Source organism: Paracoccus nototheniae, from assembly GCF_004335005.1.
In the GTDB taxonomy this organism is placed as follows: Bacteria; Pseudomonadota; Alphaproteobacteria; order Rhodobacterales; family Rhodobacteraceae; genus Paracoccus; species Paracoccus nototheniae.
In genome coordinates this window covers 1-56297 of sequence record NZ_RQRT01000017.1, presented here as the reverse complement: position 1 = coordinate 56297, position 56297 = coordinate 1, and the positions used below count along the sequence as shown (strand labels likewise).

At 66.4% G+C, this 56297-nt stretch carries 54 protein-coding genes and 3 tRNA genes (1 of these 57 running past the window's edge); 25 read left to right on the top strand and 32 right to left on the bottom strand.

The genetic code is table 11. The features are described 5' to 3' along the window. The 5 genes in view from oppB to EG885_RS08865 are tightly spaced (at most 4 nt apart) and all read left to right on the top strand, a layout consistent with a single transcriptional unit that may run on beyond the window. Positions 1-831 carry the 3' portion of an oligopeptide ABC transporter permease OppB gene (gene oppB / locus EG885_RS08885; protein WP_131574121.1) on the top strand. It extends 93 nt beyond the left edge of the window, so only the last 831 of its 924 coding nucleotides appear in the window; its start codon lies beyond the left edge, outside the window; it ends in the stop codon at positions 829-831. A 4-nt stretch (positions 832-835) separates the two neighbouring features. Continuing rightward, positions 836-1762, top strand: coding sequence for an ABC transporter permease subunit (locus EG885_RS08880; RefSeq protein ID WP_131574120.1), 927 nt, complete (start codon positions 836-838; stop codon positions 1760-1762). A gap of 1 nt (position 1763) precedes the next feature. Next, positions 1764-2843 (top strand): oligopeptide/dipeptide ABC transporter ATP-binding protein, encoded by a 1080-nt coding sequence (locus tag EG885_RS08875; RefSeq protein WP_131574119.1) that lies wholly within the window; start codon positions 1764-1766, stop codon positions 2841-2843. Next, the gene (locus EG885_RS08870) at positions 2840-3862 is read left to right on the top strand and encodes an oligopeptide/dipeptide ABC transporter ATP-binding protein (protein ID WP_131574118.1); all 1023 of its coding nucleotides are present in this window, start codon (positions 2840-2842) and stop codon (positions 3860-3862) included. Before EG885_RS08875 ends, EG885_RS08870 begins: the two co-directional genes overlap by 4 nt. 2 nt (positions 3863-3864) lie before the next feature. Beyond that, positions 3865-5715: an ABC transporter ATP-binding protein gene (locus tag EG885_RS08865; RefSeq protein WP_131574117.1), complete on the top strand. Its 1851-nt coding sequence runs from the start codon at positions 3865-3867 to the stop codon at positions 5713-5715. Between the two features lie 12 nt (positions 5716-5727). Here the strand turns inward: EG885_RS08865 and EG885_RS08860 are convergent, their stop codons facing one another. Continuing rightward, complete coding sequence (locus EG885_RS08860; RefSeq protein ID WP_131574116.1) at positions 5728-7110, bottom strand: GntP family permease; 1383 nt, start codon at positions 7108-7110, stop codon at positions 5728-5730. Positions 7111-7199: 89 nt separating this feature from the next. Continuing rightward, a tRNA-His gene (locus EG885_RS08855) sits at positions 7200-7276 on the bottom strand. Between the two features lie 104 nt (positions 7277-7380). On the opposite strand from EG885_RS08855, the gene EG885_RS08850 reads away from it, so the two are divergent. After that, positions 7381-7611: a DUF6324 family protein gene (locus EG885_RS08850; protein WP_131574115.1), complete on the top strand. Its 231-nt coding sequence runs from the start codon at positions 7381-7383 to the stop codon at positions 7609-7611. Here the strand turns inward: EG885_RS08850 and EG885_RS08845 are convergent. Next, complete coding sequence (locus tag EG885_RS08845; RefSeq protein WP_131574114.1) at positions 7592-8056, bottom strand: MmcB family DNA repair protein; 465 nt, start codon at positions 8054-8056, stop codon at positions 7592-7594. The genes EG885_RS08850 and EG885_RS08845 overlap by 20 nt on opposite strands. A 100-nt stretch (positions 8057-8156) precedes the next feature. Here EG885_RS08845 and EG885_RS08840 point away from each other — a divergent pair, with 100 nt between their 5' ends. After that, positions 8157-8504, top strand: coding sequence for a RidA family protein (locus tag EG885_RS08840; protein WP_131574113.1), 348 nt, complete (start codon positions 8157-8159; stop codon positions 8502-8504). A gap of 89 nt (positions 8505-8593) precedes the next feature. Here EG885_RS08840 and lpxB read toward each other — a convergent pair whose 3' ends face one another. The 8 genes from lpxB to EG885_RS08800 form a co-directional block, all read right to left on the bottom strand. After that, positions 8594-9757 carry a lipid-A-disaccharide synthase gene (lpxB, locus tag EG885_RS08835; protein WP_131574112.1) on the bottom strand — a complete coding sequence of 388 codons (1164 nt, stop codon included), beginning with the start codon at positions 9755-9757 and terminating at the stop codon, positions 8594-8596. An 82-nt stretch (positions 9758-9839) separates the two neighbouring features. Then, the gene (locus EG885_RS08830; protein ID WP_131574111.1) at positions 9840-10643 is read right to left on the bottom strand and encodes an LpxI family protein; all 804 of its coding nucleotides are present in this window, start codon (positions 10641-10643) and stop codon (positions 9840-9842) included. 10 nt (positions 10644-10653) lie between these two features. Then, the gene (gene lpxA / locus EG885_RS08825) at positions 10654-11442 is read right to left on the bottom strand and encodes an acyl-ACP--UDP-N-acetylglucosamine O-acyltransferase (protein ID WP_131574110.1); all 789 of its coding nucleotides are present in this window, start codon (positions 11440-11442) and stop codon (positions 10654-10656) included. Beyond that, positions 11435-11911: a 3-hydroxyacyl-ACP dehydratase FabZ gene (fabZ, locus tag EG885_RS08820; RefSeq protein WP_131574109.1), complete on the bottom strand. Its 477-nt coding sequence runs from the start codon at positions 11909-11911 to the stop codon at positions 11435-11437. The genes lpxA and fabZ overlap by 8 nt, the downstream gene beginning before the upstream one ends. Before the next feature lie 73 nt (positions 11912-11984). Next, a complete protein-coding gene (locus tag EG885_RS08815) occupies positions 11985-14078 on the bottom strand; it encodes a hypothetical protein (RefSeq protein ID WP_242679573.1) in 2094 nt (697 codons plus the stop codon). Next, on the bottom strand, positions 14075-16876 hold the full coding sequence (locus tag EG885_RS08810; protein ID WP_131574108.1) for a DUF4159 domain-containing protein: 2802 nt from the start codon (positions 16874-16876) through the stop codon (positions 14075-14077). The genes EG885_RS08815 and EG885_RS08810 overlap by 4 nt, the downstream gene beginning before the upstream one ends. Next, positions 16876-17880, bottom strand: a complete 1005-nt coding sequence (locus tag EG885_RS08805; protein ID WP_242679572.1) for a DUF58 domain-containing protein — start codon at positions 17878-17880, stop codon at positions 16876-16878. Before EG885_RS08805 ends, EG885_RS08810 begins: the two co-directional genes overlap by 1 nt. Continuing rightward, positions 17877-18884: an AAA family ATPase gene (locus EG885_RS08800; RefSeq protein WP_131574107.1), complete on the bottom strand. Its 1008-nt coding sequence runs from the start codon at positions 18882-18884 to the stop codon at positions 17877-17879. The genes EG885_RS08805 and EG885_RS08800 overlap by 4 nt, the downstream gene beginning before the upstream one ends. A gap of 63 nt (positions 18885-18947) precedes the next feature. Here EG885_RS08800 and EG885_RS08795 point away from each other — a divergent pair, with 63 nt between their 5' ends. From EG885_RS08795 to metK, 7 genes are all read left to right on the top strand, one after another. After that, positions 18948-19511: a DUF1285 domain-containing protein gene (locus tag EG885_RS08795; protein WP_131574106.1), complete on the top strand. Its 564-nt coding sequence runs from the start codon at positions 18948-18950 to the stop codon at positions 19509-19511. Then, positions 19511-20281, top strand: a complete 771-nt coding sequence (locus tag EG885_RS08790) for a hydroxypyruvate isomerase family protein (protein WP_131574105.1) — start codon at positions 19511-19513, stop codon at positions 20279-20281. The genes EG885_RS08795 and EG885_RS08790 overlap by 1 nt, the downstream gene beginning before the upstream one ends. Before the next feature lie 203 nt (positions 20282-20484). Beyond that, positions 20485-21609, top strand: coding sequence for a hypothetical protein (locus EG885_RS08785; protein WP_242679571.1), 1125 nt, complete (start codon positions 20485-20487; stop codon positions 21607-21609). Positions 21610-21754: 145 nt separating this feature from the next. Beyond that, positions 21755-23575, top strand: a complete 1821-nt coding sequence (gene typA, locus EG885_RS08780; RefSeq protein ID WP_131574104.1) for a translational GTPase TypA — start codon at positions 21755-21757, stop codon at positions 23573-23575. Positions 23576-23858: 283 nt separating this feature from the next. Beyond that, positions 23859-24500: a TetR-like C-terminal domain-containing protein gene (locus EG885_RS08775; RefSeq protein WP_131574103.1), complete on the top strand. Its 642-nt coding sequence runs from the start codon at positions 23859-23861 to the stop codon at positions 24498-24500. A gap of 88 nt (positions 24501-24588) precedes the next feature. Next, on the top strand, positions 24589-25974 hold the full coding sequence (gene ahcY / locus EG885_RS08770; protein WP_131574102.1) for an adenosylhomocysteinase: 1386 nt from the start codon (positions 24589-24591) through the stop codon (positions 25972-25974). Between the two features lie 4 nt (positions 25975-25978). Next, on the top strand, positions 25979-27157 hold the full coding sequence (gene metK, locus EG885_RS08765; RefSeq protein WP_131574101.1) for a methionine adenosyltransferase: 1179 nt from the start codon (positions 25979-25981) through the stop codon (positions 27155-27157). A gap of 51 nt (positions 27158-27208) precedes the next feature. On the opposite strand, the gene EG885_RS08760 is transcribed toward metK, so the two are convergent. Both EG885_RS08760 and EG885_RS08755 read right to left on the bottom strand, forming a co-directional pair. After that, entirely contained in the window at positions 27209-27577 is a 369-nt protein-coding gene (locus EG885_RS08760) for a DUF4870 family protein (protein WP_131574100.1), read from the bottom strand. Positions 27578-27586: 9 nt separating this feature from the next. Beyond that, positions 27587-28054: a type II toxin-antitoxin system RatA family toxin gene (locus tag EG885_RS08755; RefSeq protein WP_131574099.1), complete on the bottom strand. Its 468-nt coding sequence runs from the start codon at positions 28052-28054 to the stop codon at positions 27587-27589. Positions 28055-28126: 72 nt separating this feature from the next. On the opposite strand from EG885_RS08755, the gene EG885_RS08750 reads away from it, so the two are divergent. Next, positions 28127-28306, top strand: a complete 180-nt coding sequence (locus tag EG885_RS08750; RefSeq protein ID WP_131574098.1) for a hypothetical protein — start codon at positions 28127-28129, stop codon at positions 28304-28306. Positions 28307-28443: 137 nt separating this feature from the next. Here the strand turns inward: EG885_RS08750 and ypfJ are convergent, their stop codons facing one another. Further along, positions 28444-29283, bottom strand: a complete 840-nt coding sequence (ypfJ, locus tag EG885_RS08745; RefSeq protein WP_131574097.1) for a KPN_02809 family neutral zinc metallopeptidase — start codon at positions 29281-29283, stop codon at positions 28444-28446. 143 nt (positions 29284-29426) lie between these two features. On the opposite strand from ypfJ, the gene EG885_RS08740 reads away from it, so the two are divergent. The 4 genes from EG885_RS08740 (at position 29427) to EG885_RS08725 (ending at position 34489) form a co-directional block, all read left to right on the top strand. Further along, the gene (locus tag EG885_RS08740; RefSeq protein ID WP_131574096.1) at positions 29427-30005 is read left to right on the top strand and encodes a YqaA family protein; all 579 of its coding nucleotides are present in this window, start codon (positions 29427-29429) and stop codon (positions 30003-30005) included. Continuing rightward, entirely contained in the window at positions 30002-30469 is a 468-nt protein-coding gene (locus tag EG885_RS08735) for a disulfide bond formation protein B (protein WP_131574095.1), read from the top strand. Before EG885_RS08740 ends, EG885_RS08735 begins: the two co-directional genes overlap by 4 nt. Before the next feature lie 103 nt (positions 30470-30572). Continuing rightward, on the top strand, positions 30573-33332 hold the full coding sequence (gene gyrA, locus EG885_RS08730; protein WP_207392237.1) for a DNA gyrase subunit A: 2760 nt from the start codon (positions 30573-30575) through the stop codon (positions 33330-33332). 62 nt (positions 33333-33394) lie between these two features. Beyond that, positions 33395-34489, top strand: coding sequence for an AI-2E family transporter (locus EG885_RS08725; protein WP_242679570.1), 1095 nt, complete (start codon positions 33395-33397; stop codon positions 34487-34489). 64 nt (positions 34490-34553) lie between these two features. On the opposite strand, the gene EG885_RS08720 is transcribed toward EG885_RS08725, so the two are convergent. The 4 genes from EG885_RS08720 to EG885_RS08705 all read right to left on the bottom strand — a co-directional run bounded on the left by EG885_RS08720 (position 34554) and on the right by EG885_RS08705 (position 40196). Next, positions 34554-37046, bottom strand: a complete 2493-nt coding sequence (locus tag EG885_RS08720; protein WP_131574094.1) for a DUF3772 domain-containing protein — start codon at positions 37044-37046, stop codon at positions 34554-34556. Positions 37047-37054: 8 nt separating this feature from the next. After that, positions 37055-38086, bottom strand: coding sequence for a cysteine synthase A (locus EG885_RS08715; RefSeq protein WP_131574093.1), 1032 nt, complete (start codon positions 38084-38086; stop codon positions 37055-37057). A gap of 98 nt (positions 38087-38184) precedes the next feature. Next, positions 38185-39279 (bottom strand): NUDIX domain-containing protein, encoded by a 1095-nt coding sequence (locus EG885_RS08710; protein ID WP_131574092.1) that lies wholly within the window; start codon positions 39277-39279, stop codon positions 38185-38187. Next, positions 39276-40196 carry a hypothetical protein gene (locus tag EG885_RS08705; RefSeq protein ID WP_131574091.1) on the bottom strand — a complete coding sequence of 307 codons (921 nt, stop codon included), beginning with the start codon at positions 40194-40196 and terminating at the stop codon, positions 39276-39278. Before EG885_RS08705 ends, EG885_RS08710 begins: the two co-directional genes overlap by 4 nt. Before the next feature lie 106 nt (positions 40197-40302). On the opposite strand from EG885_RS08705, the gene EG885_RS08700 reads away from it, so the two are divergent. Continuing rightward, a tRNA-Ser gene (locus EG885_RS08700) sits at positions 40303-40392 on the top strand. Positions 40393-40487: 95 nt separating this feature from the next. Here the strand turns inward: EG885_RS08700 and ftsY are convergent. From ftsY to EG885_RS08670, 6 genes are all read right to left on the bottom strand, one after another. Continuing rightward, the gene (gene ftsY, locus EG885_RS08695; protein WP_131574090.1) at positions 40488-41534 is read right to left on the bottom strand and encodes a signal recognition particle-docking protein FtsY; all 1047 of its coding nucleotides are present in this window, start codon (positions 41532-41534) and stop codon (positions 40488-40490) included. Positions 41535-41687: 153 nt separating this feature from the next. Further along, on the bottom strand, positions 41688-43298 hold the full coding sequence (gene pgi, locus EG885_RS08690) for a glucose-6-phosphate isomerase (RefSeq protein ID WP_131574089.1): 1611 nt from the start codon (positions 43296-43298) through the stop codon (positions 41688-41690). A gap of 14 nt (positions 43299-43312) precedes the next feature. After that, on the bottom strand, positions 43313-43984 hold the full coding sequence (gene pgl / locus EG885_RS08685; RefSeq protein ID WP_207392238.1) for a 6-phosphogluconolactonase: 672 nt from the start codon (positions 43982-43984) through the stop codon (positions 43313-43315). Positions 43985-43986: 2 nt separating this feature from the next. Further along, positions 43987-45432: a glucose-6-phosphate dehydrogenase gene (zwf, locus tag EG885_RS08680; RefSeq protein ID WP_131574130.1), complete on the bottom strand. Its 1446-nt coding sequence runs from the start codon at positions 45430-45432 to the stop codon at positions 43987-43989. A 60-nt stretch (positions 45433-45492) separates the two neighbouring features. Next, positions 45493-46101, bottom strand: coding sequence for an RSP_2648 family PIN domain-containing protein (locus tag EG885_RS08675; RefSeq protein WP_131574087.1), 609 nt, complete (start codon positions 46099-46101; stop codon positions 45493-45495). Beyond that, complete coding sequence (locus EG885_RS08670; protein ID WP_131574129.1) at positions 46101-47339, bottom strand: RSP_2647 family RNA methyltransferase; 1239 nt, start codon at positions 47337-47339, stop codon at positions 46101-46103. Before EG885_RS08670 ends, EG885_RS08675 begins: the two co-directional genes overlap by 1 nt. Before the next feature lie 212 nt (positions 47340-47551). Here EG885_RS08670 and edd point away from each other — a divergent pair, with 212 nt between their 5' ends. Continuing rightward, entirely contained in the window at positions 47552-49354 is a 1803-nt protein-coding gene (edd, locus tag EG885_RS08665; RefSeq protein ID WP_131574086.1) for a phosphogluconate dehydratase, read from the top strand. Positions 49355-49480: 126 nt separating this feature from the next. Here edd and EG885_RS08660 read toward each other — a convergent pair whose 3' ends face one another. Beyond that, positions 49481-50344, bottom strand: a complete 864-nt coding sequence (locus EG885_RS08660; protein ID WP_165571086.1) for a LysR family transcriptional regulator — start codon at positions 50342-50344, stop codon at positions 49481-49483. 140 nt (positions 50345-50484) lie between these two features. On the opposite strand from EG885_RS08660, the gene EG885_RS23070 reads away from it, so the two are divergent. Continuing rightward, entirely contained in the window at positions 50485-50715 is a 231-nt protein-coding gene (locus EG885_RS23070) for a DUF1127 domain-containing protein (protein WP_207392236.1), read from the top strand. Between the two features lie 21 nt (positions 50716-50736). Here EG885_RS23070 and EG885_RS08650 read toward each other — a convergent pair whose 3' ends face one another. The 6 genes from EG885_RS08650 to EG885_RS08625 all read right to left on the bottom strand — a co-directional run bounded on the left by EG885_RS08650 (position 50737) and on the right by EG885_RS08625 (position 55044). Next, the gene (locus EG885_RS08650; protein WP_131574084.1) at positions 50737-51207 is read right to left on the bottom strand and encodes an arsenate-mycothiol transferase ArsC; all 471 of its coding nucleotides are present in this window, start codon (positions 51205-51207) and stop codon (positions 50737-50739) included. Between the two features lie 6 nt (positions 51208-51213). Continuing rightward, positions 51214-51693 (bottom strand): UPF0262 family protein, encoded by a 480-nt coding sequence (locus tag EG885_RS08645; RefSeq protein ID WP_131574083.1) that lies wholly within the window; start codon positions 51691-51693, stop codon positions 51214-51216. Continuing rightward, complete coding sequence (hisD, locus tag EG885_RS08640) at positions 51690-53003, bottom strand: histidinol dehydrogenase (protein WP_131574082.1); 1314 nt, start codon at positions 53001-53003, stop codon at positions 51690-51692. The genes EG885_RS08645 and hisD overlap by 4 nt, the downstream gene beginning before the upstream one ends. Before the next feature lie 99 nt (positions 53004-53102). Then, positions 53103-53579 carry a DUF2948 family protein gene (locus EG885_RS08635; RefSeq protein ID WP_131574081.1) on the bottom strand — a complete coding sequence of 159 codons (477 nt, stop codon included), beginning with the start codon at positions 53577-53579 and terminating at the stop codon, positions 53103-53105. Then, positions 53579-54853 (bottom strand): UDP-N-acetylglucosamine 1-carboxyvinyltransferase, encoded by a 1275-nt coding sequence (gene murA, locus EG885_RS08630; protein ID WP_131574080.1) that lies wholly within the window; start codon positions 54851-54853, stop codon positions 53579-53581. The genes EG885_RS08635 and murA overlap by 1 nt, the downstream gene beginning before the upstream one ends. Continuing rightward, positions 54853-55044 (bottom strand): hypothetical protein, encoded by a 192-nt coding sequence (locus EG885_RS08625; RefSeq protein ID WP_131574079.1) that lies wholly within the window; start codon positions 55042-55044, stop codon positions 54853-54855. The genes murA and EG885_RS08625 overlap by 1 nt, the downstream gene beginning before the upstream one ends. A 139-nt stretch (positions 55045-55183) precedes the next feature. Here EG885_RS08625 and EG885_RS08620 point away from each other — a divergent pair. Next, positions 55184-55258, top strand: a tRNA-Thr gene (locus tag EG885_RS08620). Here the strand turns inward: EG885_RS08620 and EG885_RS22695 are convergent. After that, positions 55248-55391, bottom strand: a complete 144-nt coding sequence (locus tag EG885_RS22695) for a hypothetical protein (RefSeq protein ID WP_165571085.1) — start codon at positions 55389-55391, stop codon at positions 55248-55250. The two genes, EG885_RS08620 and EG885_RS22695, sit on opposite strands and share 11 nt — an antisense overlap. 15 nt (positions 55392-55406) lie before the next feature. Here EG885_RS22695 and EG885_RS23065 point away from each other — a divergent pair, with 15 nt between their 5' ends. Both EG885_RS23065 and EG885_RS08615 read left to right on the top strand, forming a co-directional pair. Next, positions 55407-55562: a hypothetical protein gene (locus EG885_RS23065; protein ID WP_207392235.1), complete on the top strand. Its 156-nt coding sequence runs from the start codon at positions 55407-55409 to the stop codon at positions 55560-55562. Between the two features lie 135 nt (positions 55563-55697). After that, on the top strand, positions 55698-56297 hold a 600-nt coding region (locus EG885_RS08615), incomplete at its 3' end, for an Hsp70 family protein (protein ID WP_165571084.1).

Below are 56297 nucleotides of genomic sequence, written 5' to 3'. Positions count from 1 at the left end.
GGCGGCCCCTTCACGGGCGAACGCGCCCTGCCCCCGCAGGTGCTGGCCAATCTTGAGGCGCAATACGGGCTGAACGACCCGCTGTGGCTGCAGATCTGGAACTACCTCGTCAGCGTGGTGATCCATTTCGATTTCGGACCCAGCTTCGTCTATCCCGACCGCAGCGTGAACCAGCTGATCGCGAACGGCTTTCCGGTGACGCTGACCTATGGCGGGCTGTCCTTTGTGGCGGCCGTGGTCTTTGGCGTCTCTCTGGGTGTCATCGCGGCGATCTGGCACAACACCTGGGTCGATTATCTGGCCGTGGGCGTTTCCATCGGCGCGCAGGTGCTGCCGAATTTCGTCATGGCGCCGCTGTTGGTGCTGGTCTTTACGCTGTGGTACCGGCTTCTGCCCGGCGGAGGATGGTCGTTCAGCGATCCCAGCTTCTGGATCATGCCGGTGATTGCACTGGCGACCAGCTATATGGCCTCGATCGCGCGCATCACCCGGTCGTCGATGCTGGAGGTGCTGGGATCGAACCATATCCGCACCGCGCGCGCCAAGGGCATGCCCGAACATCGCGTCATCATCCGCCATGCGCTGAAACCGGCGATGCTGCCGGTGATCAGCTATCTGGGGCCGGTCTTCGTGTCGATGATCACCGGATCGGTGGTGATCGACATCTATTTCTCGACCGGCGGGATCGGCAAGGCGTTTGTCGATTCGGCGCTGAACCGCGATTATGCCGTGATGATGGGCGTCACCATTCTGGTGGGCACGCTGACCATCCTGTTCAACCTTCTGGTCGACGTGCTTTACGCATGGATCGACCCCAAGATCCGGTACTAAGATCATGGTCATCGATCAAACCAAGATGCAGTCCCTGTCGGCCCGCCTTGTCGCGGACGAGGTGCGCGGCCGCAGCCCCTGGGCCGATGCCCGCCGCCGGTTCTGGCGCAACCGGGCCGCCATGCTGGGTCTGACGATCCTTGTTCTGGTGACGCTGTTCGCGATCTTCGGCAGTTTCTTCGCGCAATGGTCGGGCGAGGAACTGGATTTCAGCGTCATGGGTCAGGTGGCCCAGATGGGTCAGCCGTCCATTGCGAACGGACATTATTTCGGCACCGACAATCTGGGCCGCGACCTGTTCGCCCGGGTGGTCCAAGGCACCCAGATCAGCTTGATGGTGGGCATCGTGGGCGCGGGCATCGCGGTCATCGTCGGCACGCTTTACGGCGCTACGGCGGGCTATGTCGGCGGGCGCACCGATCAGATCATGATGCGGGCGGTCGATATCCTGATGTCGATCCCCTATATGTTCGTGCTGATCCTGCTGCTGGTGATGTTCGGGCGGTCGATGGGAATGCTGTTTCTGGGCATCGGCCTGATCAGCTGGCTGGATATGTCCAGAATCGTTCGTGGTCAGACCCTTAGCCTCAAGAACCGAGAATTCATCGAGGCCGCGCGCGCCACCGGTGTGTCGTCGTTCCGCATCATCATCCGCCATATCGTGCCCAATCTGCTGGGCGTGGTGGCGGTCTATGCGACGCTGCTGGTGCCGCTGATGATCCTGACCGAAAGCTTCATCAGCTTTCTGGGTCTGGGCGTGCAGGAACCCCTGACCTCGTGGGGGGCGCTGATTTCCGAAGGCGCGGGCACGATGAACTATGGCACGCTGTGGCAGCTGGCCTTCCCGCTGTTCTTCTTTGTCATCACATTGTTCGGGTTCTTCTTCGTGGGCGATGGCCTGCGCGATGCCCTTGACCCCAAGGAGCGATAAGATGACCCTTCTGACCCTGACCGACCTGTCGGTCCGCTTTGCCACCAATGATGCCGAGGTGCGCGCCGTCACCGATGTGAACCTGACGCTTGGTGCGGGCGAGACCATGGGCATCGTCGGTGAATCGGGCAGCGGCAAGTCGCAGCTGTCCTTTGCCATCATGGGCCTGCTGGCGCGCAATGGCCGCGCCTCGGGCAGCGTGCGCTTTGACGGGCAGGAAATCCTGAACGCGCCTGCCCGCGTGCTGAACCGCATCCGCGCCGAACAGATCGCGATGATTTTTCAGGATCCGATGACCTCGCTGAACCCCTATATGCGGGTGGCCGATCAGATGGCCGAGGTGCTGACCCTGCACAAGGGCCTGTCGAAACGCGACGCCGTCGCGCAATCGGTGCAGATGCTGGATGCCGTCAGGATCCCCGATGCCAAAGGCCGCATCCGTCTGTATCCACACGAATTTTCCGGCGGCATGCGTCAACGCGTGATGATCGCCATGGCGCTTTTGTGCCGCCCCAAGCTGCTGGTCGCGGATGAACCCACCACCGCGCTGGACGTCACCGTCCAGGCGCAGATCATGGCGCTGCTGTCGGACCTGCAACGCGATTTCGGCATGGCGATGATCCTGATCACCCATGATCTGGGCGTGGTGGCGGGGGCTTGCGAGCGCATCGCCGTCATGTATGGCGGCCGCATCCGGGAAACCGGGCCGGTGCACCCGATCTTTGCGCAAGCCACGCATCCCTATACCCAAGGCCTGCTGGATGCGATCCCGCGCGTGGACCAGCAGGGCGACGAGCTGCGCGCCATCCCCGGCCAGCCCCCGAACATGAGCAATCCGCCCCCCGGCTGCGCCTTTCAGCCGCGCTGCCCCTATGCACGGACGGGCTGCGACAGCATCGACCCGCCCCTGACCGATTTCGCGCCGGACCGGGCGCGTGCCTGTCACGCCCCCGTGGCCGAGGTTCTGGCGCGTCAGACGACCGCCCCGCCCACCGATCAGTCCGCCGACGATCAGCCCGCCGCCCATCCGGGCGCGGTGACCGACATCCCCGCAGGATCCCTGATGGAGGGCCAGCGATGACCCCGCTGCTTGATGTGCATGATCTGCGCGTGACCTTTCCGATCCGCCCGGAAGGCGCGATGCCCTGGGCCAGACCCCTGCACCTGCAGGCCGTGGCGGGCGTCGATTTCACCCTGAATGCGGGCGAAACGCTTGGCGTCGTCGGCGAATCCGGCTGCGGGAAATCGACGCTGGCCCGCGCGCTGATCGGGCTGGTGCCCGCCACCGGCCAGGCGCATTGGCAGGATGGCAAGGATCTGCTGGCGATGAGCCCGCGCCAGATGATGCGCTATCGTCAGGATATCCAGATGGTGTTCCAGGATCCGCTGGCCAGCCTGAACCCCCGCATGACAGTGGGCCAGATCATCGCGGAACCCCTGATCACGCATCGCCCCGACCTTTCGCGCGCCGAGGTCCGCGACCGCGCCCGCGCGATGATGGACAAGGTCGGGCTGCTGCCCAACCAGATCAACCGCTATCCGCACGAGTTCAGCGGCGGGCAATGCCAGCGCATCGGCATCGCCCGCGCCCTGATCGTAGAGCCGAAGCTGATCATCTGCGACGAGCCGGTCAGCGCGCTGGACGTGTCGATTCAGGCGCAGGTCATCAACCTGCTGATCCGGTTGCAGCGCGATCTGGGCCTGTCGCTGGTCTTCATCGCGCATGATCTGTCGGTGGTCAAACATATCAGCGACCGGGTGATGGTCCTCTATCTGGGCAAGGTGATGGAGATCGCGTCCTCGGACGCTCTCTATGCTGCGCCCCAGCATCCCTATACACAGGCGTTGCTGTCCGCCGTGCCGGTCCCCGATCCCACCATCGAGACCGCCAAGACCATCGTGCCGCTGGCGGGCGATCTGCCCTCGCCCCTGAACCCGCCCTCGGGCTGCGTGTTCCGCACCCGCTGTCCGCGTGCTCAGGCCTTGTGTGCGTCACAGGTGCCGGTGCTGCAGGGGTCGGATCATCAGACCGCCTGCCATTTCCCCGGCCCCCTGACGGATGCCGAAATCGCCCATGCCCGCCGGCGTGAGGTCGCCTGAGCATGCCCCCCGACACCCCCGCAGGCCCGTCCTTCTCGGCCCGGTGGGCGGCGTTGAAGAACATCCCGCCGTTTCTGGCGATGGTCTGGCGGGCCAGTCCGGCGCTGACGCTGGCGATGATCGTGCTGCGGCTGGCCCGGGCGCTGATGCCCGTGGCGATGCTGTGGGTGGGCAAGCTGATCATCGACAGGGTCGTCGCGCTGTCGGCATCGGGCGGACCCGACACGCTGGCGGGCTGGTGGGACAGCGGGCTGGCAGACACACTGATCTGGCTGGTCGCGCTGGAACTTGCGCTGGCGGTCGCGCAGGACGTGCTGGGGCGGCTGGTCGCCTATGTGGACAGCCTGCTGCAGGAAAAGCTGGTCATCGACATCTCGATCCGGCTGATGGACCATGCGGCGGGGCTGGATCTGGCGTCATTCGAGGATGCGGGCTTTCAGGACCGGCTGGACCGCGCGCGGCGCCAGACGATGGGGCGCATCCCGCTGCTGAACCAGCTGATGCAGCAGATGCAGGACAGCGTGACGGTGGCCAGCTTTGCGGTGGGCCTGATCCTGTATAATCCGTGGCTGGTCGTGCTGCTGGCGCTGGCCCTGATCCCGTCCCTGCTGGGAGAGATGCATTTCAATGCCCGCACCTATGCGCTGAACCACGCCCGCGCGGCCGACCGGCGCGAACGCGATTACCTGCGCATGATCGCCGCCACCGCCGAGACGGCAAAAGAGGTCAAGATCTTTGGCCTGTCGCCTTGGCTGCGCGACCGCTATCTGACGCTGGCGCGGCGGTTCTATGTCGAAAACCGGGTCATCCAGCGCCGGCAATTGTCGGTCATGGCGGTGCTGACGGCGCTTGGCACGCTGGCCTATTACGCGGCCTTTCTGTGGATCATCGCGCGCACCCTGACGGGGCAGCTGTCACTTGGCGATCTGACTTTCCTGTCGGGCAGCTTCCTGCGCCTGCGGGGCCTGCTGGAGGGGCTGCTGGCGGGCTTTTCGGGCATGGCGGGACAGGCCATGTATCTGGACGATCTGTTCGAGTTCTTCACCGCGGTGCCCGCCATCGCCTCGCCCGCCGATCCGCTGCCCGTGCCGCGCCCGATCGCGCAGGGATTCCGGTTCGAGAATGTCGGTTTCCGCTATCCGGGCCGCGAGGACTGGGCGATCCGCCACATGACGCTGGATCTGAACGCGGGCGAAACCGTGGCGCTGGTGGGCGAGAATGGCGCGGGCAAGACCACCATCGTCAAGCTGCTGGCGCGGCTTTACGATCCCGACGAAGGCCGGATCACGCTGGATGGGCGCGATCTGCGCGATTACGATCTGGACCAGCTGCGCGGCACGATCGGGGTGATCTTTCAGGATTTCGTCCGCTATGCGGTGACGGCGGCCGAAAACATCGCCATCGGCCGGATCGAGGAACGCCATGACCGCCCCCGCATCATCGCCTCGGCCGAACGGGCGCTGGCGGATGAGGTGATCGCCAAGCTGCCGCAGGGCTATGACCAGATGGTCGGCAAGCGGTTTGCTCGGGGTCTGGATCTGTCGGGCGGCGAATGGCAGAAACTGGCCATCGCGCGCGCCTATATGCGCGATGCGCAGCTGCTGGTGCTGGACGAACCCACCGCAGCCCTGGATGCCCGCGCCGAATTCGAGGTGTTCCAGCGGTTCCGCGATCTGACCACGGGCCGCACGGCGCTGCTGATCTCGCACCGCTTTTCATCGGTGCGCATGGCCGACCGCATCATCGTGCTGGAGGCGGGCCGGGTGCAGGATCAGGGCAGCCATGCCGATCTGGTCGCGCGCCCGGGCCGCTATCGCGAGCTGTTCGAATTGCAGGCCGCCGGTTATCGCTAGAACGGGCTATCCCTATATCACGCTGCCCAGCACGATGACCGTGACCAGCGACACGACCGGGATCAGCACCGCCACCACGAAGATATCGGCATAGCTTTTCTTGTGCGTCAGCCCGGTGATCGCCAGCAGGGTGATGACCGCACCGTTATGGGGCAGCGCGTCGAACCCGCCCGATGACAGGGCGGTGACCCGGTGCATCAGCTCCATGCTGATGCCCTGATCGCGGCCAAGGGCTGCGAACTGTTCACCAAGCGTGTTCAGCGCGATGGACATCCCCCCCGAGGCCGATCCGGTGATCCCGGCCAGCACATTGACCGCCACGGCAAGCGAGGCGACCGGATTGTTCGGAAACAGTCCCAGCACCGCATCGCGGATGATGCTGAAGGCGGGCAGCGATGCGATGACGGCGCCATATCCCACCTCGGAGGCGGTGTTGAAGATCGGCAGCAGCGATCCCATCGTGCCCGCATTCACGCTTTCGCGCAGATCGGCAAAGCGGCGCCAGTTCAGCAGGGTGGCCAGACAGATCGACAGGACCAGCGACACGATGATCGCCCAGATGCCCGCCACGGCGGCCAGATCCGTTTCGCCATATTCGGGCAGGGCCAGATAATCGGCAGTCATCGCGGGAAAGACGAACCAAGTCAGCAGCGCGTTCAGCACGATGACCGATACGACCGGCAGGATCGCCAGCGCAAAGGGCGGCAGGTCGCCCTCGTCGCGCAGATTGGCGTCGGCGGCGGTGGTGGGGTGATCGCCATACCCCTCGGACCGGGATGCGGCGGCGGCGGCGCGGCGGTTCAGCCACAGCGTGCCGCCCGCCAGCATGATGATCCCCGCCAGCGTTCCCAGCAGGGGGGCGGCAAAGACGTTGGTGCCGAAAAAGGGCATCGGAATGGCGTTCTGGATCGCCGGGGTGCCGGGAAAGGCGGTCATGGTGAAGGTGAAAGACCCAAGCGCGATGGCGGCGGGCAGCAGCCGCTTGGGGATGTCGGCGCGGCGGAACAGCGCATTGGCGATGGGATAGACGGCAAAGGCCACCACGAACAGCGACACGCCGCCATAGGTCAGCACCCCGCAGGACAGAACCACCGCCAGCACCGCGCGCCCCGCGCCAAGCCGGTCCACGATCCATTCCGCAATGGACCGCGCAGCCCCGCTGTCGGCCATCACTTTGCCAAAGATCGCCCCCAGCAGGAACAACGGGAAATAGGTGATGACATAGCCGCCAAGCGACCCCATGAAGACTTGGGTATAGGTCGCCAGCAGCGGGATCCCCCCCGACAATGCCACCGCCAGCAGCGACAGCAGCGGCGCCAGGATCAGCACCGTGATGCCCCGATAGGCCAGATACATCAGCAGGATCAGCGACAGAAATATTCCCAGCAGGCCCATGGTCTCTCCTCACCTCGACAAGACGCCAGAGTGGCAGGCGCTGCGCGCGGGAACAAGGCCGGACGGTCGGGGCATCAGGGGGGGAAAGATGGTACCGCCTACCCGTCTCGAACGGGTGACCTCTAGATCCACAATCTAGCGCTCTAACCAACTGAGCTAAGGCGGCACAGGGCGGTTCTTTAGCCCCGTGGCCCTCGGGTTGCAAGCCCCGCTTGCCGCGAAATCGTGTCTGGGATACAGAAAGTTTCCCCGATGACAAGGACAGTACCCATGGGCATCAACAGCGAAAGCGACATCACCGCGAACCTGCAGATCGGCCCGACCGATCAGGGCATGGTGCGGATCTATGTGCAGGGCGACACGGTCGATCTGCCGATGGATTTCGACCCCGAAGAGGCGACCGAGATCGCCGAAGAACTGATGGCCGCCGTCGAGGCTGCCCGCGCGATGGGCCAGGGCCCCAAGGGGGCGGGCGGAAAGGCTAAGAAACCCCGGCGATAAAGGCTTGCGGGTCCGACAGGGCCTGCAGGCGCAGGGCGGCGGCGCGGGCAAAATCGCGCTGCACCTTGACCCGGCGGGCGCCGGCCAGCCGGATTTCCGGCGCCATGCGGGTGATCGCGGCGCCAAACGCGTCGGCATGGATCAGGCCGGTCTCCTCGGGCAGCAGATCGACCGGGAAATCGCCGTCCACCGCCCAGAAATACCGGTCGCACCAGTCCAGATAACCCTGCCATTTGCGGTCGGCGCGGAAATCCGCCCGGCCGCTTTTGCATTCGACGACCCACAGCTCGCCCTTGGGGCCAAGGCTGATCAGATCGACGCGCAGGCCGCGGACGGGGGTGAATTCGGTCAGCACCGCGTGATCCATGCTGCGCAGCAACCGCGCGGTGCCGCGCGCAAGGCGCTGACCGGGCATCGGCGGCAGGGGGATGGGATCGGCGATCATGGCCCAGATTAGAACGAAGCGAAAACGCCCGCAACCCGTCTTGCCGCCGGTCGGTGCCGCCTATAGCGTCCCGCCGCAACCCCCTTCCAAGGAGACTGACATGACCGAGATCACCCGCATCGGCACCGGCCCCCGCATGAGCCAGGCCGTCATCGCCAACGGCTTTGTCTTTCTGGCCGGTCAGGTCGGAGAGCCGGACACCCCGGTGGCCGATCAGACCCGCGCCGTTCTGGCCCAGATCGACGATCTGCTGGCCAAGGCCGGAACCGACAAGACGAAGATCGTCTCGGCCCAGATCTGGATGTCCGACATGGCCGAATTCGCCGAGATGAACGCGGTCTGGGATGCCTGGGTGCCCCAAGGCCATACCCCCGCCCGCGCGACCGGCGAATCGGCACTGGCGACCCCGGATTACAAGGTCGAGATCATCGTCACCGCCGTGATCTGATCGCGACCCCTGCGGGTGGGACCAATCCCGCCCGCAGGCCCGTCACCCCCTGGTGGCCATCACCTGCGGGTCGGTCACGCGCAGGCCCATCACCCTTGGGCCACCCCCGTCGGGATCGCGCCCAGAACCGAGCGCGCGGCCCGCAGGCCCGGCGCCTCGCCACCACGGCCCAAACGCTCCATCGTCAGATCCATCGCCTCCAGCTGGGCGGCGCGGCGGGCCGGATCCTCCAGCGCGTCCTGCAGGGCCTGTGCGATGGGGCCGGGCTGGCAGTTGCGGCCCAGAAATTCGGGCACGGCGCGGGTATCGCTGACCAGATTGACCAGCGTCACCGTATCGGTGCGCAGCAGCGCGCCGATGATCAGCCGCGACAGCGGCGCCATGTCATAGCCGATGACCATCGGAATCCGGCTGGCCGCCAGTTCCAGACTGACCGTCCCGGATGCCGCCAGCGCCAGATCGGCGGCGGCAAAGGCGGCGCGTTTCTCTTCGGCCTCTTCGATCACGATGGGGGCGGTGGGCCAGCGGCGCGTCATGTCGCGCACCAGTCCCGCCACGCCCGGCACGGTGGGTAGCACGACCCGGATCTCGGGCACCCGGTCGCGCAGCCGCATCAGCGCCTCGTCAAAGCGGGGGCCAAGACGGGCGACCTCGCCACGCCGCGATCCGGGCAGGCACAGAACCACCGGCGCATCGGGCGCGATGCCATGCGCGTTGCGGAACAGCTGCGCCTCGTCCGGGCCTGCGACATCGGCGGTGGCGACCGGGTGGCCCACGAAATCGCAGCTCATCCCCGCCGCCTGCATCAGGGGCGGCTCAAAGGGCAGGATCGCCAGCACATGGTCGATGACCTGCGCCATCTTGGCCGCCCGGCCCGGACGCCAGGCCCAGACCGAGGGCGCGACGTAATGCACCCGGCGCAGATCGGGGCGCTGCGCGGCCACCAGCCGGGCCACGCGCAGGCCGAAATCGGGGCTGTCGATGGTGATCAGCACATCGGGGGCCGCGTCGATCACCGCTGCGGCTGTCTGGGCGATGCGGCGTTTCAGCTGGCGGTATTTCGGCAAAACCTCCCAGATGCCCATGACGGACAGCTCGTCCATCGGAAACAGGCTGTCCAGCCCCAGCCCGGTCATGGCGGGGCCGCCGATGCCGATGATCTGCGCCTGCGGGTCCAGCTGGCGCAGCCCGGCCATCAGAGCCGCGCCCAGCTGGTCGCCCGAGGCCTCGCCCGCGATCAGATAATAACGCATGCCGCACCGCCTTGCTGCTGTCGGGTCATGGGTAGGGGCGCGCCGCATCCGAGGCCAGCCTTTTTCACGGGCAGCCCCCGGTTCAGGACGCCGCTGCCCAGAGGAACAGCCCCGCTGCCTGCGCCCGGCGCAGCATCTCGTCGCGCTGCAACAGGATCACGCCACCCGCCGCCCAAGCGATGCCCGCAAGCCCTGCCGCCGCCGCCTGATCGACGCTGTCGGGGCCAAGCGTGGGCAGATCGATCCGGCGATCCTGTCCGGGTTTCGGCGCCTTGTACAGCACGCCACGCGCCCCGGTGGGATTGGGGCGCAGATCCCCATGCAGGGCCGCGAAATCCAGCATCGCCTGCGTTCCGGGCAGGGTCTCCAGCGCCAGACACAGGCCCTGCGCCACGACGACGCCCTGCCCCAGATCCAAGGGCCCGGTCTGCGCCAGAATCTGCGCGGCGCGCGCCACATCGCGCCGGTCCGCATCCGATGGCTGGCCGGTCAGCACGCCCTCGCCGGGGATCAGGTCGGGCGCGATTTCACTGACAGAACAGATGCTCAGATCATTTTCCTCGAAGATGTCCAGGACCACGCGCAGCGCCGCGTCATCGCCCGACTGCATCGCCGTCAGGATGCGCGGCACCAGTTGCGCGGTGCGCGTATCAAAGGCCTCGGGGTCCAGACGGGGGCGGCGGATGGCCCCTGCAAAGATCACCCGCCCGATCCCCTGCGCATGCAATTCGTCCATGAACGGCACCAGCCGCTCCAGCCGGAAGGGCGTGGCAGGCAGGCCCTCGGGGGCGAACCCCTCCAGCGCGAAGATGGCGGGATCGTCCAGCCGCGCGGCAATGGCCGGGGCCAGCGCGCCCAGCCCGGCGATGATGGCAATACGGGTCATGGGATGCGGATCATTCGGATTTCGGGGCCAGAAAGCTGCGATCCGAGGGGCCGAGGATGAAATCCAGCACGTCGCGTTCCATTCCCGAGGCGTCCGTCCCGGCGCGTGCCCGGGCGGTGTCGCGAAACGATCCTGCGCCCAGATCGGCCAGAAGCGCGCGCAGGGCGGCAATCTCGGCCCGGCTGGCGCCACGGCGGCGCAGGCCCACGATGTTCAGCCCGTCCAGATGGCCGCGAGGCCCCTGCACCATGCCATAGGGGATCACATCGGCGGTCACCATCGTCACCGCACCGATCATCGCGCCGCGTCCGATGCGCACCCACTGATGCACGCCCGACAGCCCGCCGACGATCACGTCATCTTCCAGATGGCAATGCCCGGCGATGGCGACGCTGTTGGCCAGAATGACCCGGTCGCCGATCCGGCAATCATGGCCCACATGGCTGGAGGCCATGAACAGCCCGTCATCGCCCACGACGGTTTCACCGCCGCCGCCCGCCGTGCCGGGGTTCATCGTCACATATTCACGGATGCGGTTGCGGGCGCCGATGCGCAGGCGCACATCCTCGCCCTTGAACTTCAGATCCTGCGGCACCTCGCCGATCGAGGCAAAGGGAAAGATCACCGTCCCCTCGCCCACCTCGGTGTCGCCGGTGACGACGACATGCGATTTCAGCACCACCCCATCCGCCAGCCGGACACGGGGTCCGACGACCGAAAACGGACCGATCTCGACCCCGGCGCCGATCTGCGCGCCCGGTTCGATCACGGCCGAGGGGTGGATGCGGCCCTCAGCCATCCTTGCGCGCCATCATGGCCGTGAATTCGGCCGAGGCGCACATCTGGCCGTCGACCATCGCACGGCCTTCGAATTTCCAGATCTTGCCGCCGCCGCGAATGGCCCGGCAATGCAGTTCCAGCACGTCGCCCGGAACGACCATGCGGCGGAACTTGCACTTGTCGATGCCCATGAAATAGGTCTGCATGTCCTGATCGATGACGTTCATGCTGATGCCCACCACGACGGCGGCGGTCTGGGCCATCGCCTCGATGATGGTCACGCCGGGCATGATCGGATGGTCGGGAAAATGGCCCTGAAAATGCGGTTCGTTGGCGGTGACGTTCTTGATGCCCACGGCGCTTTCAAAGGGCACGATATCGCGCACCTTGTCGATGAACAGGAACGGATAGCGATGCGGGATGATCCGTTTGATCAGCGCCAGATCGGCCTCGGTATGGGGGGCGGGATTGCGCGTTTCGTCAGCCATTGTCGTTCCTTCGGGCGGTTTTCATGGGGTTACCAACCGGGGGAACGGTTGGCAAGCGTATCGGCGGGCGCGCTCAGGCGGGGCGCCTGCGTCCCTCGGCCAGCCAGCCGGTCAGGATCAGGCCGGATATCAGCAAAAGCCATGCCCAGCCCGGCAGCAGGGGCCGCCGGTCCAGCCCGGTCACCTGTGCGGCATCGCGCGGCGTGATGCCGATCCAGTCGCCACCAAGCCCCGATCCGCTGGCCGCGCGTCCCGTCCGGGTCTGACGGATGTCGGGCACGCCATCCGAAAGGCGCAGGACCGCGCCGCCCGTGGTGTCCGTCAGCGGCGCCAGCAGGGGGGCATCGGCCACCGTCTCCTCGAATTCGCGGGGCGCTGCGGGGCCAAGGGCCAGCACGCGGGTGATGTCGCCATCGGCCAGCCGGTAAAGGCCGGGTTCCGGCGCGGTCCAGTCGGCCACGAAGCGGCCCGGACCGTCCGCGACCAGCGGCAATTCGGTCACCGTGCCGTCGGGACCGGTGATCTGCAACGGTCCGGCGTCGTCGGCCATGGTGCGCCGCGTCAGGGAAACGCTCAGCCCGTCGCGGATCTCGGCCAGCAGCGCCTCTTCCTCCAGCTCCGGTTCCTTCATCGACCAATGGGCGATGCGGCGCAGCAGCTCCAGCTGCGGACCACCCCCCTCGAAGCCGCGCCCCCATAGCCAGACCTGATCGCTGGTCAGCAGCGCCACCCGCCCCTCTCCCACACGATCGAGGATCAGCAGCGGGCTGTCCTCGGCGCCGGTCATGGCGACCTGAGCACCGGGTTCGGGCGTGACCTCGGACATGCGCAGCCAGCGGCCCCAATCGGGCGCCTCGGGGTCGTCACCGGCCAGCCCGGCAGTCACCGGATGGCGCTGCCCCTCGGGCGTCAGGCGCGGCAGGTAAGGTTCCTCGATCACCCGTCCGGTGGGACGCGCGGGCAGAATGCGGCCCAGAGGCGACAGATTCAGGCTTTCGACCGAGGCCATCTCGGGCCCGGCCGAGACCAGGATGGCGCCGCCCTCTTCGACATAGCGGGCGATATTCAGATAATAGTCGGGCGGCAGGATGCCCCGCACGCTATAGCGATCAAAGATGATCAGGTCGAAATCGTCGATCCGTTCCAGAAACAGTTCCTGCGTGGGAAAGGCGATCAGCGACAATTCGTTCACCGGCACGCCGTCGAACTTGTCGGGCGGGCGCAGGATGGTAAAATGAATCAGATCGACGCCCGCATCCGATTTCAGCAGGTTGCGCCAAGTGCGTTCGCCCGCATGCGGTTCGCCCGACACCAGCAGGACGCGCAGCCGGTCGCGCACGCCGTTGATGCTGACAGCGGCGGCATTGTTGCGGTCGGTCAGCTCTCCGGGGGCATCGTCCAGTTCGATCTGCACGACATTCTGGCCCGCATGGCGCGGCGTCACCGGCAGCGACAGGCTGGTGTTCAGGGGCACGGCGACGGTCTGCGCATCCTCTCCGTCCACCGACAGGCTCAGGTTCACGCTGCCGGTCTGCTGATCCGGGGGTACGGCGCCCTGATCCTCGATCCGCAGGCGGATGGTGACCTCCTGGTCGATCAGACCGAAGGCGGGGTCCTCCTCGATGACAAGGCGGCGGTCCCAATCGTCGGGCTGGCCGGTCAGCAGCACATGGACCGGTGCGGGCAGGCCCTGGGGCAGCATCGGCGCATCATGCAGGCGCCCGTCGGTCAGCGCGATGACGCCCGCCAGCCGCGCCTCGGGTTCCGCCGCCACGGCGCGCGACAGAGCGGTGCCCAGCAACGTGCCGTCATCGTCATCGCCCACCGTCACGCGGCGCAGATCGGTGCCGGGCAGCGCGGCGATCTGGGCGGACAGGTCGGCGGCGGCGGCATCCATTTGCGCCGCCCGCCCCGGCAGATCCTGACTGGAGGAGCGATCCTCCAGCAGGATCACGATATCGGACAGCCCTGCCCGGGTGCCCAGTTCCAGCGCCGGACCGGCCAGCGCCAGGGCGGCGGCCAGCCCCGCCAGCCCGCGCCATGCCCAGCCCCGCAGGCCCCGCCACAGCGCGAACGCGCCGACAAGGCCCGCCAGAACGGCCAAAGCGATGATCGCCCACCAAGGCAGGGCCGGGTCGAAACGCAGCTGGGTCAGGGTCGCGGTCATGGGGCCAGAAACTCCTCGGTCCGCAGGCGGTCCAGCAGGGCAGGCACATGGACCTGATCGGATTTATAGTTCCCGGTCAGCACATACATGATCAGGTTGATGCCAAAGCGGACAGCCATCTCGCGCTGCTGTTCGCCGGTCCAGCCCTGCCCGATCGGAAAGATGGGATAGCCCGCCTCGTCCACGGCCCAGGCCTCGGCCCAGCTGTTGCCGCCGATGATCACCGGGCTGACGCCGTCGTTCAGCTGGCGAAAGGGCATGCCCGCATCGGACTGCGCGCCGACCGGCGGCGCTTCCAGCCAGACGGGATTGCCCTGCCAGCGGCCCGGAAAATCGCCCAGCAGGTAAAAGGCGCGGGTCAGGACGTGATCGTCGGGCACCGGGGCCAGCGGCGGAATGTCCAAGGGTGCCGCCAGACGGCGCAGCGCATCCGACATGTCCGGCCCGCCCATGCCCGCGATATCGCCGTCGCGCGTGTCGAACAGGATCATCCCGCCCGAGCGCAGAAAGGCGTTCAGCCGCAGATAGGCCTGCGGGCCGGGGGCGGGCTGGCCGTCGGTGACGGGCCAGTACAGAAACGTCAGCAGCGACAGATCGTCGGTGTCGGGGTCGATGCCGATCGGCGCGCCCGGTTCGACCGAGGTGCGCGCCCGCAGGGCCATCGACAGCCCCGCCAGCCCCTGTTCGGACGCGCCGTCGATCTCGGCATCGCCGGTCATGACATAGGCCAGCGCGACCTCGCTGGCGGCGCGCATCAGGTCGGGGTCCAGATCCTGCGCCTGCGCGCGCGGGGTCGTCGCCAGCAGCGCGGGCAGCATCGCCAGCGCCACCAGCGTGGTCGTCGTGGCGCGCGCGCCTGTGCGCCGCCCCTGACCCTGACCGCGACCGCGACCGCGCGCCAACCATGCCGAGGCCAGCGCATCCACCGCCAGCAGCAGCGCCGCCGCCGCCAGCAGCGCCCCCATCAGATCGCGGCCCGTGGTGGCGCCCACGGCCTCGACGGTGGCGCCGGGCCATGTGGCCCGCGCAAAGGGACCGCCCGCGTTCAGGGCCTGACGACGCTCGCCTGCGGCATAGATGCCTGCCGGGCGGTCCGGTCCCGGCCCTTGCGCCAGATCGGCGGCGGCGACGGGCGACAGCCCCTCGGCCGGGGCGGTGCGACCAAAGCCGTCCAGCAGGGTTTCCGGCGTCCAGAACGGCTGCTGGCGATCGTCCGAGGCCTGTTCGGTGGGCGTCAGCCGGGCGGTCGCGACCAGACGCTCCATCATCTGCACGAACAGACCCGACAGCGGCAGGTTCGACCATTCGGCATTGGCGGTCACATGGACCAGAACCACCTGCCCCTGACCCAAGCGGTCGCGGGTGATCAGCGGCGTGTTGTCGGTCAGCGCGGCCAGCGTCCTGCCCGCCAGATCGGGACCGGGCTGGGCCATCAGCTGGGCGCGCACCTCGACATCGCCGGGCAGTTCCAGCCCGGCAAAGGGACCGTCCGCCGCAAAGGGCGCAAGGCCGCGCGGATCGCCCCAGGACAGCGCGCCGCCGATATCGCGCCCGCCCTGTCGCAGGGCCACGGGCAGCAACGGCTCGTCCAGCAGCCGGTCTGATCCGGCCATGCGCGGCCCGGCAAAGCGGATCAGCAGCCCGCCCTGATCGACCCACAGCCCCAGATCGCCGATCTCGGCCAGCTGGACCTGATCGACCAGAATGATCACGTCGGGGGCAGCGTCCAGCACATCGCCAAGCGTCCCCTCGACCAGATCGGCGGATGGGGCCAGCGCCTGCCGAAGATAATGGGTCTGGGCCAGCAATTGCTGCCCCTCGGCCTGATCGGCCGCCTCGCCCACCAGCGCCACCTTGCGGCGGCGGGTGCGGTCATCGGCCAGCACCACGGCGCCGGCATGGCCTTCGCCCGCGATCTGGAACCGGGTGATGCGGTTGCGCAATTCGGGCGGCAGGTCGATGGCGACGGGGCGCAGGATCGTGCCGTCCTGCGCCACCGGATCGCCGGGGGTCAGGCTGGCCAGCGCGCGTTCGATCCCCTGCGGGTCGGGGCCGATCGCCTCGATCCCCGGCGCGGCCTCATCGGTCGAGATCAGGCTGAGGGAGGGCGTCTCGCCCTCGGCCAGCGACAGGGTGCGCAGGGGACGGGCGGGGGGCACGACGGTGACCGCGCCGCGATCCGCCAGCGCCGACAGCCATGCCGCGCGGTTGGGGTGATCGGTGCCATCCGCGATCCACAGGGTGGACAGGGAACCGTCGGGCAGCGCGGCCAGCGCCGCCTGCGGATCATCGGGCAGACGCGAGGACCACGGCGCGGGCCGGGCGCCCCGCAGCCCCGCCAGCCATGTGTCGGCGGGCTGAAAGACCAGCGGCCCCTGCCCGTCGCGGCCATTGGCCATGACCAGCGCGGTCGGGCGACCTGCGGCTGCGGCCTCGGTCAGGGCGCGTTCGGCGCGGGCCTGACGGGCGGGCCAGTCGAGGGCTGTGCCATAGCCCCCATCCATGACGACCAGCAGCGGGCCATCCGCCGGGGCCTGCACCACCGGCCGCCAGACCGGCCCGGCAAAGGCCAGGATCAGCGCCGCGACCGCCGCCAGCCGGATCAGCAGCAGCCACCAGGGCGTGCGGCTGGCCAGCGGCGCTCGGTCCGCCAGACCGGCCAGCAGGGCGATGCCGGGAAAGACGATGCGCTTGGGCGCAGGCGGCATGGCGCGCAGGATGACCCACAGGACCGGCAGCGCGATCAGCGCGGCCAGCAGCCACGGCGCCGCAAATCCCAAGGGCCCCAGCAGCAGCATCAGACAGCCCCCTGACCGGTGGTCGCGCCCATGCCCTGCCCCGATACGCCCTGCACCGACCCGGCCTGCACCGACTGGCCTTGGCCCGCCCCTGCTTGCCCCAACGCCTGCCAGATCCAGTTCAGCGCCTGCGCCGGATCGGCATCGGTCAGATGCGTGCCGAACTGCCAGCCCGCCTGCCGCGCCTGCGCGCCCAGCCAGTCCTGACGTTCCGCCAGCCGCGCCAGATAGGCCGCGCGCAGCCCGCCCGCATCGCGGCTGTCATGGCGCAGGGCTCCCGAAGCCGAGCGGAACTCGACCGCGCCGTCATAGGGGAAATGCGCCTCGTCGGGGTCGAGGATCTGGACCAGCAGCCCGGTCACCCCCAGCCCCGCCGCCTGCGCCAGCAGTGCGCCGACCCAAGCCGGATCGCTCAGGAAATCCGAGATCACGATCACCCGCTGGTTCGGACGCAAGGCACCGGGCAAAGCCGCGTCATCCTCGGGGGCGGCAGCGGACGTCCCGGAACCGGGATGCGCCAAAGCCTCGGCCAGACGGTCGGCCTGCAGGCGACCCGCGCGGGCGGGCTGGCCCAGAAGGCCCACCTTTTCGCCCGCCCGCAGCATCAGCATGCCCGTGGCCAGCGCCAGAACCTGACCCCGCGCGGCCTTGGTCGGGCGGTCAGGGCCGCCGGCAAAGGCCATGCCCTGCCCGCGCGACAGCCAGATGGCGGCGGCCTGCGCCGTCTGCGCCTCTCGGTCGCGCACGAATTGCGCATCCGAGCGGCCTGATCGGCGCCAGTCGATGCTGCGTGCGGCATCGCCCGTGCTGGCGGGGCGGTATTGCCAGAAATCCTCGCCCGGTCCGGCCCGGCGCAGCCCATGCGCGCCCGGCGCGACCATCGCGGCCAGCCGTTCCGCCGACAGGATCAGGCCGGGCAGATGGCCGGATGCGGCCTCGGCCCGGCCCCGCAGGTCCATGGCGCGCCGCGCATGGGCGGCCTGATCGGCGGGCGGCAGGCTCATGCGGCGTGACGGCCCAGGGTCCGGGCATCCAGCAAGCGCGCGATGATGGCATCGACGGTCTCGCCCCGCGCACGCGCCGCAAAGGACAGCGCCATGCGGTGCCGCAGGACCGGCGGCGCCATCGCGGCCACATCATCCAGCGTCGGGGCATAGCGCCCGTTCAGCACCGCCCGCGCCCGGCTGACCAGCATCAGCGCCTGCGCCGCGCGCGGCCCCGGACCCCAAAGCAGCGCGTCCGATACGAACGGCTCGGCCTCGGGCGCGCCCGGCCTTGCGGCGCGCACCAGATCCAGAATGGCCTCGACCACCGCCTCGCCCACCGGCATCTGGCGGATCAGGCGCTGCGCGGCGATCAACTCGGCCGGGGTGAAGGCCGCGTGGGGGGCGCCCTCGTCCAGACCGGTGGTGGCCAGCAGGATCGCGCGTTCGGTGTCGCGATCGGGGTAATCGACGTCGATCTGCAACAGGAACCGGTCCAGCTGCGCCTCGGGCAGCGGATAGGTGCCCTCTTGTTCGATCGGGTTCTGGGTGGCCAGAACGTGGAACGGACGGCCAAGGGGCCGGTGTTGGCCGCTGATCGTGACCTCACGTTCCTGCATGGCCTGCAGCAGGGCCGATTGGGTGCGGGGGCTGGCGCGGTTGATCTCATCCGCCATCAGCAGCTGGGTAAAGACCGGACCCTCGATAAAGCGAAACGCCCGGCTGCCATCGGGCAGCGCGTCCAGAACCTCGGAGCCCAGAATGTCGGCGGGCATCAGATCGGGGGTGAACTGGATGCGCTGGCTGTCCAGACCCAGAACGGTGGACAAGGTGTCGACCAGCATCGTCTTGCCCAGACCCGGTTGCCCGATCAACAGCGCATGCCCACCCGCAAGGATCGCCGCCAGCACCTGTTCGACCACATCATGCTGACCGACAAAGCGACGTTCCGTGCTGAGCCGGGCATCCGACAGGCGCGCGGCAAGGGCCTTAACCTCTTGCACCAGAATTTCGTCCGTGCTCATGACATTGCCCTTCCGCTGCTTTAAGCAGAGCATAGGCAGTCGGGCCGGAGGCGACCAGATCGAATGGCGGAAAACAGTGACAAAAGCGTGAGCGCCGAGGGGCTGGAACAGGTCATCGGCAAGGCGTCCAAAGGCGGTCCGCCGCCCGTTCACCTGTGGAATCCCGCCTATTGCGGGGAAATGGACCTGCTGATCCGCGCCGACGGCACCTGGGTCCATGACGGATCGCCCATCACCCGCCCCGCCATGGTGAGGCTGTTCGCATCCATCCTGAAACGCGAGGGAGAGCGGTATTTTCTGGTCTCTCCGGTCGAAAAACTGGGCATCCGGGTCGAGGATGCGCCGTTTCTGGCCATTGATGCCGAAATCGTGCCCGACCGGGCCGACCAGCCCGGACGGATCACCCTGACCACCAATGTCGGCGATCAGGTCGCGGTGGGCCCGGATCACGCGCTGATCCTGCGCGGCACGTCGCAAGCGCCCCGCCCCTATGTGCATGTCCGCGCCGGGCTGGAGGCGCTGATCGACCGCAAGACCTTTTACCGGCTGGCCGCCGCTGCCGAACCGGGCCCGGATGGCCGGGCGGGCGTCCGCGCGGGCGGGCAATTCTTCGCATTGGAGCCGTGATGCCGCGCTTTGCCGCCAACCTGACGATGCTGTTCACCGAGCTGCCGATCCTCGACCGCTTTGCCGCCGCTGCCGAAGCCGGATTCGACGGGGTCGAGATCCTGTATCCCTATGACATCGCCGCCCCCGAACTGTATCGCGCCGCCACCGCTGCCGGGCTGGATATCGTGCTGATCAATGCGCCACCGCCGAACTGGGCGGGCGGCCCGCGCGGTTTTGCCGCCGTGCCGGGATTGCAGGATCGGTTCCGTCGCGATTTCGAACGCAGCCTGCGTGTGGCACAAGTGTTGCGCGCCACCCATATCCATATCGTCTGCGGGCGGGCGCAGGGTCAGGACGCGCATGACACCTTTGTCGAAAATCTGGGCTGGGCCGCGCATCGCGCCCCCCATGCCAGCCTGACGATCGAGCCGAGAAACCGCACCGACACCCACGATTATTTCCTGACCGACTATCGCACCGCCATCGACATCATCGACAATGTCGCCGCCCCCAATCTGGGGCTGCAGCTGGACGCCTATCATGCGCAGATGATCACCGGCGATCTGATGACCTGCTGGCGCAAGGTGGCGCCGCTGGTGCGCCATATCCAGATCGCGGGCTGCCCGGGACGCCATGAACCCGATATCGGCATGATCGATTATCCCGCCTTCTTCGCCGAGCTGGACGAGTGGGGCTATCGGGGCTGGGTCGGATGTGAATACAACCCGCAGCGGACCAGCCTGAAGGGGCTGGGATGGCTGCGTCAGGCCTTGGCCGCGCGGGGCTGAACCTGCTTTTTCCGTTCAGTTCAGGGAACCTGTGCGCAACCTGACCCGTTTGCCTAGTGATGCGTCACCACGCCGCGCCGATTGTGCGGCGGATGCCCAAGGCAAAGGAAAAAGTCATGAATTCGATCATCTATATTGTCGGCCTCGTCGTTGTCGTTCTGTTCGTCCTGTCGTTTCTCGGCCTGCGGTAAGGAAACCCGATCATGAACGAAAACCTCGATACTGCCGGCAAGGCACAGCGTGGCCATGTCGATTGGCCCTCGATCCTTGCGGGGGCGGCGATCGCAGGCGGGCTGACGGTCGTTCTGACCGGCTTTACCGCCGCGATCGGGCTCGGGTCGGTTTCGGCCGAAACAGGCGAGGGTCTGGGCACCTTCGCGCTGATCCTCGTGGGCGTCTTCGCCTTTGTCTCGATGATCGCGATCTATGGTCTGGGCGGCTATGTCGCCGGACGGATGCGGGCCCGCACCTCGACTTCGGAAGACGAAGTCGAAGCGCGTGACGGCATTCACGGCCTGACGGTCTGGGCTATCGGCATGATCCTCAGCGGCATTCTGGCGGCAGGTGCGGTGACCAGCGGCGTGCGCGCGGCAGGCAGCGCGGCCACCACGGCGGTCGAGGCGGCAGGCTCTGCGGTCGGCGGTGCCCTGCAGGGCACAGGCCAGCTGGCAGGCGGTATCGTCGGCGGTGCAGGCCAGATTGCAGGCGGCGCGATCAGCGGTGTCGGCCAACTGGCAGGCGGCGCCGTATCCGGTGCCGGCGAAGCGGCTGGCGGCGAAGAGATGGGCGGCAATCCTCTGGATTACCTGACCGATCGTCTGCTGCGCGGCGAAGCGGCGGCCCCCGACCAGTTCTCGGACGAGGCGATCCGCAGCGAAGTCGGTAGCATTCTCAGCACCGTTCTGCGCACCGGCGAGGTTCCCGAGGATGATCTGGACTATCTGCGCGACGCGCTGGCAGCCCGGACCGACCTGACCCCGGCCCAGATCGACGCCCGCGTCGAAGAGGCCGTGACCCAGACCCAGACCCTGCGCGACGAGGCCGAACAGCGCCTGACCGAAGCGCGCCAGCAGGCCGAAGAGGCTTTGGCCACCGCCGAAGCCCAGGCACAAGAGCTGCGCGCCGAGGCCGAACAGCGTCTGCAAGAAGCACAGGACACCGCCATCGCTGCGGCTGAATCCGCCCGTCACGCAGCTGTGTGGTCGGCCCTGTTCCTGGCCGTGACCTCGCTGATTGCGGGTCTGGCAGCCTGGATGGGTGCGATCCGTGGCGGCAGCGACCGCGACGCGGGCCGCGTCTGGACCGGTCTGACCCGCCGTCGTTCGTGACCCTGCTGGCGCCTTAGGGCGCCTGCGGAACCCCTGAACTCTGAAAGGCCTCCGACCGCTTGTGTCGGGGGCCTTTCAATTGCGGGCTGGCATTCACGGCCCTTATCGGCTAGGGCAGCCGCGAAACCTATGGATTAAGGCTGTCATGGATATCCGCAACATCGCCATCATCGCCCACGTCGACCACGGCAAGACCACTCTGGTGGATCAGCTGCTGCGTCAGTCGGGGTCTTTCCGCGAAAATCAGGCCGTCGCGGAACGCGCGATGGACAGCAACGACATCGAACGCGAACGCGGCATCACGATCCTTGCCAAGGCCACCTCGGTGGAATGGAAGGGCATCCGCATCAACATCGTCGACACCCCCGGCCACGCCGATTTCGGCGGCGAGGTCGAACGGATCTTGTCGATGGTCGATGGCGTCTGCCTTCTGGTCGATGCCGCCGAAGGCCCGATGCCGCAGACGAAATTCGTGCTGTCCAAGGCGCTGGCCCTGGGCCTGCGCCCGATCGTCGTGCTGAACAAGGTCGACAAGCCCGCAGCCGAACCCGACGAGACGCTGAACGACGTGTTCGACCTGTTCGCCAATCTGGGCGCCACGGATGAGCAGCTTGATTTTCCGCATGTCTATGCCTCGGGCATCGGCGGTTGGGCCGACACCACGCTGGACGGCGACCGCAAGAACCTTGACGCGCTGTTCGACCTGATCACCAAGCATGTGCAGCCGCCCAAGCAGATCAACCGCAACCACGAGCCGTTCCAGATGCTGGCGACCACCCTGGGCGCCGACGCGTTTCTGGGCCGTCTGCTGACCGGCCGGGTCGAGGCCGGCACCGCCCGCGCCGGTGACACGCTGAAGGCGATGTCGCGCGATGGCGAAAAGCTGGAGACGTTCCGGATCAGCAAGATCCTGGCCTTCCGCGGCCTGACCCAGACCACCATCGACGAGGCCGAGGCCGGTGACATCGTCACGCTGGCAGGCATGTCCAAGGCGACCGTGGCCGACACTCTGTGCCACCCGGACGTGACGGACGCCCTGCCCTCGCAGCCGATCGATCCGCCGACCATCAGCGTCACCTTTGGCATCAATGACAGCCCGCTGGCCGGTCAGGACGGCAAGAAGGTCCAGTCCCGCGTCATCCGCGAGCGTCTGATGAAAGAGGCCGAGATCAACGTCGCGATCAAGGTCGAGGATACGCCGGGCGGCGAGGCCTTCGTCGTCTCGGGCCGTGGCGAATTGCAGATGGGCGTGTTGATCGAGAACATGCGCCGCGAAGGATTCGAGCTGTCGATCAGCCGCCCCCGCGTCATCTACAAGGAAGAGGACGGAAAGCGTCTTGAGCCGATCGAAGAGGTCATCATCGACGTCGATGACGAATATACCGGCGTGGTCATCGAAAAGCTGACAGGCGACCGCAAGGGCGACCTGATCGAGATGCGCCCCGCAGGCGTCGGCAAGACCCGCATCGTGGCCCATGTGCCGGCGCGCGGTCTGATCGGCTATCAGGGCGAATTCATGACCGACACGCGCGGCAACGGCGTGCTGAACCGCATCTTCCACGGATGGGCACCGCATAAGGGCGCCATTCAGGGCCGTCGTCAGGGCGTTCTGATCTCCATGGAAAACGGTGTTTCGGTCTCCTATGCGCTGTGGAAGCTGGAAGATCGCGGCAAGTTCTTCATCGGCGCGCAGGAACAGCTGTATCAGGGCATGATCATCGGCGAGCACTCGCGCGACAACGATCTCGAGGTGAACCCGCTGAAGGGCAAGCAGCTGACCAACGTCCGCGCCTCGGGCACGGACGAGGCGGTGCGCCTGACGACCCCGGTCCGCATGTCGCTGGAAGAGGCCATCGCCTATATCAACGACGACGAACTGGTCGAGGTGACGCCCAAGAACGTGCGCCTGCGCAAGCGCCATCTGGACCCGAACGAACGCAAGCGCGTCGCCCGTTCGGGCGTCTGAGCGGATCAACCGGAACAAAGGGCCCGGTCTGCAGATGACCTCTGCAGGCCGGGCTTGTGCTTTCAAAGACCGGGCATAAACAGTCAAATAAATGTGTCGCCCGCGCGACATTTCGTGATAGGCTGACCTACGGGCAAGAGGTCAGACGGTTCAGTCGGGCGATGTCTTGTTCGGATTTGATTGACGATTTTTGAACCGGACGCCGTCCGGGCAACGTCCTTAGGTTGTGTCATCTGTTTTATCATTGCTTCGAAAACAGCGCATCAGACCGGGCCATGACATCATGCAGACGACCGCACACAGGGAACAACCCCACGGCTTGCACGAGCGGGCCATCTCTGCCCTGTTGCGGCTGATCGATGACCGCGATGCCCGCCTGCCCAGCCTGGACGAGGTCGCGCGGTCGATCAATGAGCCCCCCGCCCGGCTGAATGACATCTATGACGACAATCGCGCGCTTTTGATCACCAGCATCGAGCAATCGTTGATTTTGCTGATGGATACCTGCACCCGCGCGGTGGTCAAGGTCGATCCCAAGGATCCCTTCGCCCAGTTCATCGCACTTGGGAATGCCTATCTTGACTGGGCCGACAGGCATCGGATCGAATTCCGCATGATGTCGGATGGCGGGGTTCCGCACCTGCTGCAAGTGCCCTCGCTGCGCCGCTATGTGGATTCGCTGACCGAACTGATGACCCGCATGATGACCCGCGCCCGCGACGAGGGGCAGCTGCACCCGCGCGAGGATATCGCCCTGCTGGTGCTGTCGTCGCGCAGCTATGCCTATGGTCTGGCGCGGATGCTGGTGGACGGACGCATGGCCGAATGGGCGCCGGAACGGCCTCCTCTGGCGACCGCCAAGATGCTGACTCTGGACTTTGTGACGCGCATCGCGCGCAGCAGCAAGGTTACCGCGACGGCGTGACAGATTAGCCAGTTTTGCAATCGGCCCTTTCGAAAAAGGGGTGCCTGCGTTATCTGCAAGGCAACCTCAGAATGACGAAAGAGCAGCCGTGACCGATTATATCATCAAGGATATCGCGCTGGCCGGATACGGTCGCAAGGAACTGGATATCGCCGAAACCGAAATGCCGGGCCTGATGGCGCTGCGCGCCGAATACGGGCAGGCCAAGCCGCTGGCCGGCGCCCGCATCGTGGGCAGCCTGCACATGACCATCCAGACCGCCGCCCTGATCGAGACGCTGACGGCGCTTGGCGCCGATGTCCGGTGGGCCTCGTGCAACATCTATTCGACGCAGGACCATGCCGCCGCCGCCATCGCCGAGGCCGGTGTGCCGGTCTTTGCGATCAAGGGTCAGTCGCTGGAAGAGCATTGGGATTACCTGGACCGTTCGTTCCAGTTTCCCGACGGACCGAACCTGATCCTGGACGATGGCGGCGACGCGACGCTGTATGTTCTGCTGGGCGCGCGGGCCGAGGCGGGCGAGGACATCATCCCCGTCCCGGAATCGGACGAGGAAACCGTCATCAAGGCGCAGATTGCCAAGCGCATGGCGCAGTCACCCGGCTGGTTCACCAAGACCCGCGACCAGATTCTGGGCGTCTCGGAAGAAACCACCACCGGCGTGCATCGTCTGTATGATCTGCAGAAAAAGGGCCTTCTGCCCTTCCCCGCGATCAATGTGAACGACAGCGTCACCAAATCGAAATTCGACAACAAGTACGGCTGCAAGGAATCGCTGGTCGACGGCATCCGCCGCGCCACCGATGTGATGATGGCCGGCAAGGTCGCGGTCGTCTGCGGCTATGGCGATGTGGGCAAGGGCTCGGCGGCGTCGCTGCAGGGCGCGGGCGCCCGCGTCAAGGTGACCGAAGTCGATCCGATCTGCGCACTGCAGGCCGCAATGGACGGGTTCGAGGTCGTGGTGCTGGAAGACGTGGTCGAGACCGCCGACATCTTCATCACCACCACCGGCAACCGCGACGTCATCCGGCTGGAGCATATGCGCGAGATGAAGGATATGGCCATCGTCGGCAATATCGGCCATTTCGACAATGAAATTCAGGTTGCGTCCTTGCGCAACCACAAATGGACCAACATCAAGGATCAGGTGGACATGATCGAGATGCCCTCGGGCAACCGGATCATCCTGCTGAGCCAAGGGCGCCTGCTGAACCTTGGCAATGCGACCGGGCATCCGTCCTTTGTGATGTCGGCCAGCTTCACCAATCAGGTGCTGGCCCAGATTGAGCTGTTCACCAAGGGCGACGACTATAAGCCGGGCGTCTATATCCTGCCCAAGGCGCTGGACGAAAAGGTCGCGCGCCTGCATCTGGGCCGGATCGGCGCCAAATTGTCGGTGCTGTCGACGGAACAGGCCGATTACATCGGCGTTTCGACCGAAGGCCCCTTTAAATCCGACCATTACCGGTATTGATCCCATGACAGAATATTCGACCTTCACCTCCGAGTCCGTCTCGGAGGGGCACCCCGACAAGATCGCCGACCAGATCAGCGATGCCATTCTGGACGCCATTCTGGCCGAGGATCCGCGCGCCCGCGTGGCCTGCGAGACGATGGTGAAAACCGGCGTCGCGATCATCTCGGGCGAGATCACGACCAGCGCTTGGGTGGATCTGGAATCCATCGTGCGCGGGGTGATCACCGATATCGGCTATAATTCGTCCGATGTGGGTTTCGATGGCGCGACCTGTTCGGTAATCAACATCATCGGCAAGCAATCTCCTGAGATCAATCAGGGGGTTGACCGTACAAGCCTCGAAGAACAGGGGGCCGGGGATCAGGGCCTGATGTTCGGCTATGCTTCGGATGAAACCGATGTGCTGATGCCCGCGCCGATCACCTATGCCCATCGGCTGGTGGAACGCCAGTCCAAGGTCCGCCGCGACGGCACCCTGCCCTGGCTGCGCCCGGATGCCAAATCGCAGATCACCCTGCGCTATGGTCCCGATGGCCGCCCCGAGGGGATCGAGGCGGTGGTGCTGTCCACCCAGCACAATCCCGAAATCAGCCTTGCCGATCTGCGCGAGGCGGTGACGGAAGAAATCATCAAGCCGGTCCTGCCTGCGGAATGGCTGAGCGATGCGACGAAATATTTCATCAACCCGACCGGCAAGTTCGTGATCGGCGGCCCTGTGGGCGATTGCGGCCTGACCGGGCGCAAGATCATCGTCGACAGCTATGGCGGCATGGCACGCCATGGCGGCGGGGCGTTTTCGGGCAAGGATCCGTCCAAGGTCGATCGCTCGGCGGCTTATGCGGGCCGGTGGGTGGCCAAGAACATCGTGGCCGCCGGTCTGGCAAAGCGCTGCGAGATACAGGTCAGTTATGCGATCGGCGTGGCGGAACCCACCTCGATCAGCCTGAACTGTTTCGGGACCGAAACCGTCCCGGTCGACCGGATCGTCGCTGCCGTGCGCGAGGTGTTCGACCTGCGCCCCTTTGCGATCATCCGCGAACTGGACCTGCTGCATCCGATCTATCGCCCGACCGCCAGCTATGGCCATTTCGGACGCGAGGCTTACGCGCTGAACGGCGCCACCGCCTTCAGCTGGGAGACCGTGGACAAGGCCGAGGCCCTGAAGGCCGCGCTGAGCTGACACGACAAAGGCCGCCCATCGGGGCGGCCTTTTTCATCATGGGACGGCGCCTCAATAGGCCATGATGCCCCAATATCTGGTGCCGGTGACGGGCTTGCCGTCATTGGCCAGCAAAAACCCCGAGATGACCCGGATGAGCCCCCAGACCGTCAGAAACGCCCAGACCAGAAAGCCGATGCCGATCACGATGGTGACAAAGGCCAGTAGCGCGATGGCAAGGCTGATCCAGAAGGTGCGGATCTGGAACTGCAGATGGCTGTCCAGCACCGGATCCTTGCCGCGCGAGACATAGGCATAGACCACGCCGACCAGCGTCGTCAGTCCGACAAGATAGCCAAGCGCATACAGGCCATAGACGATCTTTGCGGGGGTCAGATCGGGTGCGGTCAGGGTCCGCGAGGGGTCGGGGAATGGGGTCATCGGGTCTCCTCAGGGGGTGGAATATAGCTTGCGGGCGCGATCCTCGAAAGCGCGGACGATGCGCGACATGGCCTCGTGAAAGACCACGCCGATCAGCCGTTGCAGAATGGCGTTCTTGAATTCGAAATCTACGAAAAATTCGACATGGCAGCCGCCTTCGGGCCGATCGGTAAAGGTCCAGCCGCTGCGCATGTATTTGAACGGGCCGTCCAGATATTCGGTGTCGATCTTCCAGCGGCCCTGATCGTCCTGCGGCCACAGCACGACGCGGCTGCCAAAGCGTTCGCGGAACACCTTGAAGCTGATGACCAGATCGGCGGTGATTTCCTCGCTGCCATCGGGCCGGGTCTCGCGGGACCGGATGCGCGCGGCGCTGTTCCACGGCAGAAACTGCGGATAGCGTTCGACATCGGCCACCAGATCGTACATCTGGCGCGCGCTATAGGGAAGGTTTCGACTGTCCTGATGGTTCGGCACGGGCTTGGGCTCTTGAGTTTCGTCGCGACGTCTGATTTCGCTGTCGCGAGGATGTAACAGGCGAGGCGCAAGATGCACAACCTGATGTGGCTGGTACGCGCCGCGAGATGGGTCAGGAACCCGCCGAGCGCCAAGATGGTGATGATGGTGTTCGGCATCATCGCCGTGGGTCTGATCATCGCGGGGGTCGAGATGCTGGGCTATTGGCCCGAATGGGCCACGATGGAGCGTCAGCCGCGCTTTCCGCGTTGATCTGTCAGTCTTTCTTCGTAGGAACGGGGCGGGGCCGGGGTGCGCCAAGCGCCAGAGTGATCGCAAAGGCCGTCATCAGGCCCGCAAAAGTCAGGATCAGGGTCATCATGTCCTCCGGTTCGTTGCAGGGCCTCTGATCACAGAGAATCCGCACCAAATGTGTCGCATTGCCGCATATCGCCCGAGTCGAACCCGCGCATCAGCCATTCCTGACGCTGCGCCGCGGTGCCGTGGGTAAAGCTGTCGGGCATGGGCGTCCGGCCCGCGCTGGCCTGAATGACGTCATCCCCGACGGCTTCGGCTGCTCGCATCGCCTCGTCCAGATCGCCAACGTCCAGACTGCCGAAACGTTCCTGCGCCTGACGCGCCCAGATGCCCGCATAGCAATCGGCCTGCAATTCATTGGCGACAGAAATGGCATTGGCCTCGGCCTCCGACCCGCTGCTGCGGGCGCGGTTGACCTCGTCCAGCGTGCCGGTCAGGTTCTGGACATGGTGGCCGACCTCATGTGCGATCACATAGGCGGCGGCGAAATCGCCGCCCGCGCCCATCCGTTCGGCCATCATGTCGAAAAAGTCGGTATCCAGATAGACGCGCTGATCGCCGGGGCAATAGAACGGCCCCATGGCCGAGGATGCGCCCCCGCAGGCCGATTGCACGACCCCCCGGAACAGGACCAGCGTCGGATCCTGATAGGCGATGCCAGCTTGTTCCTGCAGCAGAGGCTGCCAGATTTCCTCGGTATCGGCCAGAACGACCGACACGAACTGGCCCCATTCCTCGTCGCGTTCGGACAGCTCGACCTCGCCCTGCTGACCCTGGTCCATGCCCTGCACCAGAGGCGTCACGTCGATGCCGAAGAAATAGCCGACCGCCAGCACGACCAGCGTGCCCGCGATGCCGATCCCGCCTGCCGCGCGGCCCATGCCGCGACGATCCTCGACATTGCCGCTGCCCCGTCGTCCCCGCCACTGCATGTCATATCCCCGCGATCGCTGTTGCCCGGAACGCGCGCAACCGGCCCCGGTTCCCCTGCCCCCGCGCTTCACAGCCGCGCGAGAGGGTTGACGCGGCCCCCGCACGGGGGGAAGGACAGGCCAAAGCCGCCAAAGGGGACAGCATGCTGCGCAGACTTTACGACTGGACCATGGGGCTTGCGGCGCATCGCCATGCCAATGCGGCCCTGTTCGGGGTCAGCTTCATCGAAAGCTCGGTCTTTCCGATCCCGCCCGATGTGCTGATGATCCCGATGGTGCTGGCGCGGCGCGCGCGCGCCTGGGCGATTGCCACGATCGCGACGGCGGGTTCGGTTCTGGGGGCGCTGCTGGGATACTGGATCGGCGCGGTGCTGATGGACACGGTCGGCCAATGGGTGCTGACCGCCTATGGCAAAGAGGCCGCCTTTCAGGATCTGTCCCTGCGCTTTGCCGAATACGGGGGCTGGGCGGTGCTGTTCGCGGCGCTGACCCCCTTTCCGTTCAAGGTGATCACGATCTTTTCGGGCGCCGTGGGGCTGTCGCTGCCGCTGTTCATCGCGACCTCGATCCTGGGGCGTGCGGGGCGGTTCTTTATCGTCGCCGGGCTTTTGTGGCAATTCGGCGGCCCCGTCCGCGATTTCATCGAGCGGCGCTTGGGTCTGGTCTTTACCATCTTCATGGCCTGCCTGATCGGCGGCTTTGCCACTGTGAGGTTCCTGTGACGGGCAGACAGCTTTCCCTTATCGCCGGGGCCGGATCGGCCCTGTTGCTGATCGCGGCGCTTGGCTTTCAGGCGGCAGGCTACGCGCCTTGCGAATTGTGCATCCTGCAACGCTGGCCGCATGTCGCGGCGGTGGCCGTCGCGGCGCTGGTCTGGCTGACTGGCCAGGTGCGGTCGCTGGCGGTGCTGGGCATGATCGCGGCGGGTGCTGCGGCGGGCGTGGCCCTGTACCATGTGGGGGTCGAAATGACTTGGTGGGCCGGGCCGTCGCATTGTTCGGGCGGTGTCGGTGATCTGTCGCGCCTGTCCACGCAGGATCTGATGACCCGGCTGCAATCGGCCCCGGTCGTGCGCTGCGACGAGGTGGCATGGTCGTTTCTGGGCGTCTCGATGGCGGGCTGGAACGCCCTTCTGTCCGCAGGTCTGGCGGGCCTGTGGGCAATGGCCGCCCGCAAGGGCGCCTGAGGCGGCAGGGCGCGGCCTTTTCCCAACCGTTTCGGCGGGCCGCGATTGCCCCTTGGGGATGGCTGCGCTATACCGAACCCCAACTAGATGTTGAGGAATACCCGTGGCCGACACCCCAGAAGACGATCTGCCCGAAACCCCGGAAGAGGGCGCCCCCACCCGGGTCGTGATGCATCATGACGGCCCGGTGATCGACATCTCGGCCGAGATGCGGACATCCTATCTGGACTATGCGATGTCGGTGATCGTCAGCCGGGCGATCCCCGATCTGCGCGACGGGCTGAAGCCGGTGCATCGCCGCATCCTGTATGCGATGGACGAAAGCGGAAACACCCCCGACAAGCCCTATCGCAAATCCGCGCGGTCCGTCGGCGATGTGATGGGCAAGTATCACCCGCATGGCGACAGCGCGATCTATGACGCGCTGGTGCGGATGGCGCAGACCTTTTCGATGTCGCTGCCACTGCTGGACGGTCAGGGCAATTTCGGCAGCATGGACGGCGATCCGGCGGCGGCGATGCGCTACACCGAAGTGCGCATGGACAAACCCGCGAATTTCCTGCTGATGGATATCGATAAGGATACCGTCGATTTTCAGGACAATTATGACGGCAAGGACCGCGAACCGACCGTCCTGCCCGCACGCTTTCCGAACATGCTGGTCAATGGCGCAGGCGGCATCGCGGTCGGTATGGCCACGAACATCCCGCCGCACAATCTGGGCGAGGTGATCGACGCCACGCTGGAGCTGATCGCCGATCCCGACCTGCCGACCGAACGGTTGCTGGAGATCATTCCCGGCCCGGACTTTCCGACCGGCGCGACGATCCTGGGCCGATCCGGCGCGCGCAAAGCCTATCTGGAAGGGCGCGGCAGCGTCATCATCCGCGCGAAAACCCATATCGAGGAGCCGCGCAAGGACCGCTTTGCCATCGTCGTCGATGAAATCCCCTATCAGGTGAACAAATCCACCCTGATCGAGCGCATCGCGGAACTGGCCAAGGAAAAGAAGGTCGAGGGTATCGCCACGGTTCAGGATGAAAGCGACCGCCACGGCGTCCGCGTCGTCGTCGAACTGAAACGCGACGCCACGCCCGAGGTGGTTCTGAACCAGCTGTTCCGCTTTACCCAGCTGCAGACGACCTTTGGCTGCAACATGCTGGCGCTGAACGGCGGCAAGCCCGAACAGCTGGCGCTGCGCGATTTTCTGACCTATTTCATTGCCTTCCGAGAGGAAGTTGTGGCACGCCGCACGGCCTATGAACTGCGCCGCGCCCGTGAACGCAGCCATGTGCTGTGCGGTCTGGCAGTCGCTGTCAGCAATGTCGACGAGGTGGTGGCCACCATCCGCGCCAGCGCCGACGCCGCCGAGGCCCGCGAAAAGCTGATGACGCGCCCCTGGCCCGCCCATGAGATCGTCGAATATCTGCGCCTGATCGACGATCCGCTGCACCCGGTGAACGAGGACGGAACCTATAACCTGTCCGAGGTTCAGGCCCGCGCCATTCTGGACCTGCGCCTGCAGCGTCTGACCCAGATCGGCGTCAAAGAGGTCACCGACGAGCTGCAAACGCTGGCCGACAGCATTCGCGACTATCTGGCCATCCTCGCCTCGCGCGATCGCATCATGGAGATCATCGCGACCGAACTGCGCGAGATCCGCGATCTGTTCGCCGTCCCCCGCCGCACAGAGATCGTGGACTGGGCCGGCGACATGATGGATGAGGATCTGATCGAGCGCGAGGATATGGTCGTCACCATCACCTCGGGCGGGTATATCAAGCGCACGGCACTGGCCGAATTCCGCTCGCAGCGGCGGGGCGGCAAGGGTCTGTCCAGCATGGCCACCAAGGAAGACGACGTGGTCACCACGCTGTTCGTGGCCAATACCCATACCGAATTGCTGTTCTTTACCACCGACGGCATGGTCTATCGCATGAAGACATGGCGACTGCCGCTGGCGGGCCGCACGTCCAAGGGCAAGGCGATCGTCAATATCCTGCCGATCGTGCCGGGCGTCAGCATCGCGGCCCTGCTGCCGATGGATGCGCCGGAAACCGAATGGGACAATTATCAGGTGGTCTTTGCCACCGATGACGGCGATGTGCGTCGCAATGCCCTGTCCGATTTCACCAATATCATGCGCAACGGCAAGATCGCCATGAAGATGCCCGAGGGCGTGACGCTGGTCGGCGTGCGTCTGGCGACCGAGACCGATGACATGATGCTAGTCACCGGCATGGGCCGCGCGATCCGCTTTCCGACCACCGCGATCCGGGTGTTCAAAAGCCGCGATTCGACCGGGGTGCGGGGCATTCGTCTGGCGCCGGGCGACAAGGTCGTCAGCATGTCCGTGATCCGCCATTTCGAGGCTGATCCCTCGGAACGCGTCGCCTATCTCAAGATGCGCCGTGCGGTGGCGGGGGCGCTGGATGACGGGGCCGAGGCTGACGAGGATGACGACACCGTCGAAGGCACCGTGACCCAGGAACGCTATATCGAGATGTCGGCGGCCGAGGATCTGATCCTGACGATCAGCGCCCGCGGATCAGGCAAGATCAGCAGCAGCCACGATTATCCGGTCAGAAACCGCGGCGGCATCGGCGTCATGGCCATGGACCGTGCGATGCGCGGCGGCCCGCTGGTCGCCAGCTTCCCGGTCGAGGGGGACGATCAGATCATGCTGGCAACCTCGACCGGCCAGTCGATCCGCGTGCCCGTGCAGGGGATCAGCTTCCGGTCGCGCACCGCAGGCGGGGTCAAGGTCTTTAACACCGCCGCCGGAGAGGTGGTCGTCTCGGTCGCCCGCATCGCCGAACAGGGCGACAGCGAGATCGCCGAAACGACCGACGATCAGGACTGACACCAACCGACCCGATCCCGCCAGCCGGGATCGGGTTTTTCATCAGCGCCGCGGGGACATGCGTGGACCAATCGAACGAGACCGTACTGCGAGAGCGGCTGCAGACCGGGTTTCTGGGTCTGATCGCCTTTGCGCTGCTGATGATCATGCTGGTGCAGGCGAAATTCATCCTGATCTCGCTGGCCATCGCGATCATCCTGTTCTCTCTGACCTCGGATGCGATCCACGCGATCTCGACCCGGCTGCGGGTTCCGAACTGGCTGGCCACGACGCTTGCGCTGATCGGCATCGCGCTTGGGCTCTTGTGGATCTCGACCACCATCGTCGCACAGGTGAACGAGGTCGTCTTTCTGGCCATCGCCTATGCCGAACAGGCGCAGGCTGCCCTGCCCACCCTGACCGAACGCTTGGGCCCCGAGGCGCAGGAACGGATCATGACGGCGCTGACGAATTTCAACATCACCGGCTGGATCCGGTCACTGGCGGGTCAGGCCTCGGGGCTGTTGTCGGGCAGCGTACTGGTCATCCTGTTCGTGGGCTTCATGTTCGCCGAACAGGTCTGGTTTCCCCTGAAAATCGAACGTCTGGCCGAAGATCCCGAGCGTGCGCATCAGATCCGCCGCATCATCGCGTCGATCATGCACCGCGTGAACCGCTATCTGGTGGTCAAGACCGGGGTCAGCGCGGTAACGGCCGTGATTGTCTGGGTCATCTTTCGCGTGGCGGGTCTGGAACTGGCGCTGGCAGTGGCGCTGCTGACCTTCATTCTGAACTTCATCCCCTCGGTGGGCTCGATTGTGGCGACGGCGATCGCGACGATGCTGGCCTTCGTGCTGACCGGCGACACCACGCTGACGCTGATCGTGGGCGTGTTGTGCAGCGTCACGCAGTTCCTGATCGGCAATATTCTGGACCCGATGCTGCTGGGCCAGACGCTGCGCCTGTCCAGCTTTGGCATCATCCTGTCGCTGGCCTTCTGGGGCGCGATCTGGGGGGTGCCGGGGATGTTTCTTGCAGTGCCGATCATGGTCGCGCTGATGATCATCTGTGCCCATATCCCCTGGCTGCGCGGGCTGGCCGTCATGCTGTCGCGCGAGGGGTTGCCCGATGACGGCAGCGGCGACGAAGGGGACGCGTCCCGCAGTTTGGCTGCCTGAACTCCACAAAAAAACGGTGGCGCGACCGCATATGGCCGCGCCCCCGTTTTCATGTCTGGCCTGATCACCGTCCGCTGTCGGCATCCCCATCGTCGTATTCGCCGTCCTCGGGCAAGGACCGCGAGGCGACCGAGGTGTCGCGGATCGCGGCGGGCTGTCCGGGTTCTGCCGCGACCTCTTTGGTGGGCCTGTCCGGGGCTGCCGCTTTGGCCGTCTGACCCGGCAGGGCTTCGGGGTTGCGCAGCCAGATGTCGCGCTGCGCAAAGGGGATCTCGATCCCCTCGGCGGCGAAGCGTGCGGTTATCGAATGCAACAGATCCGAAGTCACGCCAAGGCCCGTGCCGACATCCGCCAGAATTGCCCGGATCTCGAAACTCAGGCTATCGGCGCCGAAGGCGCGGAACAGGATGGCGGGGGCGGGATCGATAGCGACCAGCGGGTGATCCTCGGTGATCTCGCGCAGGATCGCCTCGACCTTGCGGGTGTCTGTACCATAGGCCACGCCGACGGGAATGATGATCCGCCCGACCTTGTTGTGGCGCGTCCAGTTGGTCACCGGCTGGCTGATCAGGTCGCTGTTGGGGACGATCACCTCGGTCTTGTCAAAGGTCTCGACCTGCGTCGAACGGACCGAGATGCGCTTGACGATGCCCTGCTGTCCGCCCGCGCTGATCCAGTCGCCAACGCTGACCGGACGTTCGATCAGCAAGATGATACCGCTGACGAAATTCGACACGATGTTCTGCAGGCCAAAGCCGATGCCGACCGACAGCGCACCCGCGACGATGGCCAGCGAGGACAGATCGATCCCCGCCGAGGTGATCGCCATCAGCGCCGCCAGCACGATCCCGACATAGCCAAGGCCCGACACGACGGCGGTCTGCCCGCCCGGGTCCATCCGCGTCTTGGGCAGGACGGTGCCGCGAAGCATCCCCTGCGCGCCGCGGGTCAGCGCATAGCCGATGCCAAAGATGATGATGAAGGTCAGGATGGCCCCGGGCGACAGGGTGATGCCGCCCATGCTGAAGCCCTGACGGAATCGGACCCAGTATTCGGCCAGCTCGTTCGGGGTGGCGCCCCAGATCACCATGAAGACCGGGACCGAGGCCAGCACCAGCGCAAAGCCCGACAGCATCGGCGCCAGCCCTTCGCGCGCGCCCTCGGCCCCGCGCTGCACCAGATCAAAGATATCGGCGATGAAATCCTGCAGCAGGATCAGCAGGCCCACCAGCGACAGCGACAAAAGCCACGGCCACATGATGACATTGCCCATGTTCACATAGCCAAGGGCCATCACCAGAACCGCCAGTGGCGCCACGATCCGCGTCAGCTGGCCCGCCCAAGCGGCGATCCAGTGCCGATAGGACAGATCCTGCGTCACCGCGTCGCGCGTCAGGCGGCGCAGGATATTGCCAAGCCGGAACATCGCCAGCGCGGTCACCACGGCCATGACCAGATGCCAGACCCCGGCCGAGGCTTCGCTGAATTGCAGCGGCACCCGACCGACCTCGGCCTCGCCATGTTCATAAAGGCCCGACAGCGGCAGGACGGCACGCGACAGCAGGTGGTGCAGCGCCATCAGCGCCGCCAGAACCGTGACCATGCGCCCCGCCGAAACGCGGGCCGCCTCGGTCATCTGCAGTGAGGTATAGGCGATGGCCTGACGCGGAAACAGCGCCCGCGCCAGCCAGATACCGCCGAACAGGATCAGCGCCGCGACAGGCAGGGCGTTCAGGAACGGCGTCGTCCATGCGCCGGCCAGACCGGTGGCCTGAATGGCGCTGATGCCCAGATAGACTCCGGCCAGAGGCACCGCGATCTGGCCAAGCGACACCACAAAGGCCAGCACCGCCCGCGAATGCTTGGATGCCCGCGCCGACAGCCGCGAAGGCAGATTGACGATCCACCCCCGCGCATAGGTCAGGATGAACAGCGCCGCGATCAGATAGCCCGCCACCTCAGGCAGGCGCGGGCGCAGATTGGCCCATGTCTCGGGCGTGGCGTCCTGGCCCAGAACCTCGCCGCCCACCCCTTCCAGCAGGCCGAACCCGTCCGAGGTCGCCTCGGCCCAGGATGCAGGCAACATCGGCGAGGGCGATTGCTTGGCCAGTTCCAGCGCCTGGCGCTGGCGGATGATCTCGTCGATCTGGCCGATGATGGAATTGGCGCGGCTGGCGGCCTCGGTCGCGGCCAAGCGCGGGGCCTGCGCGGTGGACAGCTGGCTGCCCAGTTCCGACCGGCGGGCAGCGACCTCTTCATCCTCGCTGGCGCCTTCGGCGGGGGCGGGGCCAAGCGCCTCGATCTGATTGCGCAGCGTGGCGATGCGGTCGGCGTTGACGTTCTGCCCGGCCTGCAACTGGTCCCGCCAGTCGACGATCCGGGCGCGGGTCCGCGCCAGTTCGTCATTTGCGGCGCGCGGATTGGTCGTCAGCGCCTCGGCCCGTTCGGCGACCTGTTCCCAGGTCTGATAATTGGGCGTCCCGGCCTGTTGGGCCATCAGCGGCGCTGCCGTCAATGTCAGCAGCGCCACAAGCAATAGGGCAATCAGATGTCGCATGAAACCTTTCAGTCTTCGTAAACCTGCGGCAGGTCCGGTGTGGGCCGGGTCAGCCATTCGGGCACCGGCAGACCCTTGGCCTGCAGGAATTCGGGGTTGAACAGCTTGGTTTGATACCGGGTTCCGTAATCGCACAGGATGGTGACGATGGTATGTCCCGGCCCCATTTCGCGCGCCATGCGGACCGCGCCCGCAATATTGATCCCCGACGATCCGCCCAGACACAGGCCTTCGTCTCGCAGCAGATCGAAAACGATCGGCAGCGCCTCGGCGTCAGAGATCCGCCAGCTGAAATCGGGGGTGAAGCCTTCCAGATTGGCGGTGATGCGTCCCTGCCCGATACCCTCGGTGATCGAGCTGCCGGGGCTGTCGAATTCGCCGGTCGTGTAAAAGGAATGCAGCGCCGCACCTTCGGGATCGGCCAGCCCGATCTTGACGCCCCTGGGTTGCAGCGCATCGGCCACCCCCGCCAGCGTGCCACCGGACCCCACGGCGCAGATGAACCCATCAACGCGGCCCTCGGTCTGCTCCCAGATCTCGGGGCCGGTGGTTTCGACATGGGCCTGACGATTGGCGACGTTGTCGAACTGATTGGCCCAGATCGCGCCGTTCGGTTCCGTCCGGGCCAGCGCCTCGGCCAGACGACCGGAATAGCGGACATAGTTGTTGGGGTTCTTGTAGGGCGCTGCGGGCACCTCGACCAGAATGGCCCCGGCCAGCCGCAGCATGTCTTTTTTCTCCTGGCTTTGGGTCTCGGGGATCACGATCACCGATTTGAAGCCCATTGAGGCGCCCACCAGCGCCAGCCCGATGCCGGTATTGCCCGCCGTGCCCTCGACGATCGTGCCGCCGGGCCGCAGGGCACCACGCGCCACCGCATCCTTGATGATATACAGCGCCGCCCGGTCCTTGACCGACTGGCCGGGATTCATAAATTCGGCCTTGCCGAGGATCTCGCAGCCGGTTTCCTCGCTTGCGCGGTTCAGGCGGATCAGCGGCGTGTTGCCGATCGCATGGGCCAGATCAGAATAGATTCGCATGGCGATCGACCTTTGTCCGGATGGGTTCAGAGTTACCGCGATACCTACAAGGTCAGGGGTCGGGGGGGCAACCCCCGCCCCGCCCTGGCCTGCGCCGCCTAGCCCTGCCCCGCGCCGCATTGCGCCGCGTCCCGGCGCAGACGATCGGCCCGTGCATCCAGCCACAGAGACAGCGTGGCCAACGGCCCGTTGCTGATCTGCCCGGCATCGACCATGGCCGACAGCTGCGCACGGTCCATCAGATGGCCGCGGATATCCTCGGCCTCATTGTCCAACCCGTGAATGCCCGCGACCCCGTCCGGCAGATCGGCAATGCCGATATATTGATACAGAAACTCGCAGGCCGCACCCGGACTGGGATAGCAGTGAAACGCCGGGACAAGGCTGCGGACCTGCAGCCCGGCCTCTTCCACAGCCTCGCGCAGGATTGCGGCCTCGGGGGTTTCGCCGGCATCGACCCGGCCCGCGATCGGCTCCAGCAGCCAGGGTTGCGGATCGCCGCGCAGGGCGGGGGCGAAACGGAACTGTTCGATCACCAGCACCCGGTCGCGCACAGGATCCCAAGGCAGCAGCACCGCCGCATCGCCCATCAGAAATGCCTCGCGCACCATCCGGGCGCTTTGGCCGCCCTGATGCAGGGCATGGGTCAGCTCGCGTCGCTCGACCCCGAAATAGCCCAGGAAAGGCTGCTGCTGGCTGATCGTGCGGATCGCCCCTTCGGGACGCAGGGGAACCACCCCCTGCCCCGAGGGTGCCATCCCCTGCCCCCGCACCCGGCTGGCCGCCCAGATCCCGGTCATGGGCAGCCGCGCGGCCAGCACGGCAGGGTCCAGACCGGCATCGGCGATCAGGATCTGCCGCGCAATCTCGGCGGCCAGCGCATCGTGATCGGCATCCGCCAAGGGCGTGCCCTGTTCGGGCAGTGGCCCCACACCAAGGCCCATCACCGCCTGACCCGCCACAGACTGCACCGCCAGCCCCATGACCGCCGCATAGCGCTCAAGCGCCGGGCTCGGCGTGACCCCAACCCCCGGCAAGACATCAGCCGAGGCCTCAAGCACCGGCCAGTCACCGCGGTCGATCCCTGCGCGGGCGCCGCCCGTCAGCCGCCCGCGCAGGCTGATCGCAGATCCCGACAGGTCCAGCGCCGCCATCAGGCCGGGCCGGGCCAGCGCCCCCACCAGCACGATCACAACTGCCGCCCCTGCAGGCGCAACGCCGCCGCCAGCCCCATGTCATACGAGGTCTGCCCAAAGGCCCGGTCAAAGCCTGCAAACAACAGCTGCGACATCGCCCGCCCCTCGGCCGAGGCCAGCCAATCGGTATAGCCGTCCAGCTCCGCATCGCTGAGGGGACCATAGGACAGCATCAGGAACCCCTGCAGCCAGCCCGTGGCATCGGCCTCGATCTGGTCGCGCTGCGCCCAGGCCTCGGCCATCATCTGCTGGGGCGTCAACGGCATGTCGAACCCCTCACCCGCCGCAAAGCCGCGCGAAAAGGCGATGGTCGCGTTCAGCGCCCCCGCCACATTCGGCGCGATCAGATCGGCGCGATCGATCATCCGGTCGATCTGCGCGGCACGCGGCTGACCGTCGTCTCGGGCCCGGGCATAGTCCTGCCGCGCGGCCTCTTCGATCCCCTCTTCCAGCATGGCGCGCCGGGCCGAGATTTCCAGCCCCACGACCTGCCGCCCCAGCCCGGCTGCGTGAAACCGCAGCGCCCGGTCGATGACTGCCGGATCGGTACGGGCCAAAGCCTCGGCAGCCCCTTCGCGGAACAGGCGTTCCAGCCGGTCCGGGTCATGGATGCGGGCCACGACGCCCGCCCAGTCCGGCCCGCTGCCCGCGATCAGCCCTTCGGCCTGCATGCCCGCCGCCTCGGTCGCGGCCTCGTCACGCAGGACGGGCATCAGCGCCTCCAGCTGCAGCACCTGCCAGGCGCGGTCCAGCATGTCCGCCTGCGCCGGGGCCAGAGCGGGCATCTGCGTCCGCAACACGACCTCGGGGCCCAAGACGGTCGCCACGACCCGATGCGCCGCAGCCGAGGGGGGCGCAGGCATAAAAGCGCCGCCCTGCGTCAGGGCGGCAAGCACCCCAAGGATGATCAGCATGTCCCGCCCTTTCGCGAAAATCTCGACCTCGGCCGATTTTTCGTCCAAACCCCCTTGCGCTTCAACCCCCACCCCTCTAATTCCGCGACACCACACCGAAAAGCGCGGAGAGGTGCCGGAGTGGTCGAACGGGGCGGTCTCGAAAACCGTTGAGCCTGCAAGGGTTCCGTGGGTTCGAATCCCACCCTCTCCGCCAATTTTCCGGCAGCACGACACCAGCTCAACCCCCCAACGGGGTGTTGAAAACCCGATCCCCGCCCGACACGCATCGGGCAGGGTCGCGCTTTCATCCTATAACCCGACCAGCGCCCGTGCGAAGTCATCCGCGTCAAAGGCATCCAGATCATCGATCTGTTCGCCCACGCCGATCGCATGGATGGGCAGACCGAACCGGTCGGCCAGCGCCACCAGCACGCCGCCCCGCGCGGTTCCGTCCAGCTTGGTCATCACCAGCCCCGACACATCGGCCAGCTTGCGGAACGTCTCGACCTGATTCAGCGCGTTCTGACCGGTGCTGGCATCCAGCACCAACAGCGTATTATGCGGCGCTTCGGGGTCTTTCTTGCGGATGACGCGAACGATTTTGGCCAGCTCTTCCATCAGATCCTGACGGTTCTGCAACCGCCCCGCCGTGTCGATCATCAGCAGATCGGCGCCCTCGGCCTCGGCCCGCGCCATCGCGTCCCAAGCCAGACTGGCCGGATCGCTGCCCTGCGGCGCAACCATGACCGGAACGCCGGCGCGTTCGCCCCAGACCTGCAGCTGCTCGACAGCGGCAGCGCGGAACGTGTCACCCGCCGCGATCACGACCGACTTGCCCGCGGCGCGGAACTGGCTGGCCAGCTTGCCGATGGTGGTGGTCTTGCCGGCGCCGTTGACGCCGACGACCAGCACCACCTGCGGCTTTTTCGGATAGATCGGCAGGGGCCGCGCCACCGGCGCCATGATCCGCGCAATCTCGCCCGCCAGCAGTTCCTTCAGCTCGGTCGATGATACCCGCCGCCCCATCCGCCCCTCGGCGATATTGGCGGTCACGCGCAGCGCCGTCTCGACCCCCAGATCGGCCTGAACCAGCATGTCTTCCAGCTCTTCCAGCATCGCATCATCCAGCGCGCGACGCGGCTCCTCGACCTCGGCAGCGCCGCGTCCGAACAGCCGGCCCACCAGACCGGGCTGCACCGGCTGCGGCATCGGCGTGACCATCGGCGCGGGCAACGCTGTCGCAGGCGCGGGGGCGACCGCTCCCTCCGATGCCTCGCCCACGATATCGTCCAGCCCCCCCCCGATCTTGGAAGAGGACCGTGTCAGCCGCTCGCGCAGTTTCGTAAAGAACGCCATGATCAGCCCCTTGCTTGCCGCCCGGACCCTACCCTCAAGCGCGCCCAAGGAAAAGCCGCCCCGCATCGCAGGGCACAGGCTTTCATCTTGGCACAAATATCCCGGGGGGCGTCCCGGCACGGGACGGGGGGCAGCGCCCCCCTTCCCACCCCCTCAGCCACGCAGCGCGCGGATCAGCGACGCCAGCTGCAGGGTCGAGGCGTCATGGCCCGCCGATGCCTCGCCTTTCAACAGCGGCTCGACCTTCAGCGCCAGTTCCTTGCCCAGCTCGACCCCCCATTGATCAAAGCTGTTGATTCCCAGAATCACCCCTTCGACAAAGACCCGATGCTCGTACAGCGCCAGAATCTGCCCCAGGGCAAAGGGCGTCAGCTGGTCGATCAGCAGCGTGGTCGAGGGGCGGTTTCCAGGAAACACCCGGTGGCGGGCCTGACGGTCCATCTCGGGCGCCTCCAGACCCTTGGCGCGCATCAGGGCGCGGGCCTCGTTCAGGGACCGGCCCCGCATCAGCGCCTCGGATTGCGCCAGACAGTTCGCGGCCAGCAGGATGTGGTGATGGGCCAGATCCGGCTCGTGCCCGCGCGCCGCCAGAATGAATTCGCAGGGCACCGGCATCGTGCCCTGATGGATCAGCTGGTAAAAAGCGTGCTGGCCATTGGTGCCCGGCTCTCCCCACACGACCGGACCGGATGCGACGCGCAGATCGCGCCCGTCCATCGCCACGCGCTTGCCGTTCGATTCCATCTCCAGCTGTTGCAGATAGGCGGGCAGACGCATCAGGCGGTTGTCATAGGGCAGCACCGCGCGGGTCGGATAGCCGCAGATCTGGTGATGCCAGATCCCCGTCAAGGCCAGCAGCACCGGCAGGTTTTCGGCCAGGGGCGCACTGCGGAAATGGCTGTCCATCGACGCGGCCCCGGCCAGAAACCGATCGAAGGCCTCGGGGCCGACAGCCAGCATCAGCGACAGACCGATCGGTCCCCAGACCGAATAACGCCCGCCGACCCAATCCTCGAACCCGAACACCCGCGTCTGGTCGATACCGAAATCGCCGGTCTTGCCCACGTCCGAGGACAGCGCCACGAATTGCGCCGCCGGATCGGCGACGCTGGCCGCCATCCAATCGCGCGCGGTCTGCGCATTGGTCATCGTTTCGATGGTGGTGAAGGTCTTGGAGGCGACGATCACCAGCGTCGTGCCCGCATCCAGCCCCTTCAGCGTATCGGCGATATCGGCGCCATCGACATTGCTGACGAAATGCGTGCGCGGTCCGTCGTGATAGGGGGCCAGCGCCAGTGCGGCCATCGCCGGACCCAGATCGGACCCGCCGATGCCGATATTGACCACATCGGTGATCGCGCCGCCCGCGCCCGCGAAACGCCCATCGCGGACCGAGCGGGCAAAATCCGACATCCGCTCGTGGATCGCCCGAACCTCGGACATGACGTCCTGTCCATCGACCACGACGCTTCCGTCCAGATTGCGCAAAGCGGTGTGCAGGACGGCGCGGCCCTCGGTCTCGTTGATCTTTTCGCCCGCAAACATCGCCTCGCGCCGGGCCTCGACGCCCGCCTCGCGGGCCAGATCCAGCAGCAGGTCGCGCGCGGCCGTGTCGATCATCGTCTTGGACCAGTCAAAGACCAGCCCGTCGGCGCGGGTGGTGAACCCTGTGGCGCGGTCGGGATCGGCGGCGAACAGCGCCTCGATGCGGGTGTCGGCCTGCGCAGCGCGGCAGGCTTTCAGGCTTTTCCAGATATCGGACATCGGTGGTCGGTCCCTCATTCGGCCCAGTGGACGGTGGCATCGTCAAGAAAGGCGCGGATCGGCGCCTCGATCGGGTCCAGCTTTTGCGCACGCTCCAGCGCTTCGCGTTTTTCCGGGCCCATGATCAGCAGATGGATGTTGATCGCGCCCGACAGGACGGGGCGCGTCAGGGTGATGCGCGGCTCTTCGGCGCCCTCGGCCCGGATCGCCATGACCGCGGGCGCGTCAGAGGCCATCGCGGCGGCCAGATGATCGGCGCCGGGAAACAGGCTGGCGGTGTGCATGTCATTGCCCATGCCCAGCAGGACGACCGTCAGCGGCAGATGCGGCGCCAGCCGCGCCGCCAAACCCTCGGTCGCCAGATCGGGCGAGGCATCGCCGGTATACAGATCGATGTATTCCGCCGCCGCCGCCTTGTCCTTCAGCAGATGCCGGTGCAACAGGCGGCTGTTCGACCGCTTGTGATCACCATCGACCCACCGTTCGTCGCCCAGAATCACCGTCACCCGGCCCCAGTCCAGATCGGCCCCCGACAGCGTGTCGAAGACCGGCGCGGGCGAGGTGCCGCCCGGCACGCACAAGGTCGCGCGTTCATTGCCGCGCAGATGCTGCGCCAATTGCGAGGCGATGCGGTCTGCCAGCGACAAGGCCAGCATCTCGCGGTCGGGATATTCCGTCAGTTCCATGCTCATGACCTGATCTCTCTCCACCGGCGGTTGTCGCGATGCATCAGACGCAACGCCTCGTCCGGCCCCGAGGATCCGCTGTCATAGGGCTCTGGCTGGCGCTTGCTGTCTTCCCATGCGTTGATGATCGGATCGGTCCAGGCCCAGGCCGCCTCGACCTCGTCGCCGCGCATGAACAAAGTCTGGTTGCCGCGGATCACATCCATGATCAGCCGCTCATAGGCGTCGGGCATGTCCGCACCCTCGGCCCCCAAGGCCTCGGCAAAGGACATGTCCAGCGGCACCTGCACCAGCCGCATCCCCCCCGGCCCCGGTTCCTTGATCATCACCTTGAGGTTCATGCCCTCATTGGGTTGCAATCTGATGACAAGCTCGTTGGCCTTGGGCACACCGCTGTCGTCAAAGATCGAATGCGGCGGCGCCTTGAAGGTGATCGCGATCTCGCTGGTGCGGGCGCGCAGCTTCTTGCCGGTGCGCAGGTAAAAGGGGGTGCCCTGCCAGCGCCAGTTCGAGATGCGGACCTTCATCGCGACATAGCTTTCGGTACGCGAGGCCGGATCCTCGGCATCGGTCAGATAGTCGCTGCCCTCGCCCTGATACTGGCCGCGCACGATATCGCCCGGCTCGACCGGCTGCAGCGCGCGGATCACCTTCAGCTTTTCATCGCGCACCGCGTCAGGGTCGAAATGATAGGGCGGCTCCATCGCGATCAGGCACAGAAGCTGCATCATGTGGTTCTGGACCATGTCGCGGATCGCGCCCGACTTGTCGTAATAGCTGCCGCGCCCGGCCACGCCCACGGTTTCTGCCACCGTGATCTGCACATGATCAACATATTGCGCGTTCCACAGCGGTTCGAACAGCACATTGGCAAAGCGCACGGCCATCAGGTTCTGGACGGTTTCCTTGCCCAGATAATGATCGATGCGATAGATCTGATCTTCGTGGAAATGTTTCGCCAGCGTGGCGTTCAACGCGCGGGCCGAGGCCAGATCGCGGCCAAAGGGCTTTTCCACCACGATGCGGCTGTCGTCATGGGCGATGCCATGACCTGCCAGACGTTCCGCGATATCGCCGAACAGCGCCGGCGCGACCGAGAAATAGAACGCATGGACCGCGCCGGGCCGCATCCTGGATTTCAGCTCCTGCCATCCGCCCTCGCCCTTGGCATCGATCGCGACATAGCCCAGCAGCGGCAGGAACTCGGCCAGATCGGCATCGTTCTTGTCAGTGCCGGTATAATCGCAGATCGCGGCCGCCGCCTCGGCCTGAAAGGCCGCGTCATCCTGTTCGGTGCGCGCCGCGCCGATGATGCGGCTGGTCGCCGGGAACTGCCCGGCCTTGAAGCGCCGGAACAGACCCGGCAGGATCTTGCGATGCGCCAGATCGCCCGTAGCGCCAAAGATCACAAGGTCGAAATCATCGACCGGAATGACACGAGAGACCATGCTGTTCTCCATTTGGGTGGCATCTGCTCTACCCGTTGTTAGCGATAACGGCAATGCGGTTCAATCTTTCACTGCCTTGGCCAGCCGGGGAAGACGGCAGCGTTTCAGCATTTCGCCCAAGGACATGGCACCCCCCATCGCCGCTGCCTTGTCGCGGGCGGCATGAACGGCACGCGCCACGGTGACCGGATCGGTGCGGTGCAGATCCACCAGAAAGGCATCGGGGTGGATTGCCCGCAAGCCCAGCCCGGCCATCAGGCCTTGGGGGAAATCGCGCAGGTTGGCGGTGATGACCAGCTGCGCGCCCGCAGCCAGGGCCGATTCGACCACATGGCGGTCGGCATCATCGGGAAAATCCAAATCGATCGCCGCATCGCCATCATCAGCCTGCACGGCATCGGGAAAACGCAGCCGCAGCAGCGCGATCTCGGCCCCCGCCACGGCATCCTGATCGGGACCAAGCCGGGCGGCGGCGTGGCGCCATTCCGACAGGATCCGTTCCGACCACAGCGCCCGGTACAGGCCCGCCTGCGCGACATCCGTCAGGATCTCGCGCAGGATGGTCGGGAACAGGACGTTCGCGTCCAGAACCGCAGCCTCAAGGTCGTCCGGCGCCCAGTCATCCGGCTTGCGGTCATCAGGCTCGCGGTCATCCGGCTTGCGCTGCATCAGTCCAGCCGGAAGAACAGCGCCTTCAGATAGCCGGTCTCGGCCAGCTGCGGCAAAGTCGGGTGATCGGGCCCGGCCTGACCGGTATGGATCAGCACGCCGCGCCGTCCGCCGCGCCCGATGCCCCGCGCGCTGGCATTGCGAAACGCGGTCAGGTCGGCGGCATGGCTGCAGCTGCACAGCACCAGATAGCCCCCCGGCGCGACCAGAGGCGCGGCCATCTTGGCCACCCGCTCATAGGCGCGCAGACCCTTTTCCAGCGCCGGTTTCGACGGCGCAAAAGCCGGCGGGTCGCAGACGACCAGATCGAAGGTCCGACCCTGCCCGGCCAGCGTCTCCAACGCGTCGAACGCATCCGACTGCATCACCTCCAGCCGGTCGGTGGCGCCCATGGCCTCAGCCCCGCCCCGCGCCAGCTCCAGCGCCGGGGCGCTGCCATCGACGCACAGCGCCTGCGACGCACCCGCAGCCAGCCCCGCCAGACCGAAACCGCCGACATGGCTGAACACGTCCAGCACCGAGCCGCCGTCGACCAGCCGCTGCGCAAAGGCATGGTTCGGACGCTGGTCAAAGAACAGCCCCGTCTTTTGCCCGCCCAGCAGATCGGCCAGATAGGTCGCCCCGTTCATCGCCACCGGCACCGGCGCCGTCGGCGCGGTGCCGCGAATGACCTCCAGCCGCTCGGTCAGCCCCTCCAGCCCGCGCGACCGCCCCTGCCCGTTCACCACCACCGTCGTGACCCCGGTCACCGCGATCAGCGCATCCGCGATCTCTTCGGCCATGCCGTCGGCCCAGGCCGCATTCGGCTGGATTACGGCCGCATCGCCGAACCGGTCGATGACCAGCCCGGGCAGCCCATCCGCTTCGGCATGAACCAGCCGGTAAAAGGGCGTGTCATAGATCCGCGCCCGCAGATCCTGCGCCCGCGTCAGCCGCGCCCGCAACCAGGCCCCGTCGATCACCGCCTGCGGATCACTGTCCATGACCCTCGCGATGATCTTGGATGCGGGATTGACCGTCACCAGCCCCAAAGCCTGCCGCTCGGGATCCTCCAGCACCGCCATGCCGCCGGGCGGCAGGGCCTTGGTGCGACGATCCAGCACCGCCTCATCGGCAAAGACCCAAGGAAACCCGTGCCGGATCGCCTGAGGCTTCGATTTGGGCCGCAGCCGGATCACCGGGCGACCATGAGAGGCAACCTCGGCAGCGTCGGGGGTCTCGGATTCGGTGTGGGACATCTCGGTCATGGGAATAATCCTTTCCCGGTCGATCTGCCACGCCCCATCCCCCCGCACAAGCGCCCGCAACCTTTCATCTTGGCGCAAATATCCCGGGGGGCGGCCGCAAGGCCGGGGGGCAGCGCCCCCCTTTGCAACGTCACCACCCACGGATGGTTGAACCGTTAACGCTAACGGCCTATACTGATCCCAAAGCCAGAGGAGGCCGCGCCATGACCCTTCACGCCACCATCGACCAGGTCACCGACCGCATCCGCGAACGGTCCCACCGCTCCCGCAGCCGCTATCTGGCCAAGATCGCCCGCGCCGCGCAGGACGGCCCTGCCCGTGCGCATCTGTCCTGCGGCAATCAGGCCCATGCCTATGCCGCGATGGATGACAAGGTCGATATGGCCACGACCCGCAAACCCAATATCGGCATCGTCACCGCCTATAACGACATGCTGTCGGCGCATCAGCCGTTCGAACGCTATCCCGACCTGATCCGGGCGGCGGGCCATGCGGCGGGTGCCACGGTGCAGGTCGCGGGCGGCGTGCCCGCGATGTGCGACGGCGTGACGCAAGGCCGCAAGGGGATGGAGCTGTCGCTCTTCTCGCGCGATGTCATCGCCTTGGCGGCGGGCGTCGCGCTGTCGCATGACTGCTTCGATTCGGCGATGTATCTGGGCGTCTGCGACAAGATCGTGCCGGGGCTGATCATCGCCGCCGCCACCTTCGGCCATGTGCCCGCCGTCTTCGTGCCCGCAGGCCCGATGCCCTCGGGCCTGCCCAATGACGAAAAATCCCGCGTCCGCCAGCAATTCGCCACCGGCGAGGTCGGGCGCGAGGAATTGATGAAGGCCGAGATGGCCTCCTATCACGGCCCCGGAACCTGCACCTTCTACGGCACCGCCAACACCAATCAGATGCTGATGGAATTCATGGGCCTGCATCTGCCCGGCTCCAGCTTCGTCAACCCGAACACGCCGCTGCGCGACGCGCTGACCGTGGCCGCCGTGGAACGCGCCGCCGCCATCACCAATCTGGGCAATGAATTCATGCCAGCGGGCGAGGTTCTGGACGAACGCGCCTTCGTCAATGGCATCGTCGGGCTGATGGCCACGGGCGGCTCGACCAATCTTGTCCTGCACCTGCCCGCCATGGCCCGCGCCGCAGGCGTGATCATCGATATCGAGGATTTCCACGACCTGTCGGAAACCGTGCCCCTGATGGCGCGGGTCTATCCCAACGGCCTGGCTGACGTGAACCATTTCCACGCCGCAGGGGGACTGGGCTACATAATCGCGCAATTGCTGGAAGGCGGGTTGCTGCATGCGGATGTCAAGACGATCAACGGCACCGGCTTGGACGGCTATACCCGCGAACCGATGCTGGACGGCGCCCGCATCAAATGGGCCGACGGCGCCCGCGCCAGCCTGAACGACAAGATCCTGCGCCCGGCCAGCGATCCCTTTGCGAAAACAGGCGGCCTCAAGCAGTTGCAGGGCAATCTGGGTCGCGGCGTCATCAAGATCAGCGCCGTCGCCCCCGAACGTCACATCATCGAGGCCCGCGCCCGCGTCTTTCAGGATCAGGAAGCGGTCAAGACCGCCTTCCGCGCCGGAGAGTTCACCGAAGACACCATCGTCGTCGTCCGCTTTCAGGGACCGCGCGCGAACGGCATGCCGGAACTGCATTCGCTGACCCCCACGCTGGCGGTGCTGCAGGACCGGGGCCTCAAGGTCGCGCTGGTCACCGATGGGCGGATGTCGGGCGCCTCGGGCAAGGTGCCCGCCGCCATCCACATCTCGCCCGAGGCGGCCAGCGGCGGCCCGCTGGCGCGCCTGCGCGACGGCGACAGGGTCCGGCTGGATGCGGCGCATGGCAGGCTGGACTGTCTGGAGCCCGATTTCGACAGCCGCACCCCTGTCGCCTTCGACCCCGAAGAAAGCAGCGAAGGGATGGGCCGAGAGCTGTTCGCCGCCTTCCGCGCCGTCGCAGGCCCCGCCACCGAAGGCGCGGGCGTGGTGGTCTAAGGCTCACGGGCCAAGGCGCACGTTGCTGACGGCGATCGGTTCGCTAAAAACCGAGCCGCGCCTGCCCCCGCCTGGCTGGTGCGACCGCCCAGCCCATGACGGCGGGCGGGCGCCATCCCGCCGCGTTCAGGCGGCGATCGCCACCTCACAGATCGCCTGCCGCAGATAGCCCACGAAGTCGGACCCAAGACGGCCCGCAGGGCCATCGGCGACATAGACGTTCAGCCATGTCGGCGGCAGCGGCGGCAATGCGCCGCCATGATCGACCTCTTCCATCCCGGCTTGTTCGATCCCGCGGGGACGCAAGGTCAGACCCAGATCGGCGGCGGCAAGGATGTGCCAGTTCTCGTCGCTGCCCTCGCCCATCAGATGGGACCATTCGATCCCAGCCCGTTCCAGCGCGCTGACCCCGACCGCGTAATAGGCGCAATGCGCCGAAGTCGCGATCGGCAAGGGTCGCTGTTGCCACGCTTTGCCGTCAGCGGCGCCCACCCAGACCAGATCGACCTTGGCCAGATTGACCGCTCCCTGCGGGGCATCGAATTCGGTGGTCAGGATGACGTCATGTTCGCCACGCTGCATCTGCGCCCGCAGGTCCTTGGTCCGCCCGTCATGAATGACCATTTCGACCTTGGGGAAATCGTGCCGGAAGGCCCGCACTGTCTGGGCTACCTTGGTGAACATCCAGTCGCTGCTCAGCCCGACACGCAGCCGGCGTTCGGGCCGCAGCCCGGTGAACCGCGCCAGGATCGCATCGTTCAGCGCCACTAGCTTGCGGCTTTCGCCCAGCAGATCCTGCGCGAAATCCGACAGCACAACGCCGCGCCCGGCCTTGTCCAGCATCGGCCGCCCGAACGCCTCTTCCAGCCGCTTCATCTGCATGGACAGCGCGCTTTGCGTCATGTTCAGCGCCTCGGCCGCGCGGGTGACGGCGCCGTATTCGGCGACGGCCTGCAGGGATCTGAGCGTGGCGATATCCAGATTGCGCATGGCGGGTAATCCTTCACGGCGGCTGATGGGTGGCATCAAAATCATTCGTTTCACAAATACACGGCAGACGGGTACCGATCAATCTCGAAGATGAGAAAAACCCGATCCATCTTCCAAACTGATCGTTACAGGAGACAGCGATGACCACGAAATCAAGGGCCCTTCTGCGCGTCGTCACCGGGCACGGCATCCTGCCCCGCCCCTCGTGGATCGAACGCATCCTGACCATGTTCGACGTGCGCCGCACCCGCATCGATCTGGCGCGCCTCAGCGACGATCATCTGCGCGACATCGGCCTGACCCGAGAGGATGTCGAGGCCGAGATGGACAAGCCCATCTGGGACGTGCCCATCCATTGGCGCCGCCGCTGACCGCCTAAGATGCCGCCACCGCTAGTCGTCGTCCCGCCGGGTCGGCGGGCCGAAACGGTCGCGCATCCGCGCCTCTATCTGGTCGCGGGTCTGGCGATAGGCGGCCAGCCGCGCCTCGCGCCCCTCGGCCAGCCCGGTGGGGTCCATGATCGGCCAGTATTCGACCTCGAGATGCGCGTGGCGGGTCATTTCCAGCGCCATGCGCTGGCTGGCCGGCGACAGGGCGACGATCAGGTCGAACTGGCTCAGATCGTCGCCCCAATCGCGCATCTGGTCAAAGCTGCGGCTGCGGTGATCGGCGAGCGGCACGCCGATCTCCTCGCAGACGGCGATGGCAAAGCCGTCCACCTCGGTGTCGCTTTTCACGCCCGCCGACTGGACATAGGCGGCGCGGCCATGAAATTTCTTCATCATCCCCTCGGCCATGGGCGAGCGGATGGCATTGTGATCGCAACAGAACAGCACCGACGAGGGGATCTTGTCCTGCGCCATGCCCTGTCAGCCCTGAGGGATCAGCGCGCAGATCAGGGTGAACAGGCGCCGCGCGGTGTCGATATCCAAGGACGCCTTGCCCTCCAGCCGCTCCTGCAGGGTGCGCGCGCCTTCGTTGTGGATGCCGCGCCGGGCCATGTCGATGGCCTCGATCTGGGCGGGGGGCAGGCGCTTCACCGCATCGAAATAGCTTTGGCAGATCTGGAAGTAATCCTTGACCACCTGCCGAAAGGGGCCAAGCGACAGATGAAACTCGGCCACCTTGGCGCCCGCCTCGTCGGTCATGTCAAAGACCAGCCGCCCCTCGCGGATGCACAGATCCAGCACGAATGACCCGTCGGGCGCGGGCGCGCCGTCACGCCCCGGCACGGCAAAGCTGTTATCCTCGATCAGATCAAAGATCGCGACGCGACGCTCCTGCTCCATCTCGGGGGTGGCGGGGGCGATCGCGCTGTCGTCGATCCCGATGCGGATGATGCGGCTCATTCGGTCAGCCTTTCGTTCAACGTCCCCAACCGAGCCTGAACCGAAGCGCCATGCGCCTGCAAGCCCTCGGATGCGGCCAGACGCACGGCGGCAGGCCCGATGGCGGCCAAAGCCCCCGGCGTCAGCCGCGCCATGGTCGTGCGCTTGACGAAATCCATCACCGACAGGCCGGAACTGAACCGCGCCGAACGCGCCGTCGGCAGCACGTGATTCGGCCCGCTGACATAATCGCCGACCGCCTCGGGCGTATGCGCACCCAGAAAGATGGCGCCCGCATGAATGCACTGCGCGGCCAGCCCCTCGGGGTCGTCCACGCACAGCTCCAGATGCTCGGGCGCGATGCGGTTGGACAGGGCGGCGGCCTCGGCCAGATCGCGCACCACGATCAGGGTGCCGTAATCGCGCCAGCTGGCCCCCGCGATCGCGGCGCGATCCAGTGTCGGGATGATCCGGTCCACCGCCGCCGCCACCGCCTGCGCCATGGCCGGGTCGGTGGTGATCAGGATCGATTGCGCATCCGCGTCATGTTCCGCCTGCGCCAGCAGATCCCAGGCCAGCCAGTCCGGATTCTGATCGCCGTCGGCAATGACCAACACCTCGGAGGGGCCCGCGATCATGTCGATGCCGACCCGGCCAAAGACCTGCCGCTTGGCCGCCGCGACATAGGCATTGCCCGGCCCGGTGATCTTGTCGACCGGCGCGATCGTATCCGTGCCATAGGCCATCGCCGCCACCGCCTGCGCGCCGCCGATGCGATAGATCTCGTCCACGCCGGACAGTTGTGCCGCCAGCAGGACCAGCGGATTGATGATCCCGTCCGGGGTGGGCACGCAGATGACCAGCCGTTCGACCCCCGCCACCCGCGCCGGGATCGCATTCATCAGCACGCTGGACGGATAGGCCGCTTGGCCCCCCGGCACATACAGACCCGCCGCCGACACCGCGCTCCACCGCCAGCCAAGCGTGGCGCCTTCGGGGTCGGTCCAGCTGGCATCCTCGGGCATCTGGCGGGCGTGATAGGCGCGGATCCGCTCGGCCGCCAGCATCAGGGCGGCGCGATCCTCGGGCGTGACGCGCGCCACCTCGGCGGCGATCTCTTCAGGCGTAAAGCGCAAGGTCGCGGGCGTCAGCTGCAACCGGTCGAACCGCGCGGTCAGCTCGCACAGGGCCAGATCGCCCCGCGCCCGCACATCGCGGATGATCGCGGTCACCGCATCGTTCACATCGCTGCTGTCCTCGCGCTTGGCCGACAGCATCGCCCGGAAGCCCTGTTCGAAATCCGCCGCACTGGTGTTCAGAAAGACCGGCATCCGCGCCCCCTTTAAGCCGCCCCGCCCCCGGAAGACCCGACCGTGCAGATCGGGCGGACGGGAAAAGCGGGCTTCTTCTTCACTTAAATATCCAAATCCTCAGTCCGGGTGCTGCGGCGCACGGCCCGAGACCGCGCGATGCGGCCGCGTCACGTCGCGCAGGTCCAGATTGATGCATTCGACCTCGGCCATGATCGTGCCGTCGCCGGCAAAATCCAACGACAGCCGGCCGGTGCCATCCGGCCCCGGCAACCAGCGGATCGCCAGCAGCGACAGCACGGTGTCAGTGTCGCGCCCGACCCCGTCGCTGACCACCCGCAACACATCGCCGATGACCAGCAGCGACCGCACGCGTTCGAACTCGCGCCCCTCGGCCCCGGCAGCCGCCAGATCCTCCCACCGGAACCGGGTGACCAGCAAGGCCAGCCTGCGCGCCTTGGCGTCATGGGTGATATCGGCCCCGGTCAGGACCGCATCCTGGATCAGCGAGGACAGGATGCGCAGATCGACCTCGTCCTCGGCCTTCAAGGCCAGCGGGCGGGGATCGGCATCCGAGAAACGGGCGTCACGGGTCATCAGACCTCCTCTTTCACGCGCTCGATATGCGCGCCGACATTGCGCAGCTTGCGCACGACATGCTCATAGCCGCGATCCAGATGATAGACGCGGCTGACGGTGGTCTGACCCTCGGCGGCCATCCCCGCCAGAATCAGACTGACCGAGGCGCGCAGGTCGGTCGCCATCACCGGCGCGCCGCGCAGCCGCTCGACCCCGGTCACGGTGGCATGGCCGCCCTGAACCTCGATCCGCGCACCCATCCGGGTCAGCTCGGGCGCGTGCATGAAGCGGTTCTCGAAGATCGTTTCCTCCAGCACCGACGTGCCCTCGGCCATGCACATCAGCGCCATGAACTGCGCCTGCAGGTCGGTCGGAAAACCGGGGAACGGTTCGGTCCGGACATTGACGGCGCGCACGCGACCGTTCTTGCGCGTGACCTTGATGCCGCGCGGGGTTTCCTCGACGCTGATCCCGGCCTCGTCCAGCTTTTCGCAAAACGCCTCCAACAGCTCGATCCGCCCGCCCAGACATTCGACCTCGCCCCCGCACATCGCGGGCGCCAGCATATAGGTGCCCAGCTCGATCCGGTCGGTGACGACGGGATGCGTCGCGCCATGCAGGGTCTGCACGCCCTGAATGGTGAGGGTGCCGGTACCCTCGCCCTCGATCTGCGCGCCCATGGCCCGCAGGCAGCGCGCCAGATCGACGATTTCGGGCTCGCGCGCGGCGTTCTTCAGCACCGTCGTGCCCCGCGCCAGCGTCGCCGCCATCAGCGCATTCTCGGTCGCGCCGACCGAGACGACCGGGAAATCGAAGACCGCCCCCCGCAATCCGCCCGAGGGCGCCTTGGCATGGACATAGCCGTCGCGCAGATCAAGACTGGCGCCCATCGCCTCCAGTGCGCGCAGATGCAGATCGACGGGCCGCGCCCCGATCGCGCAGCCGCCGGGCAGCGACACCTCGGCCACCCCATCGCGCGCCAAGAGCGGCCCCAGCACCAGAATCGAGGCCCGCATCTTGCGCACGATGTCGTATTCGGCCCGATGGCTGGTCATCGCATGGCTGGACAGGGCCAGAACCTGACCGTCCTGCAGGCTGGCGACCTCGGCCCCCAAAGACCCCAGCAGCGCGGTCATGGTGCGGATGTCCGACAGGCGCGGCGCATTGGTCAGCGTCAGCGGCTGATCGGTCAACAGCGTCGCGGGCATCAGCGTCAGACAGGCGTTCTTTGCCCCGGCAATCGGGATTTCGCCTTTGAGAGGGCCGTTTCCCTCGACGATGATCTGGTCCATCAGCTGTCCTTGCCTGTCTCGCCATCCGCATCCGGGACGGTCTTGTTGTCTGCCTCATCCGCCGATCCATCCGGCCCCGCCCCCCGCGCGCGCGCCTGCGCCTTGCGGCGTGCAAGATTGGCGCGCAATGCCTGCGCAAGGCGCTGTTCGCGGCTGTCGGGCGCGTCTTTGTCATCGCGTCGGTCGGTCATGCCTGCCCTGTTAGCGCCGGGCGCGCGCGGCGTCCAGCAAACGCAGCCCGCCGCCGACCCCAAACCGCAATTTCACCAAAATTCGCGCATTCCCCCCTTGCACGGCCCGAACGCTTTGTCTAAACGCCCCTTCACCGGCGCTGTGGTAGCTCAGTGGTAGAGCACACCCTTGGTAAGGGTGAGGTCGAGAGTTCAATCCTCTCTCACAGCACCAGGTTTTCCTGAACATCATGAAGACCTTGGTTCTGATCCGATGGCGCATATTTCAGCTGCACGCCCATCCAAATTTCCGAACCGAAAGGTTTAGGTGAATCGGCAATGTTCCGCTTATGGTTTTGTTCACCCATAAGAAGGCGACATTCATGAAACACCTGACCATCGCGATCATCGCGGCAATCTCGGCGGCAACTTCGGTGCCGACAGACGCTTTCGCCCATGGTGGAGGATGCCGAAAGGCGTCGCCTCCGGGGCAATGCTGCCACATGGACAACAGCACGGGGCGCGTGCACTGCCACTGATCTGTTCGACCACGCCCCTGCCCCCACCGGAACAGCCCGACCCTTGACCAGCCTGCGCGGCAACTCCGGCCCGGATTGACATCCAGTGGCCGGGGTCTTAGCGACGCGCTCCGGGTTTTGGGCAAGGGGACGGGCATGGCGCGGCAATCCCGCAGTCTGGGGATCGATTTCGGAACGTCGAATTCCGCCGCCGGCTATCTGGTCGACGGCCAGCCGCGGCTGGTGACGATGGCACCGGGGCAGACCACCCTGCCCTCGACCTTCTTCTTCGATTTTGAAACCCGCCGCACCCTGATCGGAGAGGGCGCCAACCGGGCTCTGATCGACGGGGCCGAGGGGCGGTTCATGCGGGCGCTGAAGCGGGTGCTGGGCACCTCTCTGATGCACGAACCGCGCCAGATCCTGAACGAGCGCACGACCTTTGTCGCGGTGATTGCCCGGTTTCTGGCGCAGATCAAGGCGCAGGCCGAGGCGCAGGCGGGCGCGCCCTTCGATCATGTCCTGTCGGGCCGTCCGGTCGTCTTTCACGGCGTGAGCGACCCGCGAGAGGCGCAGGCCCAGGACGACCTGCGGCAGTGCTATCTGGCGGCGGGCTTTGCCCATGTCGATTTCATGGCCGAGCCCGAGGCGGCGGCGATCGCCAGCCCGTCGGTGACGGCGGTGAACACCTCGCTGAAGGAATGGCGCGCCTGCGGAAACCGCGCCCGCATCCTATCCGACACCATCGACAGCAGG

Excerpts from the sequence above, each read along its gene's own strand:
- EG885_RS08830 (WP_131574111.1), bottom strand. The coding sequence starts at position 10,643 with ATGACCCGTATTGCCATCATCGCCGGGCTGGGCGCGCTGGCCCCGGCC.
- lpxB (WP_131574112.1), bottom strand. The coding sequence starts at position 9,757 with ATGCGTTATTATCTGATCGCGGGCGAGGCCTCGGGCGACCAGCTGGGC.
- EG885_RS08650 (WP_131574084.1), bottom strand. The coding sequence starts at position 51,207 with ATGGCGCAGGACAAGATCCCCTCGTCGGTGCTGTTCTGTTGCGATCAC.
- murA (WP_131574080.1), bottom strand. The coding sequence starts at position 54,853 with ATGGACCAGATCATCGTCGAGGGAAACGGCCCTCTCAAAGGCGAAATC.
- EG885_RS08805 (WP_242679572.1), bottom strand. The coding sequence starts at position 17,880 with ATGAGCCTGCCGCCCGCCGATCAGGCCGCCCATGCGCGGCGCGCCATG.
- EG885_RS08705 (WP_131574091.1), bottom strand. The coding sequence starts at position 40,196 with ATGCTGATCATCCTTGGGGTGCTTGCCGCCCTGACGCAGGGCGGCGCT.
- EG885_RS23070 (WP_207392236.1), top strand. The coding sequence starts at position 50,485 with ATGACCACGAAATCAAGGGCCCTTCTGCGCGTCGTCACCGGGCACGGC.
- EG885_RS08880 (WP_131574120.1), top strand. The coding sequence starts at position 836 with ATGGTCATCGATCAAACCAAGATGCAGTCCCTGTCGGCCCGCCTTGTC.
- EG885_RS08870 (WP_131574118.1), top strand. The coding sequence starts at position 2,840 with ATGACCCCGCTGCTTGATGTGCATGATCTGCGCGTGACCTTTCCGATC.
- EG885_RS08750 (WP_131574098.1), top strand. The coding sequence starts at position 28,127 with ATGCACAACCTGATGTGGCTGGTACGCGCCGCGAGATGGGTCAGGAAC.
- EG885_RS08790 (WP_131574105.1), top strand. The coding sequence starts at position 19,511 with ATGCCGCGCTTTGCCGCCAACCTGACGATGCTGTTCACCGAGCTGCCG.
- EG885_RS08775 (WP_131574103.1), top strand. The coding sequence starts at position 23,859 with ATGCAGACGACCGCACACAGGGAACAACCCCACGGCTTGCACGAGCGG.
- EG885_RS08860 (WP_131574116.1), bottom strand. The coding sequence starts at position 7,110 with ATGGGCCTGCTGGGAATATTTCTGTCGCTGATCCTGCTGATGTATCTG.
- pgi (WP_131574089.1), bottom strand. The coding sequence starts at position 43,298 with ATGTCCGATATCTGGAAAAGCCTGAAAGCCTGCCGCGCTGCGCAGGCC.
- edd (WP_131574086.1), top strand. The coding sequence starts at position 47,552 with ATGACCCTTCACGCCACCATCGACCAGGTCACCGACCGCATCCGCGAA.
- metK (WP_131574101.1), top strand. The coding sequence starts at position 25,979 with ATGACAGAATATTCGACCTTCACCTCCGAGTCCGTCTCGGAGGGGCAC.
- EG885_RS22695 (WP_165571085.1), bottom strand. The coding sequence starts at position 55,391 with ATGGGTGAACAAAACCATAAGCGGAACATTGCCGATTCACCTAAACCT.
- EG885_RS08645 (WP_131574083.1), bottom strand. The coding sequence starts at position 51,693 with ATGAGCCGCATCATCCGCATCGGGATCGACGACAGCGCGATCGCCCCC.
- EG885_RS08795 (WP_131574106.1), top strand. The coding sequence starts at position 18,948 with ATGGCGGAAAACAGTGACAAAAGCGTGAGCGCCGAGGGGCTGGAACAG.
- EG885_RS08760 (WP_131574100.1), bottom strand. The coding sequence starts at position 27,577 with ATGACCCCATTCCCCGACCCCTCGCGGACCCTGACCGCACCCGATCTG.
- EG885_RS08675 (WP_131574087.1), bottom strand. The coding sequence starts at position 46,101 with ATGCAGCGCAAGCCGGATGACCGCGAGCCTGATGACCGCAAGCCGGAT.
- EG885_RS08625 (WP_131574079.1), bottom strand. The coding sequence starts at position 55,044 with ATGACCGACCGACGCGATGACAAAGACGCGCCCGACAGCCGCGAACAG.
- zwf (WP_131574130.1), bottom strand. The coding sequence starts at position 45,432 with ATGGTCTCTCGTGTCATTCCGGTCGATGATTTCGACCTTGTGATCTTT.
- EG885_RS08815 (WP_242679573.1), bottom strand. The coding sequence starts at position 14,078 with ATGACCGCGACCCTGACCCAGCTGCGTTTCGACCCGGCCCTGCCTTGG.
- EG885_RS23065 (WP_207392235.1), top strand. The coding sequence starts at position 55,407 with ATGAAACACCTGACCATCGCGATCATCGCGGCAATCTCGGCGGCAACT.
- ypfJ (WP_131574097.1), bottom strand. The coding sequence starts at position 29,283 with ATGCAGTGGCGGGGACGACGGGGCAGCGGCAATGTCGAGGATCGTCGC.
- EG885_RS08875 (WP_131574119.1), top strand. The coding sequence starts at position 1,764 with ATGACCCTTCTGACCCTGACCGACCTGTCGGTCCGCTTTGCCACCAAT.
- EG885_RS08845 (WP_131574114.1), bottom strand. The coding sequence starts at position 8,056 with ATGATCGCCGATCCCATCCCCCTGCCGCCGATGCCCGGTCAGCGCCTT.
- EG885_RS08800 (WP_131574107.1), bottom strand. The coding sequence starts at position 18,884 with ATGAGCACGGACGAAATTCTGGTGCAAGAGGTTAAGGCCCTTGCCGCG.
- EG885_RS08740 (WP_131574096.1), top strand. The coding sequence starts at position 29,427 with ATGCTGCGCAGACTTTACGACTGGACCATGGGGCTTGCGGCGCATCGC.
- EG885_RS08670 (WP_131574129.1), bottom strand. The coding sequence starts at position 47,339 with ATGTCCCACACCGAATCCGAGACCCCCGACGCTGCCGAGGTTGCCTCT.
- fabZ (WP_131574109.1), bottom strand. The coding sequence starts at position 11,911 with ATGGCTGACGAAACGCGCAATCCCGCCCCCCATACCGAGGCCGATCTG.
- EG885_RS08715 (WP_131574093.1), bottom strand. The coding sequence starts at position 38,086 with ATGCGAATCTATTCTGATCTGGCCCATGCGATCGGCAACACGCCGCTG.
- EG885_RS08635 (WP_131574081.1), bottom strand. The coding sequence starts at position 53,579 with ATGACCCGTGACGCCCGTTTCTCGGATGCCGATCCCCGCCCGCTGGCC.
- EG885_RS08850 (WP_131574115.1), top strand. The coding sequence starts at position 7,381 with ATGGGCATCAACAGCGAAAGCGACATCACCGCGAACCTGCAGATCGGC.
- lpxA (WP_131574110.1), bottom strand. The coding sequence starts at position 11,442 with ATGGCTGAGGGCCGCATCCACCCCTCGGCCGTGATCGAACCGGGCGCG.
- typA (WP_131574104.1), top strand. The coding sequence starts at position 21,755 with ATGGATATCCGCAACATCGCCATCATCGCCCACGTCGACCACGGCAAG.
- EG885_RS08865 (WP_131574117.1), top strand. The coding sequence starts at position 3,865 with ATGCCCCCCGACACCCCCGCAGGCCCGTCCTTCTCGGCCCGGTGGGCG.
- pgl (WP_207392238.1), bottom strand. The coding sequence starts at position 43,984 with ATGGAACTGACGGAATATCCCGACCGCGAGATGCTGGCCTTGTCGCTG.
- ftsY (WP_131574090.1), bottom strand. The coding sequence starts at position 41,534 with ATGGCGTTCTTTACGAAACTGCGCGAGCGGCTGACACGGTCCTCTTCC.
- EG885_RS08785 (WP_242679571.1), top strand. The coding sequence starts at position 20,485 with ATGAACGAAAACCTCGATACTGCCGGCAAGGCACAGCGTGGCCATGTC.
- EG885_RS08840 (WP_131574113.1), top strand. The coding sequence starts at position 8,157 with ATGACCGAGATCACCCGCATCGGCACCGGCCCCCGCATGAGCCAGGCC.
- hisD (WP_131574082.1), bottom strand. The coding sequence starts at position 53,003 with ATGCCGGTCTTTCTGAACACCAGTGCGGCGGATTTCGAACAGGGCTTC.
- EG885_RS08810 (WP_131574108.1), bottom strand. The coding sequence starts at position 16,876 with ATGCTGCTGCTGGGGCCCTTGGGATTTGCGGCGCCGTGGCTGCTGGCC.
- EG885_RS08660 (WP_165571086.1), bottom strand. The coding sequence starts at position 50,344 with ATGCGCAATCTGGATATCGCCACGCTCAGATCCCTGCAGGCCGTCGCC.
- EG885_RS08720 (WP_131574094.1), bottom strand. The coding sequence starts at position 37,046 with ATGCGACATCTGATTGCCCTATTGCTTGTGGCGCTGCTGACATTGACG.